This is a genomic window from Roseateles sp. GW835-FHT13E02 (assembly GCF_058794035.1).
In genome coordinates this window covers 223976-281317 of record NZ_JBXAGJ010000001.1, presented here as the reverse complement: position 1 = coordinate 281317, position 57342 = coordinate 223976, and the positions used below count along the sequence as shown (strand labels likewise).

Sequence of the window (57342 nt, the reverse complement as noted above, 5' to 3'; positions counted from 1 at the left end):
CCCAGGCTGGGCAGGCGCAGCGAGGCGATGAATTCATCGGGCCCGCCCGGCGGCAGCAGGCCTTCCAGGGCCTGGCGGCAGCGCTCGCGGTCCAGGGGGTGGCTGATGGCCAGCCAGTCGCTGGGCCAGGCTGCAGCATCTTGCGCGGCGGCGGCGCCGGTGTAGCGCAGCCAGGTCGGACAGGCCTGGTGGCTGACATCCAGGCCGCGTGAGCCTTTCGTGCTGCGCTCCAGCCGCCATTCGGCCAGGCCCATGCCGGTGGCGGCCAGCAGGCCTTGCCAGTGGTGGCGTTCGCTGCGCGTCTCCCAGTTCTGAGCCTGCAGCAGGGCCGGCAGAAGACTCATGGCCAGGCCCAGGCTTGCCATCACGGCGCACAACTCAAACAGGTTCAAGCCTTGTAGTGGCCCCCAGCCTTGCGCCCAGCTCAGGCTCAAGCTGCCCAGGAGCCAAGGCAGCAACGCTGCGGTCAGCCAGCCGCGTCGATGCACAAGGGTCAGCAGGCTGAAGAGCAGCAGGATCGCCAACATCAGGCTCAGGCTGCCAGCGTCCAGGCCTTCATGCCGCCACAGCAGGCCGGTTTGGAGCAGCGCGCAGGCCGCAGCCAAGGCCGCGCTCAGCGCGCTTCGCTTCCAGTTGCGGGTGGGAATCAAGGGCCTGGCGTTTTGCGGCCACAGCCGCGAACCTGGCTCGGCGGACTTGTTCGGCGAAGCCAAGGCATGCAAGCCTTGAAAAAGCAGAGGTGCCAGACTCAACACACCCAAACTCTGGCTCAGCCAACTCATCAGCAGTGCGGACCAGGCGCCATGTTCGGGGATTCCGCCGGTGAATTGCAGCAGCAGACAGCTCAGCAGAGCACTCAGGCCACCGCCGCCCAGCGCCGCCAACAGCAGCCATTGCGCGACATCACGGCGTCGCTGTAGCCGGCTTTGAAAGCCCCCGGCATGCAGACCTTGTACGGCGATCCAGGTGCCGGCAAGCTGGGTGACCGCCAGGCCGGCAGCGAGAGCCGGCGGGGTTTGCATCAAGCAGGACGTGGCGAACTGCGACAGCCATAACGCGGGCAAGAGGCGCGGCCCCCACAGGCAAAGGGCAACCAGTGACACCGCGGCGGGTGCCCAGATCAGACCATTCATTCCGGCCGGCAACCAGCTCAGGCCCAGCTGAGAGGGCTTGAGATCTGCGGCCAGCAGCAGCCAGGCCCAGAGCAGGCCGGCCATGAGGACGCCCACCTGTTGGGCCAGCAAGCGTACGCGTCGGGCCACTTGCGACTGATGCAGCGCTGGCGTGTGGGGAAGGGCAGCGATGTCGTCCAAATCAGTACGCGTGAAAACGGGCCAAGGTGAAGGCGGGCGGTCTATGTATCGAGGCGTCCCGCGGCCGGTTTCGAGGCGCAAGAGACGCTCCAATCACCCTGAAACTCCGTCCGCTTTGGATTGGATTTTCAGTGGCGCGGCGATGCTAGCAGTCATGGCAATGCTTGCCAGGGTTTTCTGCCCCTTCAAACGGGGTGGGCGGTGCGGCCAGGCATCAATTTCACCCGAGGTCAAGCCGAGTTTCTGTGTGGCGTGGCGCTGCCTGCGGCCCAAAAAAAAGCCGCCCGAAGCGGCGGCTTTTTGAGATGTGCGACGAGGCGCGTTTTAGAAACTGGCAGGCGGTGCTGCGGGCGAACTCGAGACTGAAATCTGGTGGCGTGTGCCAGCGCCGGGAGCGTTGGGTTTGCTTCGGAGTTTCAGCGCAAAACGCCGGCCGAGCTTCAAGCCTCGGCAAGGGCTCAAACCCTCAAACGTGGAAATCGTTCAGGCTGGCACCGCCGGCAATGGCAGCTTTCAACCACTTGGGTTGCAGGCCGCGGCCACTCCAGGTTTCACCGGTGGCTTGATTGCGGTATTTCACGGCCACTTTGGAGGCGGATTTCGCAACCTTGGGCGCACGGGTGCTCAAATCGGCGGCGGTCAAACCAAAATCAGCCATCAGGGAGCGCACCTTGGCGATGGCATCGGCGCGCTCGCGCTCCTTGGTTTCGGCGATTTGTTGGTCGAGTGCAGCCCGTTGGGCCAGGAGGTCTTTCAATGATGACATCGGTGCAAATCCTCGCAAGGTTTGGTGTCCAACCCAAATGGTCGGTTTGATTATAGGCATGACCGCCCAAAATCAAACAAGTCCGTTCAAACCCTGTTGTGATTTGATCCTCAGTATCCTTGGATACTCAAGTCAGATTCATCAAACCCCTGGCCCGAGGTGCTTCATTTGTAACCGACGCGGTCAAGAATCTGCTGCACCTGCGGTTGGTGGCTGCCCACCACGGCCACCGGGATGGTTTCGCTCTTGAAGCGCCCCAGGGCGTCGAGCGCCGGGTTGGCCGGGCGCACCGAGGGCACGGCCGGCCATTCGTTGTTGCCGTTGGCGAAATAGGCCTGCGCTTCGTTGCTGGCCAGATATTCGAGGAACTTGATCGCGTTGGCGCGGTTTTTGGCATGGCGGGCCACGGCGCCGCCGGCGATATTGATGTGGGTGCCCCAGCTTTGCTGATTCGGGAACACCACGCCGATCTTTTCCACGGCGCTGCGATCTTCCGGTTTGTCGGAACGCATCATGCGGGCCAGATAGTAGGTGTTGGTGATGGCCACACCACATTCCCCGCTGGCCACGGCCTTGATTTGGTCGGTATCACCGCCCTTGGGCTCGCGCGCCATATTGGCGACCATGCCTTTGAGCCATTGCTCGGTGGCCGCTGCGCCCAAATGTTCATACACCGAGCCAAACAGGGAGAGGTTGTAAGGGTGCGACCCCGAGCGGGTGCAAACCCGGCCCTTGTTTTTGGCGGCGCCCAGGTCTTCGTAATTGAGCACCTCATCTTTCTTGACGTTCAGCTTGTTGTAAACCACCACACGGGCGCGGGTCGACAGGCCAAACCAGGTGGTGCCCTGGGCAGTTTCCTTGGCGCGCAGTTGTTCGGGGATTCGTTGTTCCAGCACGGCCGATTTGATCGGCAGGAACAAACCTTCTTCTTCCGCCCTCCACAAACGCGCGGCATCGACCAGCAAAACCACATCGGCGGGGCTGGCCGCGCCTTCACTCTTCAAACGGGCCAGCAGACCGGCGTCATCGGTATCGACACGGTTGATGCGAATGCCGGTGGCCTTGGTGAAATTTGAATACAGGGCCTCGTCGGTTTGGTAATGACGGGCCGAATACAAATTCAGCTGTTCCTGGGCTGAAGCCGAGGTCCCTGCGCCGCACAAACCGGCCAGCAGGCTCAGGGCCAGCAGGGGGCGTTGCAGCGGCGAGAAAACGCGTTGACGCAGGGTGGGGGTGAGGTTTCGCATGAGAGACAACTCCGGTCCTTGAGAATGCGTGAAAGTGTACATTGAACAAGAATTATTCTTGTTTGAGATTGAAAACAAACCCGCGCGAAGCGGGTTGTGTTTGCAGGCGCGAGGGCAAATCGGCCAGTGCCGTGCTGTCAGGCCCCGTCGGCGGAGGTTCCGCGCAAAGCGGTGCCGCGCTTAGGCTGCGGGCGGGCCATCACTCGCTACCGCTTCGGCGCCAGCGCAGAAGAAGAACTGGTGGTGACCCCATCACCTGCGCTGCGCGCAGATGCATGCTCCCCGCAGTTCTTGCCCTCGCTTCGCTCAGGCTGTGGGCGGGACGTAACCCGCCACCGCTTCGGCGCCAGATCCGAAGAAGAACTGCTCCATCTGGCGGGCCAGGTATTGGCGGGCGCGCAGATCGGCCAGGTTCAGGCGGTTTTCATTGACCAGCATGGTCTGGTGCTTCATCCACAGCGCCCAGGCTTCCTTGCTGATGTTGTTGTAGATGCGCTTGCCCAGCTCGCCCGGGTAGGGCGCGAAATCCAGGCCTTCGCCTTCCTTGTTCAGATGGGTGCAGTGGATGGTGCGTGCCATGGGTGAATCCTTGTGGGGTCGTGAAAACGAAGCGAAACAAAAAGGTGTGTGGCTCGAGGGCTCAGGGTGGCGCACTCTAGCGTGCGAACAATGGCCGTGTCAGCGGCGAGTTTTTTCAGTGGGCTCAGCCCAGTTTTTTGACCAGGACCTGCGAGCGGCGGTCCCAGTTGTACTTGCGCTTGCGCTCTTCGGGCAGCCATTCCGGGTCCACCGGGTGGAAGCCGCGCTTGATGAACCAGTGCATGGTGCGGGTGGTCAGCACAAAGATGCTGCTCAGGCCCTGTGCCTTGGCACGTTGCTCGATGCGCTTGAGGATGCGGTCCCCGTCGCCCTGGCCCTGCACATCGGGCGAGACGGTCAAGGCCGCCATCTCGGCCGTGCGTGCTTCCACGTACGGGTAGAGCGCGGCGCAGCCGAAGATCACGCCGTCGTGCTCGATCACGGTGTAGAGCTCGATGTCGCGCTCGATCTCGGTCCGGTCGCGCTTGACCAGGGTGCCGTCGCGCTCGAAGGGTTCGATCAGGGCGATGATGCCGCCGATGTCGTCGGAGTCGGCCTCGCGCAGGCTTTCCAGCTTTTCATCGACCACCATGGTGCCGATGCCGTCGTGGGTGTAGACCTCTTGCAAGAGGGCGCCGTCCACTGCGAAGGGCACGATGTGCGAACGCTCGACGCCCGACTGGCAGGCCTTGACGCAGTGCTGCAGGTAGAAATCGACATCGATGGGCGGCGTGGCGCCGGCGGCCGGCTTGTTCGAGCGCGCCAGCATGCGCACCGCGTCGGCCAGGGCCAGTTCGGTGTCGACCGGGCTGTCCGGGTCGCTGGGATCTTCGCGCACCCCGGCCACTTCGCAGACGAAGAGCAGCTTGTCGGCCTGCAGGGCGATGGCGGCACTCGTGGCCACATCTTCCATCGACAAATTGAAAGCTTCCCCCGTGGGCGAGAAGCCAAACGGGGACAGCAGCACCACCGCACCGCTGTCGATGGCGCGCTGGATGGCCGCCGCATCGACGCGGCGCACCAGGCCGCTGTGCTGGAAATCGGTGCCGTCGACGATGCCCACCGGGCGGGCCGTCAGGAAATTGCCGGAGACCACCCGCACCGTGGCATTGGCCATGGGCGTGTTGGGCAGGCCTTGAGAGAAGGCCGCTTCGATCTCGAAACGCAGCTGGCCGGCGGCCTCCTGGGCGCAGTCCAGGGCCACGGCGTCGGTGACGCGCATGCCGTGGCTGTAAATGGCTTTCTGGCCCTTGGCGGCCAGTTGCTCGTTCACTTGCGGGCGGAAACCGTGCACCAGCACGATCTTGATGCCCATGGCGTGCAGGATGGACAGGTCCTGCACAAAGGCATTGAGCTTGCCGGCCGCCACCAGCTCACCCGGCATGCCCACCACAAAGGTCTCGCCTCGGTAAGCGTGGATGTAGGGCGCCACGGCGCGAAACCAGGGGACGAAGGTGTGGGGGAAGACAAGGCTCATGGCCCGGGATTGTGCCGCAGCTGCGGGTCTTCCCGAGGTAAGGCGCGCTGCGAATCCGGCGCGTGAACGGTGCCAGGCTTCAGCTTTGGCCTGAGCGCTTGGCCAGCCACCCGGGCGGGAACGCGCGCAGCACGGATAATCCGCGCCTCGTGAACGCCAAGCCCCCCCATCCCCCTCGTCCACCGGGCACTGCCCGCCCTGACACTCCGCGCCCGGCTCAGCCCGCGGCCCGCCCGGCCGCCGGCGCGCCCGAGCCGGCCGAAGCGGCGCGTCCGCCACGCCCGCCGCGCCCACCGCGGCCCCCGCGGTCCGAGAGCGAGCGGCCCCTGCCGCCGGCCAACCCGCTGCCGCCCATCACCTTCCCCGAATCGCTGCCGGTGTCCAGCCGGCGCGATGACATCGCCCAGGCCCTGGCCGAGCACCAGGTCATCATCGTCTGCGGCGAGACCGGCTCGGGCAAGACCACCCAGCTGCCCAAGATCGCCCTGGCTCTGGGCCGCGGCCGCGCGAACACCGGCAAGCTGATCGGCCACACCCAGCCGCGGCGGATTGCCGCCAGCAGCGTGGCCAAGCGCATTGCCGACGAGCTGAAAACGCCCCTGGGCGAGATCGTGGGCTACAAGGTCCGCTTCCAGGACCGCCTGCAGCCGGGCGCCAGCGTCAAGCTGATGACGGACGGCATCCTGCTGGCCGAAACGCAGACCGACCCGCTGCTCAAGGCCTACGACACCCTCATCATCGACGAGGCCCACGAGCGCTCGCTGAACATCGATTTCTTGCTCGGCTATCTACGCGAGGTGCTGCCGCGCCGGCCGGATCTGAAGGTCATCGTCACCTCGGCCACCATCGACGCCGACCGCTTCGCCAAGCATTTCGAGTCCGCCAAGGGGCCTGCTCCCGTCTTGATGGTCTCGGGCCGGACCTTCCCGGTCGAGCAGCGTTACCGGCCGTTTGAAGAGTCGCGCGAGTACGACCTCAACAACGCGATCTGCGATGCGGTGGACGAGCTCTGGCGCGAGGGTGGCGGCGATGTGCTGGTCTTTCTGCCCGGCGAGCGCGAGATCCGCGAAGCGGCCGAGGCCCTGCGCAAGCACCACCCGCCTGGCGTCGAGGTGCTGCCACTGTTCGCGCGCCTGTCGCAGGCCGAGCAGGACCGCGTGTTCGAGCCTCACGGCCAGCGCCGCATCGTGCTGGCCACCAATGTGGCCGAAACCTCGCTGACGGTGCCCGGCATCCGCTACGTCATCGACCCCGGCACCGCGCGGGTCAAGCGCTACAGCTACCGCAACAAGGTCGAACAGCTGCAGATCGAGCCGGTCAGCCAGAGCTCGGCCAACCAGCGCGCCGGCCGCTGCGGCCGGGTGAGCAACGGCATCTGCATCCGTCTCTACGACGAGAAGGACTTCAACGAGCGACCGCGCTTCACCGACCCGGAAATCCTGCGCAGCTCGCTGGCCGGCGTGATCCTGCGCATGAAGTCCCTGGGCCTGGGCCAGGTTGACGAGTTCCCCTTCATCGAGCCGCCGCCGCGCAAGGCCATCGCCGATGGCTACCAGCTGCTGCAGGAACTGGGCGCGGTGGACGATCTCAACGAGCTCACGCCCCTGGGCAAGGAGCTGTCGCGCCTGCCGCTGGACCCACGCGTGGGCCGCATGATTCTGGAAGCGCGCAAGCGCGAGTCGCTCAACGAGGTGCTGATCATCGCCAGCGCCCTGTCCGGCCAGGATGTGCGCGACCGGCCCATGGAGCAGCAGCAAGCGGCCGACGAGAAGCACAAGAAGTTCGACGACGAGAAGAGCGAGTTCCTCGGCTACCTCAAGCTCTGGAAATGGATCGAGGAAGCGAAAGGCGGTCACGGCGAGCACAAGCTCAGCAACCGCCGCTACGAAGCCCTCTTGCGCGAGAACTTCATCAGCCCGCGCCGCGTGCGCGAGTGGAAGGACATCCACTCCCAGCTCCTCACCGTCGTGGCCGAGCAGGGCTGGCGCCTGAATGGCAGCCCCGCCACCTACGAGCAGCTGCATGTGTCCATGCTCTCGGGCCTGCTGGGCAATCTCGGCCTCAAGAGCGATGAGGACGAGTGGTACCTTGGCGCGCGCGGCATCAAGTTCTGGCGCCACCCCGGCGCCCACCTGAGCAAGAAGCCGGGCCGCTGGATCGTGGCCGCCGAACTGGTGGAAACCACGCGTCTGTTCGGCCGCGGCATTGCGGCGATTGAGCCGCAATGGCTGCCCGGCATCGCCGGTCACCTGATCAAGACCCAGCTGCTGGAGCCGCATTGGGAGAAGAAGGCGGCCGAGGTGATCGCGCTCGAGCGCGCCACGCTTTACGGCATCGTCATCTACGCCAATCGGCGCGTGAACTTCGGCAATGTCGATGCCAAGGCGGCGCGCGAGATCTTCATCCGCGAGGCCTTGGTCAATGGCGAATGGGAATCCCGCCTGCCTTTCCTGGCCCACAACGAGCGCCAGATCAAAAAGGTCGAGGAGCTCGAGCACAAGTCGCGCCGCCAGGATGTGCTGGTCGACGACGAGCTGATCTACGCCTACTACGACAGCCAGCTGCCGGCCGAGGTCTGCTCGGGCGCCACGCTGGAGCGCTGGTATCGCCAGGCCAGCAAGGCCGAGCCCAAGTTGCTGCATCTGAGCCGCGAGGAGCTGATGCGCCACGAGGCCGCCGGTGTCACCACCGAGGCCTTCCCCAAGACCCTGCGCCTGGGCGGCGTTGATTGCACGGTCAGCTATCTGCACGAGCCCGGCGATGCGCGCGACGGTGTCACCGTCAACGTGCCCATCTTCGCGCTCAACCAGGTCAGCGAGGAGCGCTGCGAGTGGCTGGTGCCCGGCATGCTGGCGCCCAAGATCACCGCCTTGCTCAAAAGCCTGCATCAGCGCCCGCGCTCGCGCCTGGTGCCGCTGCCGGACTTTGTGGCCGAGTTCATCGCCAGCCATCCTTTTGCCCAAGGCGCCCTGGTCGAGGTGCTGCTCAAGGCCGTGCGCGAGCGCACGCAGCTGGCCATCCAGCGCAATGACTTCAAGCTCGAGCAGCTGCAGCCGCATCTGTTCATGAACTTCCGCGTGGTGGACGAGCATGGCCGCCAGCTCGGCCAGGGCCGCAATCTGGCGGCGCTGAAGTCGGAGTTGGGCGGCCAGGCGCGCTCGGCCTTCCAGGCCCTGGCTGCGCTCAAGCTGCCTTCATCGGCGCCTGTGACCGAGCCGCTGCCGCCCGTGGCGAAAGGTGGCATTCGCGCCGAGGTGGTGCCAGCCAAGAAGCCGGTGCAAGAAACCGCCAAGACCTACACGGCTTGGACCTTCGGCGAGCTGCCCGAGCTGATGGAAGTCAGCCGCGGTTCGCAGACCTTGATCGGTTTCCCGGCCTTGATCGACCGCAGCAGCCATGTCGAGATCGAGGTGTTTGACGAGCCCGATGTGGCCGCTGCCAAGCACCGCCAGGGCCTGCGCCGCCTGGTGGCGCTGCAGCTCAAGGAGCCACTCAAGTTCCTGGAGAGGAACATCCCCGATCTGCAAAAAATGTCGGTGCTGTTCATGAACCTGGGCACGGCCGAGGAACTGCGCGACCAGATCATCGGCGTGGCCCTGGACCGCGCCTTCCTGGCCGAACCCCTGCCCAAGGATGAGTTCAGCTTCAAAGCCCGCATCGAAGAAGGCCGCAGCCGCCTCAACCTGATCGCCCAGGAAGTGGCGCGCCAGACCGGCGTGGTGCTGCAGGAGCTCCATGCCGCGCAGAAGAAGCTCAAAGACAGCCGCGCCGCCAAGGACGTGGCCGAGGACATCACCGCCCAGCTGCAACGCCTGGCACCCAAGAACTTTGTGCTCACCACCCCCTGGGCCCAGCTGCAGCATCTGCCGCGCTACCTCAAGGCCGTGACGGCCCGACTGGACAAGCTGCGCGCCGATGCCGCCCGCGATGCCAAGCTGATGGCCGAGCTCAAGCCTCTGGAGCAGCGCTATCTGCGCCGCGTCATCGAGCTCAAGGGCACGGCCGACGCCCGCCTGGCCGATTTCCGCTGGCAGCTGGAGGAGCTGCGCGTCAGCCTCTTTGCCCAGGAGTTGCGCACGCCGCAGCCGGTTAGCGTCAAGCGGCTGGACAAAGTCTGGGCACAGCTACAAGGCTGAGGCCAGACTTTGCGGCGAGACTGACATCTGCCCGCAGGGCATGTCAGGTCGGAGCCACAAGGTCTGGGCCCAGCTGCAGGCCTGAGGACTCGGGAGCAGGTGAGGAGGGCAGGGGGGGGCAGTAGGGGGGGGCTGAGCGGAAATAAACCGCCTTTCCCGCTCAGCTTGTGGCCTGCAGTTGTTGCAGTTTGTGTCCAATAGGGCGATAACGATCTCGGTCCTGTTGGGTCCCGCTTTGTCCGTGTCAGACGCCTCCGCCTCTTCATCCACCCCCGCCGACAAGACGGTCGCTGCGGCGCCCATGCGCCGCTTCGGCCGCTTTGAGCTGCGCGCCCTGCTTAACAAGAGCGCGCGCAGCATGCTGTGGGTGGTTTATGACGCGCGTCTGGGCCAGGAGCTGTACCTGTGCATGCCGCGCGTGGCGCCCAACAGCGCCGCGGCCATGGAGCACTGGCAGAAGATGGCCCAGGCCGCCTCGCGCGTGCAGCATCCGAATCTGGCCCATGTGATCGAGATCGGCCAGGTCGAGCAATGGCCGTTTGTGGCCTACGACCGTGCCCTCGGCGAAACCCTGGATGAACGCCTGGCCCGCCAGAGCGCCCCGCTGCCGGTCGAAGCGGCCGAGTGGGTGTGCCAGTACCTGGAGGGCCTGGCCTTCGCCCACGAGGCCGGCCATGCCCACCGCGATGTGCAGTGCTCCACCCTCATCATCGGCGCCAACAACCAGGTTCGTGTGCTGGGCCTGGAGGTGGCGCAAGAGGTGTTTCCGGCCACCGTGGACTTCAACACCGTCACCCGCCGCGCGGTGCGCGAGTCGGCGGCGGAGGATGTGCTCTGCGTCGGCCTCTTGCTGCACCGCATCCTCAGCGGCCGGCCGGTGCTGGAGCAAAACGATCTGCAATCCGTGGTGCAGCAGATGCAGCCCCTGGGCCGCGAGCTGGTGCGCCTGGGCTGGGAGACGCCGCACCCCATTCCCGACCCGCTGCGCGCCATCTGCAACCGCGCCAGCGACCGCCAGGCCCGCCAGCGCTACCACATCGCCCGCAGCCTGCTGCGCGCGCTTGATGGCTGGCGCACCACCGCCGCCAGCGATCAGGGCGGCCCGATCGCCCTGCTGATGGACAAGCTGCAGCGCATCGGCCACCTGCCCAGCACCAGCCCCAATCTCAGCCGCATCGGCGCTGGCCTGGAGCGCCAGCACAGCAGCACCTTGTCGGCCCTGGTGCTGCAGGACATGGCCCTGAGCCTGGAGCTGCTGCGCCGCGTCAACCTCTCGCTCAAGCAGAACGGCGCGCCGGTGGACGGCACCGTGCTCAATATGCAGCGCGCCATCGCTATGCTGGGCCTGGACGGCGTGCAGCAGGCCGCCCGCGCGCTCAAGCCCTGGCCCGGGCCGCTCAGCGAGCTGCAGGCCACCATGCTGCGCAGCCTGATGAAACGGGTGCACCGCGCCGGGCAGATCGCCCAGGTGCTGCGCCCGGCCGGCTACGACGGCGAGGTGGTCTACCTGATCACGGTGATGCAGAACCTCGGCCGCCTGCTGCTGCAGTACCACTTCCCGGACGATGCTCAGCAGATCCGCCAGCTGATGCAGCCGCCCGAGCCCACCGAAGACCAGCCCCATCCTCAGGGCATGACCGAGCAAGCCGCCGCCTACGCGGTGCTGGGCTGCGATCTGGAGGCGCTGGGCGCGGCCGTGGCCAAGCACTGGAGCCTGGGCGAGGAGCTGGTCCACATGATCCGCCGCCAGCCGCCCGAGGCGGCCGTGCGCCACCCCAGCAACGACGCCGATCTGCTGCGCCTGACCTGCAGCCTGGCCAATGAGCTGGTCGACGCCCTGACCCAGGTCGAGGCGCGCCGCCAGCCTGCCGTCGAGGCGGCCACGCGCCGCTACGCCCGCGCCTTGGGCCTGGGCCTGCAGGACATCAAAGAGGCGCTCAACCCCGAGACGCCGCCGCCCCCCACCTTCGACGCCCAGCAGCCGCCGGCCCTGGTCGATGCGCCCCGCGCCTCGGCGCTGCGCAAGCGCCTGACCGGCGGCGCCACCGGCTAGCGGCCATGCGCGCCGGCCTGTGTCCGTCCTTCGCTTTCACGCCGGTGCTCCGGTGCTGAGACCTCCCCGAGCTTCGCGCCCCCACCATGCTGCCCACGCTGCCCGCCGACGAACCGAGTGATCTGATCCAGGAGTCTGCGGAGGAGGCGGCGACGTCCGAATTCGGCGGCTACACCATGCCGGCGCCGCTGGCCGATCTGCATGTGCCGCAGCTGGGGCGCTTTCACTTGCTCAAGCGCCTGGGCGAGGGCGCGCAGGCGACCGTCTGGCTGGCCCATGACCCGCGCCTGGACCGCGAGGTGGCGCTCAAGGTGCTGCGCCCGCCCAGCGATGGCCGCAGCGTGGACGAGTGGCTGCACGAGGCGCGCGCCGTCAGCCGCCTCCACCACCCCAATATCGTGCCGGTCTTCGAGGCCGACATCCAGGATGGCCAGGCCTATCTGGTCTTCGAGTACGTGGCCGGCGGCTCGCTGGCCGACCGCATGCGCCGTCAGGTGGACAGCGGCGGCGCCCTGCCGGCCCGGGTGGCGGTGGAGCTGAGCCTGGGCCTGCTCGATGGCTTGCAGGCCGCCCACCAGGCCGGCGTGGTGCACCGCGACCTCAAGCCCAGCAACATCCTGATCGATGCCAAGGGCCGGCCGCGGGTGATGGACTTCGGCATCGCCGGGCGGCTGAGCGTGCCCTCGGCGAACAGCGGGTCGGGGCCGATCGGCCCGCGCATCGTCGGCACCCCGGCTTACCTCTCGCCCGAGGCGGCGCGCGGCGAGCTGCCGACACCGTCCATGGATGTCTTCGCCGCGGCCGTGCTGCTGGCCGAAATGCTCAGTGGCCAGCGCCTCAACCATGACCCCGATCCCTGGAAATCGGTGCGCCGGGTCAAGGACGAAGAGCTGCAGCTGCCGCCCGGCCTCGGGCCCGAGGTGGACGACGCCTTGCGCGCCATCGTTCAGCGCGGCCTGGCCCGCGACCCGGCCCAGCGCTGGCCCAGTGCCCTGGCCATGCACGATGCCTTGGCCCGCTGGCTGCGCCCCGAGGCCGCGCCGGAAGGGGCCGCAGCCCAGGGCGAGGGCGCGGCGCTGGAGTTTCTGTTGCGCCGCATGCGCATCAAGAGCGACTTCCCGGCCATGAGCCAGGCCATCAGCCGCATCCAGCGCCTGACCCAGTCCGAGCATGAGAGCCTGTCCAGCCTGTCCAACGAGATCCTCAAGGATGTGGCGCTGACGCAAAAGTTGCTGCGCCTGGTCAACACCGTGCAGTTCCGCCACACCGGCGGCGGGGTTCAGGCTGGTGGCATCAGCACGGTGTCGCGCGCCGTGGCCCTGATCGGCTTTGGTGGCATCCGCAACCTGGCCCTGTCCCTGATCCTGCTCGAGCGCATGGAAAACAAGGCCCATGCCCAGGCCTTGCGCGAGGAGTTTCTGCGCTCGCTGATGGCGGCCTCGCTGGCACGCGAGCTCTGCCTCAATGGCCCCAGCAGCCAGGAGAGCGAAGAGGCTTTTCTGGCCGCCCTGTTCTACCACCTGGGCCGCTCGCTGACCGAGTTCTACTTCCCCGAAGAGGCGCGCCAGATCCGCCGCATGCGCCGCCCCGAGCAGGGCCCGGCCGGCGAAGAGATCTCGCCGGGCCTGAGCGAGGCCAGCGCCTCCATCCAGGTGCTGGGCATGAGCTACGAACAGCTGGGCCTTGGCGTGGCTCGGCAATGGGGCCTGCCCGAGGGCCTGCAGGAGAGCATGCGCCGGCCCAGCGGCGAGCCGCCCCAGCGCTGGATCGACAAGCCCTCCGAGCGCCAGCGCTGGCTGGCCCATGCCGCCAATGCCGTGGCCGATGTCATCCTGCACACCGAGCCGGACCAGGCCCATGCCAAGGTGCATGCCATGGCCCAGCGTCATGCCCGTGCCCTGGGCCTGAGCGCCAGTGATTTCGACCAGGCCGCCGACCGGGCCCGCGCACGCCTGAGCCAGATGGCCGAGGCCATGGGCATCGCCCTGCCCAAGAGCTCGCCGGCACGCCGCCTGCTTGCGCCGCTGCAGCCCGCGCCGGACGACTCGCTGAGCCCGCACCAGCTGCAGGCCACGGTGCTGGAAGAGCCCACGCTCAGCCTCACCGGTCAGGCGCTGACGCGCGAGCAGGCGGTGGAGACCCTGGCCTCGGGCATCCAGGACATCACCAATGCCATGGTCGAGAGCTTCAAGCTCAACGAAGTGCTGCGCATGATTCTGGAAACCATCTTCCGTGCCATCGGTTTCCGGCGTGTGGTGTTCTGCCTGCGTGACCCCAAGAGCGAGCAGCTGACCGGCCGCTTTGGCCTGGGCGAGGGCGTGGAGGCGGTGGTGCCGGCCTTCCGTGTGCCGCTGCGCCTGCCCAGCCACGGGGCGCCGGACTTGTTCACCGCGGTATGCCACAAGGGCGCCGACACCTTGATCGCCGATGCCTCGGCCCCCAATATCGCCGAGCGCCTGCCGCCCTGGTACCAGGGTGCGGTGCGGGCCCCCAGCTTTTTGTTGCTGCCCATGATGCTCAAGGGTCAGCCCTTCGCCATGATTTATGCCGACAAGGCCCGGCCCGGCGCCATCGATCTGGGCGAGAAAGAACTGGCCTTGCTGCGCACCCTGCGCAATCAGGCGGTGATGGCGTTCAAACAGGTGGCATGAGCGGCCCATCGGGCCCCGGCGGCCTGGGGTTTTCCCGGCTCGGCTAGACTGCGGGCCCCGTCGCAGCAGCCCGAGCCATCGCCATGTCCAGCCCTATCTCTGAAGCCACCGTCTTGCAAGCCCTGCAGGCCGTGATCGATCCCAACACGGGCAGCGATCTGGTGTCGGGCAAGCAGATCAAGAATCTGCGTCTGAATGGTGCTGATGTGGCTTTTGATGTGGAGCTGGGCTACCCGGCCGCCAGCCAGCGTGCCGCCCTGAGCGCCGCCCTGGAAACCGCCGTGCGCACGCTGCCCGGTGTCGGCCAGGTGAACATCGCCATCGCCAGCAAGATCGTGGCCCATGCGGTGCAGCGCGGTGTGCAGCTGCTGCCGGGCGTGAAGAACATCATCGCCGTGGCCTCGGGCAAGGGCGGGGTGGGCAAGAGCACCACCGCGGCCAATCTGGCGCTGGCGCTGGCCGCCGAAGGCGCACGCGTGGGCGTGCTCGATGCCGACATCTACGGCCCCAGCCAGCCGCTGATGCTGGGCGCCTCGGGCCGGCCGGACAGCCTGGACGGCAAGCTGATGGAGCCCAAGCTGGCCCATGGCCTGCAGCTGATGTCGATCGGCTTCCTGGTCGAGGACGACCAGGCCATGATCTGGCGCGGCCCCATGGCCACGCAAGCCCTGGAGCAGCTGCTGCGCCAGACCCGCTGGCAGGACCTTGATTACCTGGTGGTGGACATGCCGCCCGGCACCGGCGACATCCAGCTGACCCTCAGCCAGCGCGTGCCGGTGACCGGCGCCATCATCGTCACCACGCCCCAGGACATCGCCCTGATCGATGCCAAGAAGGGCCTGAAGATGTTCGAGAAGGTGGGCGTGCCCATCCTTGGCCTGGTCGAGAACATGGCGGTGCACATCTGCACGAACTGTGGCCATGCCGAGCACATCTTCGGCGCCGACGGTGGCAAGAAGATGGCCGCGCAGTACGGCCTGGACTACCTCGGCGGCCTGCCCCTGGCCCTGTCCATCCGCGAGCAGGCCGATGCCGGCCGGCCTTCAGTGGTGGCCGAGCCCGAGGGCGAGATCGCCGCGCTGTACAAGGCCCTGGCCCGCCAGGTGGCGATCAAGATCGCGTCCCAGGCCAAGGACTACTCGGCCAAGTTCCCGACCATCTCGATCTCCAGCGGCACCTGAGTTTGCAAGGTTCGGCAGGCCCTCTAGCCAGGCTATAGGCCAGGCAGGGACTCAGAGTGGGCGTGGCCCAAGAACTCAGGCCACCGGGTGGGCCAGATCGCGGAGATGGGTGGGGCCGACGCGGCGCTCGATCTCGGCCAGCATGGCCCGGCCCCAGCCCAGGGCAAACAGTGCTTCGGCCACGACAAACATCGGGCCCACCAGGAGGCCAACCAGGTCGTCGACAAAGGCGGGCTTCTTGCCCTCGTAGTAATGGCCCAGGAACTGGATGATCCAGCCCAGCACAAAGCTGCCCAGGCCCCAGCTCAGCCATTGCGCCGTCGAGCCTGCCGCCAGCGGCTCGGCCAGGGCCATCAGCAGTCCGTTGACCGCGCTGACGGCCAGGCCCAGCACCAGATTGCCGCGGGTCAGGTACCAGGCCGTGCTCAGGCCCCAGACAGCCCAGGCGCCGTTGAAAGACAGGCCCAAGGCCTCGAACTGCAGGCGTGCCAGCAGCACGCCGGCCGCGAACACGATCAGCGGGATGCCGACGAAATGGGTGGCGATGTTGCGGCGGTCGCGGTGGTAGCTGGCGTACTGGGCCATCAGCTCGATGGCAGGTCGGAAGGGGCTGGCGGCCATGGTGGCTCCTCGTGAAAGCGCGTGAAATCGCGTGAAATCGTGTTTGTGCCGATGCTATCGCACTCGCCCTTGGGGGCGCTGGGGGCCGCTGTCAGAATGCCCCGAAGTTTTCGGGGCTCTCCCCGGGCCAGAGAAAGAAGTCGCATGTCTGAGTCTCGTCACCGCGCGCCTGCCCGGCTTTGGGCTGTTGGTTTGCTGAGCCTCGTGCTGCTGGGCTGTGCGAGTGCGCCATCGCCCCAGGCTGTGTCGAGTCCGGATACGGTGCTGGCGCCGTTTGCCGAGGCCGAGCGCGATCTGCGAGCCCAGGTGGGCGGGCGCCTGTACCGCCTTGATGCCGAGGCCAGCCAGCTGCGCATCCATGTGTTTCGCGCCGGGCGCGCGGCGGCCTTGGGCCACAACCATGTCTTGAACGCACCGCGCCTGCGGGGCCTGCTCTGGTGGCCGCTGAATGAGCAGGCGCTGCCGCAGCCACGCGGCGGCAGCGAGGCCCGCTTCGAGCTGCAGCTGCGCCTGGACGAGCTGCTGCTGGATCCACCCGAGCTGCGTGCGGCGCTCGGCCCTGGCTGGGCTTCGGTGCTGAGCCCCGAAGCCGTGGCCGCCACCCGGCGGAATATGCTGGGTGAGCAGGGCTTGCAGGCCGAGCGTTTCCCCGAGCTGCGCATCCAGGGCCTGAGCCTGATCGGTGAGCCGCCCAAGCTGATCGGCCGCTGGCGCCTGAGCCTGCACGGCGTGACCCGCACGGTCGAGGTGCCCTTGCACGTCGAGCTGTCGGCCGATCAGGTTCGGGTGACCGGTGCCTGGGTGCTGCGCCAGAGTGACTTCGGCCTCCAGCCCTTTTCGGTCGCCGGCGGTTTGCTGGCGGTGCAGGATGAGCTGCTGGTGGAGTTTGATCTGCGCGGGCGCTGAAGCCTCGGCCTCAGCGCATGTTTCAGCGCATGTTTCAGCGCAAACTTCAGCGCAAACGCCGGCTCATCAAATCCTTGTCGACCAGGCGGCCGTCGGGCATCTTGATGGCGCCCATCAGGCGGCCGTAGCGGATGAAGCCGCAGCTCTCGTAGAGGCGCACGGCCGCATGGTTGCTGGCCGTGACGCTGAGTGTCACCAGCTCCAGCACCGGCTCGCCTTCCAGCAGCATCAGCGCGCGTTGCAGCAGCTGGCGGCCGATGCCGCGGCCATGGACCTCGTCGCGCACCATCATGCCCACGATGTGGGCGACGTGGCGCACCTTGACGCGAGCCTCATGCTCGCAGCTGATGGCGCCCACCAGCTGTCCGTCCAGCCAGGCCGTCAGGGTGAAGAGGTTGGCGCCACCGTCGCCGCCGCTGAGACGGCCGCGGTAGCTCTCGGCATCGCGCAGCAGCTCGGTGCGGGCGTCCGAGGTGAAAGCTTCGGGGTGGCCGGCCAGCATGCCGTCGCGCAGGGTTTTGTAGTCCTGCAGATCGGCCTCGCGCATCAGGCGGATCTGGCAGTCGATGCGCGGGGCAATGCTGGGTGCAGAAGGTTCAGCCATGGTTGGGGTTCTCTGGGCTCTCGGGATTCAGGCCGTGCAGCTCACTCAGGCTGTTGAGGTTGATGAAGGCTGCAGCATCGCCGGGCTGATCGAAGTGCAGGGCGCAGTGGGCCTGCATCTGCTGCCAGCGTTCCAGCTTGCGGCCTCCCTCGGCGAGAAACTGCGCCGCGCTGTCGGCCAGGTGAGGGCGTAGCAGGCAGAACACCGGTTGGGCCTGGCCCTCGCAGACGGCGTAGGCGAGATCGGTCTGGGCCTCGGCGCAGGCCCGGGCCAGGCGCGCGGCCAGATCGCGCGGCAGGCGCGGGCTGTCACAGGGCACGCAGAGCAGCCATTCGCTCTCGCAGGCACGCAGGCCGGCAAGAATGCCGGCCAGGGGGCCGAGGTAGTCATCGCTGCTGTCAGCAATGACGGGCCAGCCGAACTGGGCATGCCGCTCCAGCTCCTGGTTGGCATTGATCAGCAGCGGGCCGACTTGCGGCTGCACCCGCTCCAGCACATGGGCCAGCAGCGGCCGGCCGTGCAGCACTTGCAAGCCCTTGGCCACGCCACCCATGCGGCTGCCACGGCCGCCGGCCAGCACCAGGCCGGTGATCTGCTCGCGGGCGGGGGCCGACATCGGTGCGCCGCCTTCAGCCGCCGATGTAGTGCATCTCGACCCGGCGCTCGCCTGTGTCCGCGTTGCCCTGGCCATCCGTGCCCACACCGGCACCGCGCAGCTGCGAGTAGCGGTCGCTGCGCTGCGACCACAGGCCGGCCAGGCTGGCTGCGATCTGCGCATCGCTAGCAGGGCTGCGCAGCAGGGCGCGCAGATCGGTGCCGCGGTGGGCGAACAAGCAGGTGTAGAGCTTGCCTTCGGTCGAGAGGCGGGCGCGGTTGCAGTCGCCGCAGAATGCCTGGCTGACGCTGGAGATCAGGCCGATCTCGCTGCTCAGGCCGCCCTGGCTGATGCGCCAGCGCTCGGCGGTTTCGCCGGCCACGCTGCGGCTCAGCGGCTCCACGGTGAAGGCTTCACGCAGGCGCTGCAGCAGCTGGGCCGAGGGCAGCACCTCGTCCATGCGCCAGCCATTGCTGCTGCCCACATCCATGTACTCGATGAAACGCAGGCGCACACCGCTGCCCAGGAAGTGGCGCGCCATGGGCAGGATCTCGGCGTCGTTGACGCCTTTCTTGACCACCATATTGACCTTGATCGGGCCCAGGCCCGCGGCTTGTGCGGCGGCAATGCCGTCCAGCACCTCGGCCACCGGGAAGCCGACATCGTTCATGCGCTGGAACACGGCGTCGTCCAACCCGTCCAGGCTGACCGTGACGCGGCCCAGGCCCGCGTCCTTGAGGCGCTGGGCCATGCGGGTCAGCAGGGAGCCGTTGGTCGTCAGCGTCAGGTCCAAGGGCTGGCCCGCGGGCGTGCGCAGCTCGGCCAGCATGGCGATCAGGCGTTCGAGGTTCTTGCGCAGCAGAGGCTCACCGCCGGTCAGGCGGATCTTCTCGACCCCCAGGGCCACGAACTGGCGCGCCAGGCGGGTGATTTCCTCGAAGCTGAGCAGGTCGGCATGGGGCAGGAACTCGTAGTGCTTGTCGAACACCTGCTTGGGCATGCAGTAGCTGCAGCGGAAATTGCAACGGTCGGTGACCGAAATGCGCAGATCGCGCAGCGGCCGGCCGAGCTGGTCGCGCGGCGGCAGCGCGGGCTCGGCGGAGTCCATTGGCAGCGGCAAGGCGCTCAGCTGGCGCTGGTCGGCGATCGGGATCACGGGCTTCTTGAGCGGGGGCATGCGTCCGATTGTGCCTCCAGCGACAAAACCTCTTGCGCCGTGGCCCGGCCCGGGGCGGCGCTCGCACGGCCGTGACTATCACCACAAGAGGGGGCTTGCCCTGGGCGCCTGCAGCAGTTGGAATGCGCAACATGACCGGCGTGCTCCATCCTGACCTCCCTCGCTTCATCGCCTTCGGTGCGGCCTACACCGAGCTGCAACGCAGCGGCCCCGACCTCTGGCGCAGCGTCAACCGCGGCGCGCCCTGGCAGGTGGCGGTGGCGCTCTCGACCCTGGGCGAACTCAGCGCCTTTGCCGGCGCCATCAGCCAGGATGCCTTCGGCCAGGAAATCTGGATCGACAGCAGCGATGCCAATCTCGACCTGCGCTTCATCCAGCAACTGCCCAAGCCGCCACTGATGGCCTTGAGCCGGCCCGACGAGGCGCCGCAGTTCTTTGTCGGCCAGGACAGCGCCGACCTGCACTTCCGCCCCGAGGGCCTGCCCAGCGGCTGGCTCAAGCGATTGCGCTGGGCCCATTTCGGCGGGCTGAGCCTGGTGCGTCAGCCTCTCGGCTTGCGCCTGCTGGCGCTGGCCGAGGGCCTCAAGGCCGAAGGCAAAACGCTCAGCTATGCGCCCGAGTTCAGCTTGCAGATGGATTCGCGCTACGACGAGACCCTCGAGCGCATGTGCCGCCTGGCCGATGTGATCCAGATTTCGGAGGCCGAGCTGCGCGGTCTGTTCCGCGCCCAGGACTATCGCGTCGGTCTGGCCCAGATCAGCGCCTGGAACCCGGACGCCATGCTCTTGCTCCAGCACGGCGTGGCCGGCCATGCCACGCTGTTCCGCGGCCGCGAGGAGTGGCATGCGCAGATAGCCGATTACGACGTGGTCGACCCTGTGGGCGCGCGCGAGTCGGGCCTGGCCGGGCTGATCTTCAGCTGCCTTCGCCAACGCGAAGCGCCGGTGCAACAGCATCTGCGCTGGGCCGTGGCGGCAGAAGCCGCGGCCTGCAGCGCAGCCGGTTTCTGCCCGCCTTCGGAAGCCCTGGTCGCAACCCTGGCGGCCCGGGCCTTGCTCAAAACGGGGGGGTGAGCGGGGGGGGGCTGGTCACGGCAGCGCCATGAGTCACCCGGTTTGACTCAATCCGGAATGCGGTAGTCGGCCGGCCCCATCAGGTCAATGCCGCAGGCCAGGTTCTCGGCCCAGGCGATGAACTGTTGCACGGCCGGGCCGCTCATCGGGCTGCCGTGCTGGGGCACGATCATGGCGATGTCCAGCTCGCGCACCATGGCTGCCCAGAGGCGCATGACCTTGTTGCTGACCATGTAGCGGCGGTGGAAGCCTTCCATGTAGCGGATGTGGCCGGCCAGTTCGGTCACCGGTTTGGCGGGGTCGAGCTGGGCGCCCAGCGAGGCACCGAGGTCGCCGGAGAACAGGATGCGGCTGACCGGGTCGTAGAACTGGAAATTGCCCTCGGCGTGCAGGAAATGCGCGGGCAGGGCCCAGAGCTCGAAGCTGTCGGCGCTGCCTTGGCCCAAGCGCAGGCGTTGGCCGGCATCGGGCAGGCCGATGATGCGGCCGGCCGTCTTGCCGGGCTTGCAGAAATGCGGCGCGAAGCGTTCCCAGATGCGCGAGATGTAGACCGGCGCGCTGCTGGCCGTCATCCAGCGGTCCAGCGAGGCGATGATGTCGGGGTCGGCATGCGAAGCCAGGATGGCGGCCAGCTTGTGCGGCGCCATGTACTGGGTCAGGCCCAGGTAGAGCTCGTTGTAGGCGATATTGCCGCCCGGGTCGAGGATGGCGCCGGTGTTGCCGTGTACCAGCAGGAACTGATTGGACTGCACGGCCTCGCCTTCCTCCACGCTGAGCTTGGAGAACATCAGGCAGCGGTGCGAATCCTGGTGGAACAGTTCGATGGGCATGGCGCGCGTGCGGACGAAGCCGTCAGTGGAATGCGCTGACTCTAGCCAGCCCGGGGCGGCCCGCCCTTGAGCCAGATCAAGCCAGATCAAGCCAGATCGAGTCAGGCGTTGCCGGGCGGGTTTGGCGCCAGGCTTTCACGCAGGCTCAGCAGATCCGCCTCGGGCAGGGCGCGGCTGTAGAGCCAACCCTGGGCATCGCTGACCCCGAGTTTGAGCAGCACCTCGCGCTGTGCCTGGGTCTCGACGCCCTCGGCCGTGAGCTCCAGTCCCAAGGTGCTGGCCAGGGCCACAATGGCCCGCACAATGGCCAGATCGTGGCCCTCGCGCTCCAGGTCGCGAACAAAGCTCTTGTCGATCTTGAGTCGGTCGAGCGGGAAATGCTTGAGCAGGGACAGCGAGGAGAAGCCGGTGCCGAAGTCATCGATGGCGAGCTTGACGCCCAAGCGGCGCAGCTCGCCCAGAATCATGCGGCCGCTGTCCACCGATTGCAGGGTCGATTCGGTGATCTCCAGCTCCAGGCAGGCCGGCGGCAGGCCGTGGCGTTTCAGGGCCTCGGCCACCAGCTCGGCAAAGCCCGGCCGTTGCAGCTGGCGCGCCGAAATGTTGACGGCCAGACGCTCCAGCGGCCGGCCGCTGGCCAGCCAGCGCACGCCCAAGCGGCAGGCCTGGTCCAGGGCCCAGCGGCCGTAGTCTTCGATCAGGCCGATGTCCTCGGCCACCGGGATGAAGCGATCGGGGCTGATGGCGCCCAGCTCCGGGTGCTGCCAGCGCATCAGGGCCTCGGCACCGATGACGCGGTGCCGCGCCATGTCGATGATGGGCTGCCAGTGCAGCATCAGCTCCTGGCCCAGGCGCGCGCGGCGCAGGCCTTGTTCAATCTGCAGCCGGGCCACAGCCTTGTCGGAGAGCTGGGCGCTGAACACTTCATAACGGTTGCGGCCCGCGGACTTGGCCTCGTACATGGCAGCGTCCGCGGCTTGAATCAGCGCGTCGGCCGAACAGCCATGCTCCGGGAACTGGGCAATGCCCACGCTGGCCGAGACGGACACCGGGTCGCGCCCCGCGAGCTCCACCGGCAGGCGGATCTGGGCCAGCAGTTTCTCGGCCAGTGCGGTGGCGTCGTCGATGCAGTGAATGTCGCTGAGCAGGATGATGAATTCGTCACCCCCGAGGCGCACCGAGACATCCGAGCGGCGCAAGCAGAGCTCCAGCCGGCGTGCGATCTGGATCAGCAGCTCGTCGCCGACACCGTGACCCAGGGTGTCGTTGATGGTTTTGAAGCCGTCCAGATCCATGAAGAGCAGGGCGAAGCGGGCAGGTTCGCGGTCGTGCTGACCCTCGCTGCCGATGAAGTGGCGCAGACATACTTCGAGGTGATGGCGGTTGCCCAGGCCCGTCAAGGCATCGTGATAGGCCAGATGCTGGATCTGCGTCTCGGCCCGGCGCAAGGCCGAGATGTCGGTGAAGGTCAGCACCTGGTGGCTGAGCCGGCCCTGGGCATCGAGCACCGGGGCCAGGTGTTGCCAGGCCGGGAACAGGCGGCCATCGCGGTGCCGGCACATGGTTTCGCCATGCCAGACGGCGTTGCGTGCGGCGTTGCCTTCGTCGTCGGCGCTGCTGTAGCTGGCGCCCGCATGGAAGGGGGCTTGATCGTTCTGCCGCTGAGCGGGCAGAAAGCTGCGCACGTCCTGGCCCAGCACCTGCTCCAGGGTCCAGCCGGTCATCTGTGTGAACGAAGGGTTGATCGCGCGCACGCGGTGCTGGGTGTCGAGAATGACGATGGCGTCGGCTGCCGATTCGAACACCACGGCGGCGCGGCGCAGCTGGGCCTCGGTCTCGAGCTGCAGGCTGATGTCACGGAACACGCCGATGATCTTGCCGTCGCCGGGCACGCCTTCGCTGAAGTGGCAGGCGCGGATCTCCAACCAGGTGGGCGGCTCCTGGGCGGGCTTCCAGCGCGTCACGCAATGGGCCGAGCCGCCGGGCTGCAGCAGGGCGGCCAGCTGCTCACGGGCCGGCAGCTCGATGCAGGCCATGAAGGCTTGGCGCGACAGGGCAAAGCCGCGTGCCGTGGAGGCCTGCAGGGGTTCGACATGGCCGTTCAGTTCGATCAGGTCCGATTCCGGGTGGAACTCCATCACCCCGAGCTGGGCTGCGTCCAGGGCCAGGCGGTAGCGCTGCTCAGCCCGCTCGGCCAGGCGCTCGACCTCGCGCCGCGCCAGGGCCATGCGGATGGTGGCATTGAGCTCGCGCAGCTCGAAGGGCTTGAGCAAATAGCCATAGGGCGCGGTCAGGCCGGCGCGCTCGAGCGTGGCCGGCTCCGCGTAAGCCGTCAGGTAGACCACGGGGATGTGCAGCTGGCTGATCAAGGCCTGGGCGGCGCGCGTGCCATCGCCGCCCTTGCCGAGATTGATGTCCATCAGCACCAGGTCGGGGCGATCGCTGTGGGCCAACTCCAGGGCGCGCTGCTCGGAGGCCGCCACGCCGTTGACGATGTAACCCAGGGACTCCAGGTCCTGCTTGAGATCCAGCGCGACGATGCGCTCGTCCTCGACGATCTGGATGCGGGCCAGACGAGGCGTGGGCGTCGGAGGGCCGGGCGGCGGCGGGTTCAGGAGTGCGTTCATTCCGGGCTGACCTGGGTGGGCGATGGGGGCGCGCTGGGCGGCACGGGCAAGGCGCGGTCGGGCTGGCTGGCGAAGCTGACGCGGATGCGGGTGCCGGGCCCGTCGAGCAGGCTGAGCTGTCCGTCGAGCTGCTCGGCCAGCAGGGGAATTAGCTGGAAGCCCAGCGTGCGGCTGTCTTTCCAATCGGGGCGCTGGGCCAGGCCGATGCCGTCGTCGCAGACATCGACATGCAGCAGGCCCTCGGCTTCGTGTTCGGCGCGGATCTCGATGCAGCCGGCGCGCCCCTCGGGAAAGGCATGCTTGAACGCGTTCGTCACCAGCTCGTTGACGATCAAGCCGCAAGGAATGGCCTCTTGCAGATGGATGGACAGGCCGCCCTCGGGCGCCTGCACCCGCACCTGGATGTTCTGTTGAGGATCGCTGTAGCTTTCGCGCAGCAAGGCCGCGAGGCGCTTGAGGTAGGGGCCCAGCTCCAGCTCGGTGAAGTCATTGCGCTCGTAGAGCAGCTGGTGGGTCAGGGCCATGGCGCGGATGCGGTTCTTGCTCTCGCGCAGCACCAGCTTGACCGATTCGTCGACATGGCGCGATTGCAGGCGCAGCAGGCTGGAGATGATCTGCAGATTGTTCTTGACCCGGTGGTGCACCTCGCTGAGCAGGGCGGTTTTCTCTTGCAGCGCGCGTTCGATCTGGGCTTGCGCGGCCAGGCGCTCGTCGATGTCGGTCACCGTGGCCAGCACCTCGGGCGGATCGCTGTCGGCAATCGGGTTGAGGCCCACCTCGACATTGAAATGGCTGCCATCGCGCCGCAGCGCCTGCAGCGAACGGCGTTTGGCCATGGGCCGGGTCTGCAGGTGGCCGAAGAAGTGGCTGATCAGGGCCGGGTGGCCGCTGCGCGAGGGCAGGGGCACGAGGGCGTTGATGTCGCTGTCCTGCAGGCCGCCGCTGGGGCAGGCGAACAGCCGGTCCATGGCTGTGTTGGCCAGCAAGATGCGGCCGCTGGCATTGACCAGGGCCATGCCATCGGGCGCCGCGTTGAAGGCGCTGCGAAAGCGCGCTTCGCTGGCACGCAGCGCGCGCTCGCTGTGCACGCGGTCCGAGATGTCGATGCCGCAGGCAATCAGGTGGCTGATGCGCTCCTGCCCGTCGCGCAGCGGGGCCAGCATGAAATCGATGGTCATGCGTGTGTCCCCGCGCATGCGCACGACGATGTCGCGCCGGATCACCTGGCCACGACCGGCGTCGGCGATGGCCGATCGCAGCCAGGCTTGCAGCTCGGTGTCGTGACCCCACCAGTAGGTCTGGTCGAAGGCGCGGCCCAAGACTTCGTCTTTCTCGATGCCGCCCGCCTCCAGCGGCGCGCGGTTGGCCTCCAGCAGCAGGCCGTCCAGGCTGAGCAGGCCGACAAACGCGAACAGCCCGTCCAGCACCCGGCGCAGCTGAGCCTCGCTTTCGCGCAGGGCTTCTTCGGCGCGGCGCTGGCTGCTCAGGTTGACCGCTTGCACCAGGATGCCTGTCACTGTGTTCTGAGTGTCGCGCAGCGGCAGGTAGCTGGCTTCCCAGTCCGAGAGTTCGCCCGGATGGCTGGGCACGCGCACCTGGATGCGGAACTTTTCCAGCGCCTGGCCCTGGTGCAGCACCGCGTGCAGCAAGGGTTGGAGATGGGGGTAGGCCTCGGGCAGGACTTCGGCCACGCTGCGGCCCAGCAAGTGCTCGGCCGGTACGCCGTTGAAATCCGCCAGGGCACGGTTCACCCTTTGGTAGCGCAGCTCGCGGTCGAGTACGGCCAGGCCCACCGGCATATCGCTGGCAAACAAGCTGTCCAGCACGGCGCTGTCAGTGGGCCCGCTCACGCTGAAGACCCCGAGCGGCCGGCCAGGGCGCCGGCCGGATGCGGCGAAAACGAGGCCCGCCGGCGCCAAGCTGGCGGCGGGTTCGAACGCGAAACGATCTGCATGCCTGCTCCTCCCTGGGAACCAACGACAGCCACAAGCGCCAGTTTCGACCCCGTCTATCTTGACGTTTGTCAATTTCTAGTCTAACCGCAGGCCGGGCGGGGCGGCAGCTTCTTTACGTCCTGTTCCAAGCGCTCGGCACTGCCCACGGAGCTGGGGCGGCCCCGTTGATGCCCGGTCTCGCGGCGCTCAGGACCTCGGCGTTTCGCGCCGCGGGCGCATCCCTCAGGCCGGGTCGGGCGCGGGCCCCGCGGTGGCTTGCTTGGGCCGGTGCGAACCCACTTGCAGGCGTGGCCGTTGGCTTTCCGCCTCGGGCAGCGGCTGAACCTCCCGCAGGCTGGCCTGGCAGCGCAGGGTCAGGTCTTGATAGGTCTCGGTGCCGGTGCGCTTCCAGCGGATTTCGTCTTCGCTGAGTTCGCGCAGGACCTTGGCCGGCAGGCCGGCGATCAGCGAGCGCTCGGGCAGCTTGAGCCCGGCGCGCACAAAGGCGCAGGCGGCCACGATGCTGCAGGCGCCGACCTCGGCCGCGTCCATGACCACGGCATTCATGCCGACCAGGGCGTCGTGGCGGACGATGCAGCCATGCAGAACGGCGCCGTGGCCGATGTGGCCGTTGCGCTCGACCACGGTCAGCGAGTCCGGGAAGCCGTGCACCACGCAGCTGTCCTGGACATTGGCGCCCTCGTGGATCTCGATGCGGCCGAAATCGCCGCGCAAGCTGGCCAGAGGGCCGATATAGCAGCCCGGGCCGATGTGGACATCGCCGATCAGCACGGCCGTGGGGTGGACATGGGCGCTGGGGTGGACGACCGGGATGACGCCGTCGATGGAATAGCAGGGCATGGCGGGCAGGGCGGTGAGGGTGGTGAACAGGGCAGCCAGAGTGTCGCCCCTTGGGCTTTGCTGAGGGCGCTCGGGCACTTGTTCACTGCATTCCAAGGGTTTACGCTGATCGGCGCCATCTTGCGCCAAGTCAAGGCGGACCTTACGATCTACCGACCGGTCGGTCAATAGTGTTTTGCTGCACCTATCGACCGAGTCGCAAGCCTGTTTGTTGCTCCATCGCCCCGAGGCCCGCATGCAAGAACCGCAACTTCTGAGCCAGCAGGACGGTGCCGTCCGCACCCTGACCCTGAACCGCCCGGCGGCGCTCAATGCCTTCACTTCGAGCTTGCTGGCCGAGTTGCGCGAGGCCCTGGATGCGGCCGCGGGCGATGCCAGCGTGCGCTGCGTGGTGATCACCGGCGCCGGCCGCGCCTTCTGTGCTGGACAGGATCTGAGCGACCCCATGGTCAACCCCGATCTCAAGCCCGGCGAATCGCCCAAGGACATCGGTGCCTTGCTCGACGGCTTCTACATCCCCCTGGCCCAGCGCGTGCGCAGCATGCCGGTGCCCGTGATCGCCGCCGTCAATGGCGTGGCGGCTGGCGCTGGCGCCAATCTGGCCCTGGGTTGCGACCTGGTGCTGGCGGGTCAATCGGCCAGCTTCATCCAGGCCTTTGCCAAGATCGGCCTGGTGCCCGATTGCGGCGGCAGCTGGTTGCTGCCGCGCCTGGTGGGGCGCGCCAAGGCTTTGCAACTGGCCCTCTTGGGCGAGAAGCTGCCGGCCGCCGAGGCCCAAGCTATCGGCCTGATCTACAAGGCCGTGCCCGATGAAGAACTGGCTGCCAGCGCCCAGGCCCTGGCGCAAAAGATCAGCCAGATGCCGGTGCGCGCCATGGCCCAGACCCGCATGGCGTTTGATGAAGCCGGCCTGCTGGACTTTGACGACGCTCTGCGCCTGGAGGCGGTGACGCAAAGCCAGCTGGGCTTCTCGGCCGACTATCTGGAGGGCGCCGCGGCCTTTTTGCAAAAGCGCGCGCCCAAGTTCAGCGACCGCTGAAGAACCCCAGCGTCAGCATCAAGACGGAGCCGCCCATGAGCATGGATGCACAAGAGATTGCTGAAGCCGTGAAACGCAGCATGTGGGCCCAGGACCGCGCCAGCCAGAGCTTGGGCATGGAGGTGCTGGCCATTGCGCCCGGCGGCGCCACCCTGGCCATGACCGTGCGCGAGGACATGCTCAATGGTTTTGAGATCTGCCACGGCGGCTTGATCACCACCCTGGCCGACTCGACCTTTGCCTTCGCCTGCAACTCCTACAACGAGCTGACCGTGGCCTCCGGCTTCAGCATCGACATCGTGGCACCGGCCCGCCTCGGCGACCGCCTGACCGCGGTGGCGCGCGAGGTTTCGCTGGCCGGCCGCACCGGCGTCTACGACATCACGGTCAAGAACCAGGCCGATCAGTTGGTGGCCGTGTTCCGCGGCAAGAGCTATCGCATCAAGGGCAAGCCGGTGGTGCTCTCGCCCCTGGCCCCGGATATGGAACCCTCGGAAGGTGAGGCATGAACGTGACGACGAACAGCACGCCATCGCGTCCCGGCCTGGACGCGATCGAGAGTGCCAGCCAGGACGAGCTGCAAGCCCTGCAGCTGACGCGCCTGCGCTGGAGCCTGCAGCATGCCTACGACCAGGTGCCGCATTACAAGGCCGCCTTCGATGCGGCCGGTGTGCACCCGTCCGATCTGAAGAGCCTGGCTGACCTGGCCAAGTTCCCCTTCACCACCAAGAAAGACCTGCGCGACAACTACCCCTTCGGCATGTTTGCCGTGCCGCGCCAGCAGGTGGCGCGGGTCCACGCCTCTTCGGGTACCACGGGCAAGCCGACGGTCGTGGGCTACACCCAGCAGGACATCGACACCTGGGCCGGTCTGGTGGCCCGCTCCATCTACGCCGCTGGCGGCCGCGCGGGCGATCTGGTCCATGTGGCTTATGGTTATGGTCTCTTCACCGGCGGCCTGGGCGCGCATTACGGCGCCGAAAAGCTGGGCTGCACGGTCATCCCCATGTCTGGTGGTCAGACCGAAAAGCAGGTGCAGCTGATCCAGGATTTCCGGCCCGACATCATCATGGTCACGCCCAGCTATATGCAGGTGATCATCGAGGAGTTTGCGCGCCAGGGCCTGGATGCACGCGAGATGTCGCTGCGCATCGGCATCTTCGGGGCCGAGCCCTGGACCGAGGCCATGCGCCGCGAGATCGAGGGCAAGGCTGGCATCGACGCGGTGGACATCTACGGCCTGTCCGAGGTCATGGGCCCGGGCGTGGCCAGCGAGTGCATCGAGAGCAAGGATGGCCCCGTGATCTGGGAAGACCATTTCTACCCCGAGATCATCGACCCCGAGACCGGCGCCGTGCTGCCCGATGGTTCGGAGGGCGAGCTGGTCTTCACCTCGCTGAGCAAGCAGGCCTTGCCCATCATCCGTTACCGCACCCGCGATCTGACCCGGCTGCTGCCGCCCACCTCGCGCAGCATGCGGCGCATGGGCAAGATCGTCGGCCGCAGCGACGACATGCTGATCATCCGCGGCGTCAATATGTTCCCGACCCAGATCGAGGAGCTGGTGCTGCAGGAGCCGCAGCTTTCGGGCCAGTACCAGATCGTGGTCTCGCGCGAGGGCGCACTCGACGAGGTGGAGGTGCGCTGCGAGCTGCAGCCGGCCGCCGCAGCCGCCGATGGCAGCCAGGTCGCCCAGGTGGCCAAGTCCTTGCAGCACCGCATCAAGACCCTGGTGGGTGTGTCCACCAAGGTCCATGTCGGTGCGCCCGATTCGATTGAACGCACCCTGGTGGGCAAGGCTCGCCGGGTGATTGACAAGCGCCCGCGTTGATTCAGCCCCGCGGCGGCCTCTTTCAGGAGCAAAGCAGATGTACACCCAAGCCATGAGCGTCGGCCCACAGGATGTGGCCACCAAGGCCAAGAGCGCCGAGGACGCGGCCCGAGAAGCCGCATTCGAGGCCCGCATCGATGCAGGCGATTTCATCGAAGCCAAGGACTGGATGCCCGAGCATTACCGCAAGACCTTGGTGCGCCAGATCAGCCAGCATGCGCATTCCGAGATCGTCGGCATGCTGCCCGAGGGCAACTGGATCAGCCGCGCGCCCACGCTCAAGCGCAAGGCCATCCTGCTGGCCAAGGTGCAGGACGAAGGCGGCCATGGCCTCTACCTCTACTCGGCCGCCGAGACCCTGGGCACCAGCCGCGATCAGATGCTGGACGCGCTGCACAGTGGCAAGGCCAAGTACAGCTCCATCTTCAACTACCCCACGCTGACCTGGGCCGATGTCGGTGTGATCGGCTGGCTGGTCGATGGCGCGGCCATCATGAACCAGGTGCCGCTGTGCCGCTGCTCGTATGCGCCCTATGCCCGGGCCATGATTCGCGTCTGCCGCGAGGAGAGCTTCCACCAACGTCAGGGTTATGAATCCCTGCTGGTGATGATGCAGGACGGCACGGCCGAGCAAAAAGCCATGGTGCAGGACGCGGTGAACCGCTGGTGGTGGCCCTCGCTGATGATGTTCGGCCCGGCTGACAAGGATTCGCCCAACTCTGAGCAATCGATGCGCTGGGGCATCAAACGCATCAGCAACGACCAGCTGCGCCAGAAGTTCGTTGACGCCACCGTGCCCCAGGCCCAGATCCTGGGCATCACGCTGCCGGACCCTGATCTCAAATGGAATGAAGAGCGCGGCGAGCATGACTTTGGCGCCATCGACTGGGCCGAGTTCTGGCGCGTGGTTGGCGGTGACGGCCCCTGCAACCGCGAACGCCTGGCCACCCGCGTCAAGGCCTGGGACGACGGCGCCTGGGTGCGCGAAGCCGCCCTGGCCCACGCCCGCAAACACATGAACAAGAAGGAGCAAGCCGCATGAGTTCGATCAACAAGGAATGGCCGCTGTGGGAAGTGTTCGTGCGCAGCAAGGCCGGCCTGGACCACAAGCATTGCGGAAGCCTGCACGCGCCCGACGCCAAGATGGCGGTGCAGATGGCCCGCGAGGTCTACACCCGGCGCCAGGAAGGCTGCAGCATCTGGGTGGTGCTCTCCAACCAGATCGTCGCCTCCGACCCGGGCGAGAAGGGCATGTATTTCGATCCGGCCGAAGACAAGGTGTACCGCCACCCGACCTTCTATCAGTTGCCCGATGCCATCAACCACATGTAAAGAAGCCGCTGGTATGACGCAAGCATCGATTCAAGTGGGCGCCAGCCCGCAAGTGCAGTACCTGCTGCGCATCGCCGACAGCTGTCTGATCCTGGGTCAGCGCCTGGGCGAGTGGTGCGGCCACGGCCCCATCCTCGAGGAAGACCTGGCCCTGGCCAATATGGCCTTGGACCTGATCGGCCAGGCGCGCGCCTTGCTGACGCATGCCGCGCAACTGGACGGACAGGGCCATGACGAAGACCAGCTCGCTTTTCTGCGCGAGGAGCGCCAGTACCTGAACCCGGTGCTGATGGAGCTGCCGCGCGGCGATTTCGCCTTCACCCAGGTGCGCAACTTCGCCGTCGCCACATGGTTGCAGCTGCTCTGGGGCCGCCTGGCCTCCAGCAGCGATGCCGAAGTGGCGGCGATTGCCGCCAAGGCCGTCAAGGAATCGCGTTACCACCAGCAGCATGCTGCCGACTGGGTGGTGCGCCTCGGTGATGGCACGGAAGAATCCGCCGCCCGCATGCGCGAAGCCCTGGCACAGCTCTGGCCCTTGTTCAATGAGCTCTTCGACGCCGATGCGGTCGATGCCGCGGCGGTGGCCCAGGGCTTGGGGCCGGCCTGGTCGGAGCTGCGTGCCGACTGGCAGGCGCAGATGGACGAGGTGCTGGCCGACGCCACCCTGGCCCATCCCAAGCCCAGCGCCTACGTGTCCGCCGGCCGCCGTGGCGTGCACAGTGAGCACATGGGCCATCTGCTGGCCGAGATGCAGTACCTGCAGCGCGCCTACCCCGGGGGCAAGTGGTAATGAGTCTGCCCTCCAGCAGCGCCTGCGGTCGGCTGGAAGCCGCCTGGGAGGTGCTGCGCCAGATTCCCGACCCCGAGGTGCCGGTGATCTCGCTCTGCGAGCTCGGCATCGTGCGCGATCTGCGCCTGCGCGAGGACGGGGTCGAGGGCCTGGAGGTGGTGCTGACGCCCACCTACAGCGGCTGCCCGGCGACCGAGCTGATTCAGGACGATGTGCGCATGGCCTTGTCTGCTTTTGGCTCGGTGCAGGTGACCCTGCAGCGCGCGCCGGCCTGGACCACCGACTGGATCACGGCCGAGGGCCGCGAGAAGCTGCGCGCCTACGGTATTGCACCGCCCGGGCCGGTGGCGGCGGGTGCCGAGCAGCCGATCCGCCTGGTGCACCGCGCCTCGCTGAGCCAGCTGGCCTGCCCGCGCTGCGGCAGCTTGCAGACCGAAAAGCTGTCTGCTTTTGGCTCGACAGCCTGCAAGGCCCTGTACCGATGCTTGAGCTGCCGCGAGCCGTTTGAGCATTTCAAACCCATCTGAATACAAAAGACGGATCCCTGCGATGAGTCTGCATTTCCATCCCCTCAAAGTTCGTGCGGTGACCCCGGACACTGACGACGCCGTGATCCTCAGCTTCGATGTGCCTGCCAGCCTGCAAGCCGATTTCCAGTTTGTGCCTGGGCAATACCTGACCCTCCGCCATGAGGTGAAGGGCCAGGACCTGCGCCGTTCCTATTCCATCTGCGCCGGCGCCGATGATGGCGAGCTGCGCGTGGGTGTGCGCCGGGTGGAGGGCGGTGCCTTCTCGAGCTGGGTGCATGGCGAGCTCAAGGCCGGCGCGGTGATCGAAAGTTATCCGCCCCAGGGGCGCTTCGGTGCCCAGGCTCTGGCCGGGCGCGGCGAGCATCATGTCGGTATCGCGGCTGGCTCGGGCATCACGCCCATCCTGTCCATCATGAAGACGGTGCTGGCGCGCGACCCCGAGGCCCGCTTCACCCTGATCTACGGCAACCGGGCCCAGGCCTCCACCATGTTCAAGGAGGAGATCGAGGATCTGAAGAACCGCTATATGACGCGGCTGTCTCTGCACCCGGTGTTTTCGCGCGAGCAGGTCGATGCGCCGCTGCAAGCGGGGCGCATCGATGCGGGCAAGCTGGCGGTGTTCCTGGCCACGGTCTTGCCACCGTCCAGCATCGACCAAGCCTACATCTGCGGGCCTTTCGAGATGAACGAGGCGGCCGAGGCCACCTTGCGCGCCTCCGGCGTGGACGAGTCGCGCATCCATGTCGAGCGCTTCGGCACGCCCGAGATGCAGGCCGGCCAGCCGGCGCCACACCAAAGCTTGGCCGGCGATGCCGACAACGCCCGCGTGACGGTGATTCGCGACGGCCTCAGCCGCGAGATTGAGTTTTCCAAGAGCGATGCCAGCCTGCTGGACGCCGCCGCGCGTGCAGGCATGGATGTGCCCTTTTCCTGCAAGAGCGGTGTCTGCTCGACCTGCCGCTGCAAGCTGCTGGAGGGTGAGGTGCGCATGGACAAGAACTTCGCGCTCGATAAGCATGAGATCGCTGCCGGTTTCATCTTGAGCTGCCAGGCCCATGCATTGACGCCCCGCGTGGTGATTTCTTTTGATGAACGCTGAACCGATGTCGCGCTCCCGTTCACCGATGGACGCAAGCTGATGGCCCGCGGACGCGCTCCGGGTTTCGAGAACCAGCGCGAGCAGATCCTTCGCGAGGCCGCGCGATTGTTCGCGCATCAAGGCTACCCGGGCACTTCGATGAATGCCGTGGCCGAAGCCTGCGCCGTGAGCAAGCCCACGCTGTACCACTATGTGCGCGACAAGCACGAACTGCTGGTGCAGATCTGCGAGAGCCATGTCCAGGATCTGGAGTCATTGGTGCAAGAGGTGCTGGCGCAAGACCTGGCCCCCGAGGCGCGCCTGCGTGCCCTGATCGCCCGCTTTGTGCAGGCCTATGGCCAGGCGCAGAACGAGCACCGGGTGCTGACCGAAGATGTGAAGTTCCTGGACGAAGCCGATCGCCTGCGCCTGACCGCGATCGAGCGTCGTGTGGTCGCGGCCTTTGCCGACAGTGTGGCGGCCGTGCGGCCCGAGCTGCAGGGAGCCAGGCTGCACAAACCGCTGACCATGCTGCTCTTTGGCATGATCAACTGGACCTTCACCTGGCTCAAGCCCGATGGCGAGCTGACCTATGACGCGGTGGCCCCCATGGTGGCCGATCTGTTCTTTGGCGGACTGGGCGCGGTGCAAGCCGAGCCTGGGGCGCAGGCCTTGCAAGCTTGATGAAGGCTTGGCGGCGGACCATGGCTGGCTTGCCTCGGCACGCCTTTTTTCACGGACAACACACAGGAGACAGAACGAGCATGAATGCCACTTCGCTGAAGCACCCATCGTCGTCACACCGCAAGACCTGGCTGAGCCTGGCCGCTGGACTCTTGCTGTGCGCCCAAGCCCTGGCCGACATCAATGTCGGCGTCACCGTCTCGGCCACCGGGCCGGCAGCTTCCCTGGGCATCCCGGAGAAGAACACCTTGAGCCTGATGCCGACCAGCATCGCCGGCCAGAAGGTCAATTACATCGTGCTCGACGATGCCTCTGACACCACCTCGGCCGTGGCCAACACGCGCAAGCTGATCACCGAGCACAAGGTCGATGTGGTGATCGGCTCGACCACCAGCCCCAATTCCCTGGCCATGATCGATGCCGTGGTTGAGGGCGCCACGCCCATGATTTCCATGGCGGCCTCCAACCGCATCGTCGACCCGGTGGACGCCAAGAAGCGCTGGGTCTTCAAGACCCCGCAGAACGACATCATGATGGCCCTGGCCATCGCCCAGCACATGGCTTCGGCGGGTGTGAAGACCGTGGGCTTCATCGGCTTTGCCGATGCCTACGGCGAGGGCTGGTTCCAGGAGTTCAGCAAGATCGCCGAGCTCAAGGGCCTGAAGCTGGTTGCGTCTGAGCGCTACAACCGCACGGACACCTCGGTCACGGGCCAGGTTCTCAAGCTGGTGGCGGCCAAGCCCGATGCGGTGCTGATTGCGGGCTCGGGCACGCCGGCCGTGCTGCCGCAGAAGTCACTGCGTGAGCGCGGCTATGCCGGCAAGTACTACCAAACCCACGGTGTGGCCAACAACGACTTCCTGCGCGTCGGCGGCAAGGATGTGGAAGGCACCTTCCTACCCAGCGGTGGCGTGCTGGTGGCCAGCCAGCTGCCGGCCGATCATCCGGTCAAGAAGAGCGCACTCGACTACGTCGCCAAGTACGAAGCGGCCTTTGGCAAGGGCACGGTCTCGACCTTCGGCGGCCATGCCTGGGATGCCGGCCTGCTGCTGCAGGCAGCCCTGCCGGTGGCGCTGAAGAAGGCACAGCCCGGCACGCCGGCCTTCCGCGCCGCGCTGCGCGATGCGTTGGAGGGCGTGAAAGAACTGCCCGGCGCCCACGGCGTGTTCAATATGTCGCCGACCGATCACCTGGGCCTGGATCAGCGTGCCCGCGTGATGGTGAAGATCGAAAAGGGCGCCTGGCTCTACCAGCCCTGACACCAGCCCTGACGCCGGGTTCACACGGAACCCTTAGCAAGCAGGGGCCCGATCGGGCCCCTTTTGAAATCCATCCTAAGAAGCACAAACGCCATGAGCGCCACCCCTCCCATTCTTCAAAGCCTGATTGCCAACCGCTGGATCGGCAGCCAGGCGGCCCGAGCCTTGCACAGCGCCGTCAACGGCCGGCCGGTGGCGCTGACCCATGCGGATGAGATCGACTTTGCCGAGAGCCTGAGCTATGCCCGGGGTCAGGCCCTGCCTGCCTTGCTGGCCCTGGATTTCCAGCAACGCGCCGCCCGGCTCAAGGCCTTGGCGACCTATCTGCTGGAGCGCAAGGAGGGGCTGTACGCCATTTCTGCCCACACCGGCGGCACGCGCAGCGACAACTGGATCGATATCGAAGGCGGCATCGGCACCTTGTTCGCCTACGCCAGCATCGGCCGGCGTGAGCTGCCCTCCAGCAATGTGATGCACGAGGGCCCGGCCATTCCGCTGAGCAAGGAGGGGCAGTTCATCGGCTCCCACATCCTGGTGCCCAAACGAGGCGTGGCGGTGCACATCAATGCCTTCAACTTCCCCATGTGGGGCATGCTGGAGAAGTTCGCGCCCAGCTTCCTGGCGGGCATGCCTTGCATCGTCAAGCCGGCCACCGCCACCTCCTTCGTGGCCGAGGCCTGTGTGCGCCTGATCCATGAAAGCGGCCTGCTGCCGGCCGGAAGCTTGCAGCTGATCGTGGGCGGCTCGGGCGACTTGCTGGACCGCCTGGAGGAGACCGATGTGGTCACCTTCACCGGCTCGGCCGACACCGCCGCCATGCTGCGGGTGAACAAGAATTTGGTTGCTCGCTCCATCCCCTTCAACGGCGAAGCGGACAGTCTGAACTGCGCCATCCTGGCGCACGATGTGGAGGTGGGCGACCCCGAGTTCGAGCTCTTCGTGAAAGAGGTGGCGCGCGAGATGACGGCCAAGACCGGCCAGAAGTGCACCGCCATCCGCCGCGCCATCGTGCCCGCCCGCCACATCGATGCGGTGGCCGAGGCCTTGCGTGCGCGCCTGGCCAAGATCAAGGTCGGTGACCCGGCCGTCGACGGCGTGCGCATGGGCGCCCTGGCCTCCAAAGCCCAGCAGGCCGATGTGGCCGAGCGCGTGGCCTTGCTGAGCGCCGGCAATGAAATCGTCTTCGGCGCCAAGGACGGCTTTGCGCCGCTGGGCGATGGTGTGGGCGAGGGCGCTTTCTTTGCGCCGACCTTGCTGCTCTGCCGCGATGCCTTCGCCAACGAGCAAGTTCACAACCTGGAAGCCTTCGGCCCGGTGTCCACCTTGATGCCATACCAGGAGCTGGACGAGGCACTGAGCCTGGCCGCCAAGGGCCGCGGCAGCCTGGTCGGCTCGGTGGTCACCAAGACGCCGGCGATTGCCGCGCAAGCGGTCTATCACGCCGCGGCCTTCCACGGCCGTCTGCTGGTGCTGGACCGAGACGCCGCCAAGGAGTCCACGGGCCACGGCTCGCCCCTGCCGCAGCTCAAGCATGGCGGCCCCGGCCGCGCTGGGGGTGGCGAAGAGCTGGGTGGCATCCGCTCGGTCAAGCACTACCTGCAGCGCTGCGCGGTGCAGGGCAGCCCGACCATGCTGAGCGCCATCACCGGCGAGTACCAGCGCGGCGGCCGGGTGCAGGAGGATGCCGTCCATCCCTTCCGCAAGTATTTCGAAGAGATCCAGGTCGGCGATTCCCTGCTGACCCACCGCCGCACCGTCAGCGAGGCCGACATCGTCAATTTCGGCGGCGTCTCGGGTGACTACTTCTACATGCACTTCGACGAAGTGGCGGCCAAGGACACGCAGTTCGGTCAGCGCATCGCCCACGGCTACTTTGTGTTGTCGGCCGCGGCCGGCCTCTTTGTGTCGCCGGCGCCCGGCCCGGTGCTGGCCAATTACGGCCTGGACACGCTGCGCTTTGTGAACCCGGTGGCGATCGGTGACACCATCCAGGCGCGCCTCACTTGCAAACGCCGCATCGACCGCGGCAATCGCCCCGACCAGCCGCCGCAGGGCGTCGTGGCCTGGGATGTGCAGGTGATGAACCAGCGTGGCGAGCTGGTGGCCAGTTATGACATCCTGACCCTGGTGGCCAAGAAGCCGGTTTGAGCATCCTCTGCTGACAGGCCCGGGCCGGCGCCGTGATACCGTGCCGGCCATGAACACGCATTTGCAAGCCGCACAGAACGCGGTGCTGAACGAGGAAGACACCTGGGTGCAGAGCGATCTGCTCTGGCGCGATGAGCGCTGGACGGCCGAGGTCATCAAGAACGAAGACGACGAGGGCTGGGCCGTGGCCATGACCCTGGCGGGCGAGGCCGAACCCGCCTTGGTCGGCCCCTGGACCATGGGTCGCGACAAGAAGAACCCCAAGCCTTTGTCGGCGCCGGCCTTTCACACCTTGGTGAAAACCGCCTCCGAGGTGCTGCGTCGGCATGAGCAGCAGCTCCACGCCCGCCTGCACAAGAGCTTGAAGATCGACACCGAGCAGGGCCGCATCCAAGTCTTGCTGGACATCGTTCCCGATGAAGACAACCCTTATGCCACGCTGACTGCGCGCAACGACGATGGGGAGACGATCGCGCAGATCAAGGTCGACGCCGGTTTCAAGCTGAGCGAAGCCTCGGCCCAGGCCTGGGCAGCGAAAGAGTTCTTGCGGCCTTGAGTTCGGCCTGAAGACCGTCCAACGTCCGGCGGCTTACTTGGCCGGCGCGTTGTTGTTGGCTGCCGCCGCGTTCAGATCGGCGCGGCGTGCCCCGGTGAAGCGCTTGGCCCAGTAGGCCTCGCGCATGTCCTCCACCCGCACGGCGCCGCCGACGCGGGGCGAGTGGATGAACTTGCCCTCGCCGACGTAGATGCCCACATGCGAGAAGGTGCGGCGCATGGTGTTGAAGAACACCAGATCGCCGGGCTTGAGTTCGGTCTTGTTGATGGGCAGCAGGCTGGCCAGACGGGCCTGTTCGTCGGCGCGGTGCGGCAGCACCATGCCCACGCTGAGCTCGAAGATGTGGCGGGTGAAGCCGCTGCAGTCAAAGCCGCTTTCGACCGACTTGCCGCCGCGCGTGTAGCGCACACCCAGGAAGTTCATGGCCGAGAGCACCAGGCCGGAGGCGGTGTCGCGCACCTGGTTCAGCAGGCTGTTGGATTCGGCTTGCGCCAGCAGGCCGCGTTCTTGCAGAAATCGGCTGACGGGGTCGCTGGAGGTGGCTGCGGTGGCGCCAACCGGGCTGTTGGCGCCCAGGCTGGCCGAGGCCGCCGCGGCTGCGGGAAGGACGGCGGCCGGGTTGTTGGCCGCGGTATTTGCTGTGTTGGCGGCGTGGCTGTTGCCCGACGCGTTGTTGCTGCCCGTGCCACCGTTGTTGGCGCTGCTGTGGCCGCCGCCCACGCCGGGCAGCAGGCTCAGGCCGTAGGCACCGGTCACCATGCCGGGCGGCGGTGCGCTTTGCGCCCAAGCGGCCGTGGCGCCCATCAAACCCAGGCTCGCCATCAAACCCAGCGCGCGGACAGCACGTCCGAGCGAAGTGGCAGTAGGTGAGTGGGTCTGGCGGCTGGCGTCGAGCATGGTGTTCGGCGCGCAGCTTATGGGGGGGCTGTTGCGGGTGTCAAGCAAAGTGGCAGGCGACCGAGGGAAATCCCGGCGCAATCAGAAGGCAGCGGAAGCAATCATCAACCCCAGTCGCTGCTCGATCTAGGGCTAACCCTTAATTTGAACACAGATGATGTCTGGCTTTGAGGTGACAGGTCTTGCGTTCCGGCAAGGTTTCACGGTTTGCGCTGGCGCAGCCCATGCCGCGGGGCACTTGTCGGCTGTGCGGCTTGCGCGCGGTGCACGGCTTGCAAAGGTCTGGCCTGTCGCAAACCCCGCTGTGGCCGGGGTTCGCGGAGGCGCACAATCCCGGCCCACAAGGCCGCTGCGAGCAAAGCGTTTACGCCTGCAGCCCTCGGGCGGCCAGAGGCCTCTGGTTCGCCCCATGATCTCATTTCATTTCTTCCCGATTGCCACCATGAAGCACAAGCATCTGTTCCTCGGCGCTGCCGCTCTTTTGCTGGGCGCACAGGCGCTGGCCCAGAGCGGCGCCGCCGCCGCCGTTCTGCCCGGCCCGGCGTTTCCGCAATTCAAATCGGCCGCGCAGGTCAAGTCGGCTTGCGATGCCGGATTGGCCGGTGCCAAAAAGCGCTTGGCTGCGCTGGAACGTCGCAAGCTGGATACCGGCTGGCTGGCGGCCTATGACGATTACTACACCTACCAGGAGGACGTGCAGTACCCGATCGAGTTCGTGCTCAATGTCCACCCCGACAAAGCGGTGCGTGAGGCCGCCCAGGCCTGCGCCATGGCCTGGTCCGAGTACAACACGGGGGTGGGCCAGAACGAAAAGCTCTACCGCGCCCTGAAGAGCGTGCCCACGCCCACCGCTCTGGAGCGCGAGCTGCAGCGTGTGGCCCTGGGCAGCTTCGAGGATGCGGGCGTGGCGCTGCCGCCGGCCAAGCGCAAGCAAGCCAAGACCTTGCTGGTGCGCCTGGCCGAGCTGGACCAGAAGTTCGGTCAGAACCTGCGCGATGCCGGCGTCAAGGTCAGCTTCAGCGAGGCGGAGCTCAAGGGCGTGCCCGAGGGTGTTTGGGCCAAGGCGCCGCGCGATGCGCAGGGCCGCATCGTGCTGGGTGTGGACTACCCCAGCTCCGGCCCGGTGATCCAGATGGCCGAAGACCCTGCCGCGCGTGAGCGCATGTGGCGGGCCAAGAACAGCGAAGGCGGGGACGCCAACCTCAAGATCCTCGACGAGATCACGCAGGCGCGCCAGGATTTCGCCAAGCTCTTTGGCTACAGCAACTTCGTGGACTTCAATCTGCGCCGCCGCATGGCCAAGGACTCGGCCAGTGCCTGGAAGTTCCTCAACGAGGTGAAGAGCCAGGTGAGCGAGCGCGAAGTCGCCGATATGGCCCAGTTGCGCGCCGCCAAGGCCCAGCACCTGGGTACCCCGCTGGAGGCCACCCAGGTCTTCGCCTGGGACAGCGCTTTTTATGCCGAACGCCTGCGGCAGGCGCAGTTCTCGGTCGACCAGGAAGCCTTCCGCGAGTACTTCCCGGCCCAGGAAAGCCTGAAGTTCGCCATGCGCGTGATCGAGCGGCTGATGGGCGTGAAGTACACCCGCGTGCCGGCCGAGCTGTGGCATCCGGAGGCTCAGGCCTATGCCGTCAGCGACGCTGCCAGCGGCAAGCCCCTGGCCACGCTTTACGTGGATCTGTTCCCGCGCGAGGCCAAGTACAACCATGCGGCCGTCTGGCCGCTGCGCTCCAGCGCCACCCGTATCGGCCGCACGCCCACGGCCGCCCTTGTGGTCAACTTCGACCGCAAGGGCCTGACCCTGGGTGAGATGGAGACGCTGCTGCACGAGCTGGGTCATGCCGTGCACAACAACCTGTCCAACACCCACTACGCCTCGCAAGGCGGTACCAATGTGATGCTGGACTTTGTGGAAGCCCCTTCGCAGATGCTGGAAGACTGGGTTTACGACAAAAAGGTGCTCAAGCTCATGGCCGAGGTCTGCCCCAGCTGCAAGCCGGTGCCGGATGCCCTGGTGGACAAGGCGGTGGCGGCCAAGGAGTTCGGCAAGGGCTCTCAGTACGGCCGCCAGCATCTGTTCGCCAGTTATGACCTGGCCTTGCATGGCCCGGTGCACCAGGAGCCGCTGGCCCTGTGGGCCAAGATGCAGGGCGCCACGCCTCAGGGTTATGTCGAGGGCAGCAAGTTCCCGGCCGGCTTTGCCCATGTGGCGGGCGGTTACGGCGCCGGCTATTACGGCTACCTCTGGAGCTTGGTCGTGGCCATGGATCTGCGCACGGCCTTTGCCGCTGACAAGCTCAACCCGGAGACGGGCATGCGCTACCGCAATCTGGTGCTGGGTCAGGGTGGCCAGAAGCCGGCGCCTGAGCTGGTGCGCGATTTCTTGCAGCGTGACAGCAATGCCAAGGCCTTCTTCGATTACCTGAAACGCTGATCCTTGCCGATCTTGACCGTCGCCGCTGCCGCTCCTGGCGTTGGCTTCTGTTTCGAGCCCGCAACTCCTGCACGGAGTTACGGGCTTTTTCATTTGCTTGCAGCTCAGGGTAATTGTTACGCCGAACGGTCTGGCCGGCACGCACAATGCCGGCGATCCATGTCAGTGGGACCCGCGTCATTTGGCGAGCTCTGGTCAGAGGCCATCCCCGGCCATTCCCGGCCAAGTCGCAACCGAGCTCGCAGCAGAAGCTCTGCTGCATGCCCCACAGTTCCGTCACCAGTCCACGGGAGTTCTTGCCTTGAAGTACCCCAAGCTTCGCGCCATCCTTTTGACCTCCTTGCTGTGCGCGCCCGCCTTGGCCGCTCAGGCCTTGAGCTTTGCGGTCAATGAAGGGGTCAGCTATCGCGTGCCCCTGAGTGAGATCCGCACGCGTTACGAAGGCATTGCCGCTGACCTCAGCAAGCTGCTGCGCCAACCGGTCACCATCGAGCCCATCGGCGACTACCCGACCTTGCGCCAGGGCCTGGCTGACAAGCGCTGGGAGCTGGCCCTGGTGCACCCGGCGCATATCTCCATTGCCGCCATCCGCGATCAGGGCTACAGCCTGCTGGCCGTGACCAAGGGCTTCACCGGCTACAAGGCCAGTTTTCTGGTGCGCGCGGACAGCACGCTCAAATCGCTGGCCGAACTCAAGGGGCAGCGCCTAGGTGCGCCTGATGAAGATTCCATCACCTCCATGATGGTGCGCGCCACCTTGCGCGACAACGGCGTGGTGCCCAAGCAGATGGAGATCACCTACACCCGTTACCAGGACGCCGTGCCCTTCTTCGTGGAGAACCGCCTGACCCATGCGGGCGCCACCGCCTCCAACGCCCTGGTCAAGGACTGGCAGGACAAGGGCGGCAAGGTGTTGGCGGCGTCCAAGGCGGTGCCCATCAAGCACATCATCGCCAGCCCGCAGCTCAGCGCGGAACAGGTCGAGAAGGTTCGCGCCTACTTTCTTGCCCTGGACAGCAGCGAGGACGGGCGCAAGAAGCTGGAGCCCACCAAGTGGAAGGGCTTCGAGGCCTACGACCAGGCGGCTCTGCTGAAACTTGGTGTTTGGCTGGATGTGAAATGACATCTTTCGCTGCGACACTGCGCCCCGAACCGGCCTGCTCCTGAATCTGAACGAGATGCAACGATGAGCCAAGACTCCCTGTTTGAGATGTTGTCGCAGCAATCGCAGCCCGACACTCCGGCCCTGCGAGCCCCGGGGCGGCCGGCCTTGAGTCATGGCGCATTGCGCCAGCTGGCGGCGGATACGGTGTCCCGTCTCAATCACTTGGGCATCGGCCGCAATGACCGGGTTGCGCTGGTTCTGAACAACGGCCCCGAAATGGCCGCTTGTTTTCTGGCCTGCGCCTGCGGCGTGGCCAGTGCGCCGCTGAACCCGGCCTACCGCGCCGAGGAGTTCGAGTTCTACTTGGGCGATCTGCAGGCCAAGGCCCTGATCGTGGAGCGCGGCAGCGCCTCACCCGCCGTGGCGGTGGCGCTGGAATTGGGCGTTCGCATCCTGGAGCTGGTGGTTGAGGACGGCGCGCCGGCCGGCAGCTTCACGCTTCACGAGACCGAGGGCGGCGCCCGCACCGAGGGCCCGGCAGCGCAGGCTGGCTATGCCCAGCCCGACGATGTCTCCATGGTTCTGCACACCTCGGGCACGACCTCGCGGCCCAAGATCGTGCCGCTGTCCCAGCGCAATCTCTGTGCCTCGGCCCGCAACATCCGCCAGAGCCTGCAGTTCCAGCCCAGTGACTGCGGCCTGAATATCATGCCGCTGTTCCACATCCACGGCCTGATCGCCGGGGTGCTGGCGCCGCTGTCGGCGGGGTCCCAGGTGTTCTGCACGCCGGGTTTCAATGCGCTGAAGTTCTTCGGCTGGATGGACGAGGCCGCACCGAGCTGGTACACGGCAGTGCCCACCATGCATCAGGCCATTCTGAGCCGCGCGAGCAAGAACCAGGAGGTGATTGCCCGTCACCCGCTGCGCTTCATGCGCTCGTCTTCGTCGTCCATGCCGCCGCAGGTGATTGCCGAGCTGGAGCAGGTGTTTGGCGCACCGCTGATTGAGGCCTACGGCATGACCGAGGCCACCCATCAGATGTGCAGCAACCCGCTGCCGCCGGCCGTGCGCAAGCCCGGAACGGTGGGCCTGGCAGCAGGACCCGAGGTAGCCATCATGGGCGCCGGAGGCGCGCTGCTGGCGGCTGGCGAGACCGGCGAGATCGTCATCCGCGGTGCCAATGTGACGGCGGGTTATGAGAGCAACCCGAGCGCCAATGCCGAGGCTTTCAGCCAGGGCTGGTTCCGCACCGGCGACCAGGGCGTGATGGACTCCGAGGGCTATGTGTCCATCACCGGCCGGCTCAAGGAAATCATCAACCGCGGTGGCGAGAAGATCAGCCCACGCGAAGTGGACGAGGTGCTGATGGACCACGCGGCCGTGGCGCAGGTGGTGTGCTTCGGCATGCCGCATGCCAAGCTGGGCGAAGAGGTCGCGGCTGTGGTGGTGCTGCGCGAGGGGCAGGCCGCCAGCGAGCGCGAGCTGCAGGACTTTGTGGCCCAGCGCCTGGCGGACTTCAAGGTGCCGCGCAAGATCTTGTTCATGGACGAGATCCCCAAGGGGGCGACGGGCAAGCTGCAGCGCATCGGCCTGGCACAGAAGTTGGGCCTGGGCTGAGTTTTTTCCGTTTCATCGATTGACTGCCAACAGTGCAATAAAGGGAGAGCGTTTCATGGGAGTGCGTGCGATCCACAAGAAGAACAACAAGACCTGGTGGGCTGCGGCCCTGCTGGGCCTGGCGGCCGTGCAGGCCCAGGCCGCCGGCTGGGTGCCGACCAAGCCGATCGAGTTCATCGTGCCTGCGGGCACCGGCGGCGGTGCCGATCAGATGGCTCGTTTCGTCCAGGGCATGGTGTCCAAGCACCAGCTCAGCCCGCAGCCGATGGTGGTGGTGAACAAGGCGGGTGGTGCCGGCGCCGAAGGCTTTCTCGATGTCAAGGGCGACAAGGGCAATCCGCACAAATTGGTCATTACCTTGTCCAACCTCTTCACCACGCCCATGGCCACCGGTGTGCCTTTCAACTGGCGAGACCTGACGCCGGTCAGCATGCTGGCATTGGATCAATTTGTGCTCTGGGTCAACGAAGAGGCGCCTTTCAAGACGGCCAAGGACTACTTCAATGCGCTGAAGGGTCAGAACCCCAACAGCTTCAAAATGGGCGGCACGGGCTCCAAGCAGGAGGACCAGATCATCACCGTGATGCTGGAGAAGGCCACCGGTAAGAAGATGATCTACATCCCCTACAAGGGCGGCGGTGATGTGGCGGTGCAGCTGGTGGGCAAGCATGTGGACTCCACCGTCAACAACCCGATCGAGGCCGAGTCGCACTGGCGCGCCGGCAAGCTGCGGCCGCTGTGTGTGTTCGATGAGCAGCGCATGCCTTACCCGGCCAAGGTCACTGCAAGCCAGGCCTGGGCCGATTTGCCCACCTGTGCATCGCAAGGCATCCCGGTCAGCTATCTGATGCTGCGCGGCATCTTCATGCCGCCGGGTGTCAGTGCCGAGCAGACGGCGTTCTACCAAGAGCTGTTCAACAAATTGCGCGCCTTGCCCGAGTGGAAGGACTTCATGGCCAAGGGTGCGTTCCGGCAAACCGCGCTGCAGGGCGCCGAGTTCATCGATTGGTTGGGCAAGAACGAGCAGCAACACCGTGTGCTGATGAAGGAAGCGGGCTTCATGGCGCAGTAAGCCAGGGGCTCATCTCGGCTGGGAGGCGGGGTGATGAGCGAAGAACAAAACATGAAGACTGAATCGGCGGCGCGTAGAGACAACCTGTCCGCAAGCGCTGGGCCGGGTGCTTGGCAGCTGCGCTGGGTGGAACTGGGCGTGGCCCTGTTCCTGCTCGTCGTGGCTGGCCTGGTGATCAAGGACAGCCTGCGCCTGGGCATTGGCTGGGCCGATGACGGGCCGCGCTCCGGCTATTTCCCGTTTCGCATCGGCCTGGCGCTGGCGGCCTGTTCGGCCTGGCTCTTGCTCCAGCAACTGCTGCGTTGGCCGCGCTTGCGCAGCCGCGTGTTTGCGGAAGGTGCGCAGTTGCGCGATGTGGCGGCGGTGCTGCTGCCAACCGCCGTGTTTGTCGCCGCCATCCCCTGGCTGGGCATCTATCTGGCAGCCTGCTTGCTGGTGGCTTGGTTCATGTGGCGCAACGGCGGCTATCGCTGGCCCTGGCTCGTGGGGTTGCCGCTGGCGGTGAGCGTCAGCTTGTTCCTTTTGTTTGAACGCGCCTTCACACAGCCTTTGCCCAAGGGCCCGATCGAACACTGGCTGGGCTTCTGAGATGGATGATTTTTCCAATCTGCTGCACGGCTTTTCGGTCGCCGCCACCGTGCCCAATCTGGGCTATATGTTGGTGGGCATCCTGCTGGGGGTCTTGATCGGCGTGCTGCCGGGCTTGGGTGGCGCCAATGGCGTGGCCATCCTGCTGCCGCTGACCTTCACCATGGACCCCACCACCGGCATCATCATGCTGTCCTGCATCTACTGGGGCGCTTTGTTCGGCGGGGCCATCACGTCCATCCTCTTCAACATCCCCGGTGAACCCTGGTCGGTGGCCACCACCTTTGATGGTTACCCCATGGCCCAACGTGGCCAGGCGGCGCAGGCGCTGACGGCGGCCTTCACCTCGTCCTTTGTGGGCGCCGTGTTCGCCACGCTTCTGATCACCTTTCTTGCGCCGCTGCTGGCCCGTTTTGCCCTGCGTTTCGGCCCGGCCGAGTTGTTTGCGGTGCAGCTGTTGACCTTCTGCAGCTTTGTCGGCATGAGCCAGGAAGCGCCGGTCAAGACCCTGATCGCCATGCTGCTGGGTTTTGCCCTTGCAGCCGTGGGCATGGACGACATGACCGGTCAGCTGCGTATGACCTATGGCTTCACCGATCTGCTCAAGGGCTTTGATTTCCTGATCGCGGTGATCGGCCTCTTTGGCATCGGCGAGATCCTGCTGACCATGGAAGAGGGCCTGGCCTTCAAGGGCCAGAGCGCCCGCATCAGCCCGCGCGTGGTCTGGCAGACCTGGGTGCAGCTGTTGCGCCACTGGAAGACCTTTCTGCGCTCCATGGCCATTGGTTGCTGGATGGGCATCACGCCCGGCGGCGCTACACCCGCTTCATTCATGAGTTATGGCGTGGCGCGGCGCATGGCCAAGAACCCCGAGGACTTTGGCAAGGGCGAGTTGGCCGGTGTGGTGGCGCCCGAGACGGCCGCCCATGCCGCCGGCACCTCGGCCCTGCTGCCCATGTTGACGCTTGGCATTCCGGGCTCGCCCACGGCCGCCGTGCTGCTCGGTGGTCTGGTGATCTGGGGCCTGCAGCCCGGGCCCATGCTGTTCACTGAGCACAAGGATTTCGTCTGGGGCTTGATTGCCAGCATGTACCTGGCCAACATCGTCGGCCTGATCGTGGTGTTGACGACGGTGCCATTCTGGGCCGCCATCCTGCGGGTGCCTTTTGCGATCATTGCGCCCATCATCATCGTCACCTGCGCGGTGGGTGCCTACACGGTGCACAGCTCCATGTTCGATGTCTACCTGATGTTGGGCTTTGGCGTACTGGGCTATCTCTTCAAGAAGATCAAGATTCCCATGGCGCCTCTGGTGCTGGCCTTGGTGCTGGGCGACAAGGCTGAGGCCAACTTCCGCCAGTCCATGCTGCTCTCGCAGGGCGAGCTCAGCATTTTTTGGTCCAATGGCTTGGTCGGTGGCATCACGGGCCTTGCCTTGCTGTTGCTGCTCTGGCCGCTGCTGGATGTGGCCAAGCGCTGGGCCCGCGGTCCGGCGGCAGATGCACAACAAGAGGTGAAGGCCGTATGAGCGGAATGAGGACGGGCGCATGAAGTTCGCCATCGTGGGTGCAGGCGCCATCGGCGGCCTGCTCGGGGTGCGTCTGGCCGCGGCCGGTGAGCAGGTTTGCTTCATCGCCCGCAACAAGAACCTGGCCGCCATCCAGGCCCAGGGCTTCACCTTGATTGAGGAGGACGGTCGCGAGCTGACGCAGCCGGCCGGCGCGAACCTGCGCGCGGTCCAGCGCATGGTCGAAGCGGGCGTGCAGGATGTCGTGCTGCTGACCGTGAAAGCACATCAGCTGGTCGATCTGCTGCCCGAGCTGCCGGCCCTGATCGGCCCGCAGACCCTGATCGTCAGCATGATCAACGGCCTGCCCTGGTGGTATTTCCAGGGCCTGGCCGGCCCGCATGAGGGCCGCGTGCTGGAGTCGGTGGATCCGGGCGGTGCCATCGCCGCCACGCTGCCCTCGGCCCAGGTGATTGGCAGCATCGTCTACCCTGCGGCGCAGTTGGAAGCGCCCGGGCGCGTGCGCCTGATCGAGGGCAATCGCTTCAGCCTGGGCGAGCTCGATGGCCAGCGCAGTGAACGCATCGAGGCCTTGTCGCAAGCCCTGATGCGCGCCGGCTTCAAGGCACCAGTGGCCAAGGACATCCGCTCCGAGCTCTGGGTCAAGCTCTGGGGTAATCTCAGCTTTAACCCGATCTCGGCCCTGAGCCATGCCACGCTGGAAGACATCTGCCGCTTCCCGCTCAGCCGCGAACTGGCCGCGCGCATGATGGGCGAGGCCCAGCAGGTGGGCGAAAAGCTGGGAGTGCAGTTCAAGATCTCGCTGGATAAGCGCATCGCCGGCGCCGAGGCAGTAGGCGCGCACAAGACTTCGATGCTGCAAGATGTCGAAGCCGGCCGCGCGCTGGAGCTGGAAGCCTTGCTTGGCGCCGTGGTCGAGCTGGCCCGCATCACGGAAACCGTGACGCCCAATCTCGACGCCATCTATGCCGTCACGCGCCTGCTGGCCATGAGCCTGAGCCGGCAGGGTGGCCGCTTGCAGATCAGCCCGGTCTGACGCCACTCGCGGAGGCGGGCTTCAGCGCCGCCAGTCGGCTTCGATGAAGCGCAGCACCGCATCCTCGTGGTGCGGGCCGATCACCTGGTGGGCTTCCTGCTTGACCGCCTCGATGGCATTGGCCACGGCAATGCCGCGGTGGGCGGCGCGCAGCATCTTGATGTCATTGACATGGTCGCCAAAGACCACCACCTCTCGTTCCTGCAGGCCGTAGCGCTGGGCCAGCAGCTGGATGCCCTGGTCCTTGGTGGCGCGTCGGTCGTGTACGGTCAGCCAGGGCCAGCCGGGTTTGTACAGGTCTTCGGCCAGATGGGTTTCCACCGCATCGCCACAGAGCGCGTCGATGTCGGCCTGCAGCGCCGCCAGCGGCGCCTCGCGCTCCACCACCACAAAGGTCACGGCCGGGTCGCGCAGCTCGTCTTGCAGACGCGGGCTGTGGCGCAGGCGCGGGTCGGCATTGCGCTGGCGCTCGGTGACAAAGGCCTGCTGCGCCTCGTTGTGCACCGATTGGTAAAACAGCTGGTCGCCCAGCGGGCCGTGGGTGGAAACGAAGGGCATCAGGCCATGCTGGCGGATCAGGGCGAACACGGCCTGAGCCAGGGCTGGCTCCATGGCGTTGACCACCTCATGCTCGGCGCTGGCCATATCGCTGAGGTAGGCGCCGTTGCTGCCAATCACGGGCAGGCGCAGGGGCAGATCGCCGAGGATGTGGCGGATCGAGGTGACATGGCGGGCGCTGGCCACGGTGAAGAGCAGGCCTTGGTCCAGCAGGCGGGTCAGGCCGGCGCGGGTGCTGTCAGCCAGGCGGCCTTGGGGGTCGAGCAAGGTACCGTCGAGGTCGGAGACGTAAAGCGTCATGTCGGGATCAGGCTGCAAAAAGAAAAAGGGCGGCTGAAGCCGCCCCGGAAAATTTGCGATCGGCGCCAGGTGCTCAGAGCACCTCGGAGGCAAAGTCTGCCAGACGCGAGCGTTCGCCGCGCGCCAGCGTGACATGGCCGCTGTGGGCCCAGCCCTTGAAGCGGTCCACGGCATAGGTCAGGCCCGAGCTGCCTTCGGTCAGGTAGGGCGTGTCGATCTGCGCGAGGTTGCCCAGGCAGACGATCTTGGTGCCAGGGCCGGCGCGGGTGATCAAGGTCTTCATCTGCTTGGGCGTCAGGTTTTGCGCCTCGTCGATGATGACGAACTTGTTCAGGAACGTGCGGCCGCGCATGAAGTTCAAGCTCTTGATCTTGATCTTGCTGCGCACCAGGTCGTTGGTGGCCGCGCGGCCCCATTCGCCGGCGGCGCTGTCGCCGCGGGCCAGCACTTCGAGGTTGTCGTCCAGGGCGCCCATCCAGGGGCTCATCTTTTCCTCTTCGGTGCCGGGCAGGAAGCCGATGTCCTCGCCCACAGGCACGGTCACGCGCGTGACGATGATCTCGCTGTAGCGGCGCTCGTCCAGCACCTGCGAGAGGCCGGCGGCCAGGGTCATCAGCGTCTTGCCGGTGCCGGCTGTGCCGGTCAGGGTGACGAAGTCGCAGTCGGGGTCGAGCAGCAGGTTGAGGGCGAAGTTCTGCTCGCGGTTGCGGGCTGTCACGCCCCAGACCGAATGCTTCTGGTTGCCGTAGTCCTTGAGCGTGCGCAGCACGGCGGTCTTGCCGGTGATCTCCAGCACCTTGGCGTAGAGCGGCACGGCGCCGGGCGCTTCCAGGTAGACCAGCTCGTTGATCAGCAGCGAAGGCACGAGGGGGCCGCTGATGCGGTAGTAGGTCAGGCCGCCTTGCTGCCAGCTTTCCATGGTCTTGCCATGGCGCTCCCAGAAGTCGGCCGGCAGGGCTTGCACGCCGGTGTACAGCAGGTCGGAGTCTTCCAGCGTCTTGTCATTGCGGTAGTCCTCGGCCGGCAGGCCCAAGGCACGCGCCTTGATGCGCATATTGATGTCCTTGGACACCAGGACCACTTCGCGCTCGGGCTGCTGGATCTTCAGCGCCTGCACCACGGCCAGGATCTGGTTGTCGGCCTTGCCCTGGGGCAGGCCGGCTGGCAGGGGTGTGTCGATCAGCTGGGTCTGGAAGAACAGCTTGCCGCCGGCTTCGCGGTGGCCGGTGTGATCCAGTGGCAGGCCCTTGGCCATTTCCTCGATGCCGCTGCTCTTCAGGCCGCCGGCCAGGTTGTCCAGCTCGCGACTGACCTGGCGCACATTGCGCGCCACTTCGGTCATGCCCTTTTTGTGCCCGTCCAGCTCTTCGAGCGTGATCATGGGCAGGTAGATGTCGTGTTCCTCGAAGCGGAACAAGCTCATCGGGTCGTGCATCAGCACATTGGTGTCCAGCACAAAGAGCTTGGGCGCGGCGCTGCCGATTTTCTTGCTGGCCTTGGCCGGCTTGGTGGCGCTGCCGGCCTTGCCCGCGCTTTCGGGCGTGGGTTTGCTGGCCTTGGGCTTGTCGGCAGGGTAGATGGTGGGGGCCAGGGCGTCCACCGGCAAGGCCGGTGTGGCAGCTGGTTTTGCAGCGCTGCGGGTCTTGGCGGCAGGGCTGCGGCCACTCACTGTGGCAGTGGCGGGTGCGGGTGCAGCTGTGGGCGCGGCGCTCAGCTTGGGGGCAGCCAGGCTGCGGCTGCTGGTTTTGGCGATCGGGGTCTCGGCTTTGTTGCTGGGGCTCACCGCCAAGGTGTTTGCAAAGGCGGTGGGCTCGAGGCGGGCGGCGCGTTTGGTCGGGGGCTTGGGCAGTGGCATGGTGCTCAGTGTTCGGGTGAGGTAAGGCTCACCACGCAGTCGGGAAGAAAAGCCGTGACGGCAGGCCGGGAGGCTGATGACGAAGCAGGCGGCCGAAAAAAGCAAAAAGCCGCACAGGCTGCTGTGCGGCTTGATGGTGTTTGTTCTTGGGCTTCGCGGCTCTCGGGCATGAATCCATTATGCACAAAGCCGGTGACGTCGCCGCCCAAATGCGCAGGCATGAAAAAAGCCGACGCGGGCAAGGCCCGGATCGGCTTTTGCTAGTCGCAAGGCCCGCTGAATCAGGCCGCAGCCTTTTTCAGAGCGCTGACTTCCTTGAGGACTTCGTCCACATGGCCAGCCACCTTGATGCCACGCCATTCGGCGCGCAGCACGCCCGAAGCATCGATCAGGAAGGTCGAGCGCTCGATGCCCTTGACCTTCTTGCCGTACATGATCTTGTTCTTGACCACGCCGAACATGTGGCAGAGCTTTTCTTCGGTGTCCGCGATCAGCTCGAAAGGCAGTTCCAGCGTCTGCTTGAACTTGTCGTGCGAGGCCATGTTGTCGCGTGAAACACCCAGCACAACTGCGCCAGCTTTCACGAAGTCCTTGTGGCGGTCGCGAAATTGCATCGCTTCCGTAGTACAACCGGGAGTGTTGTCCTTCGGGTAGAAGTACAGCACCACGGCTTGACCCAGGAAGGTTTGTGGTGTGAACTTCACGCCTCCGGTGGCAAGGGCTTCAATTTCCGGGAGAGGTTTGTTGAGCGCTGGCGTCATGTGGCGTTCTATGTATGATGTGCCCGGCTGGGCATAGCCGTTGATTATACGGCCTTTGGCGAGCCCCCTCCGGGAGGCCCGCCTTCGTCATTTAGGGGGATTGCCCTCGGTCCAGCGCTTGTGATGTGTGCCAGATTGAGCCCGGGATGGGTTTCAAGCGCATGGATTGCGCAATGCCATCACCCTGGTAAAGCCGCTCGGCGCCGCCTCCAGCGCCCCTTAAAGCCTCTGTATTTCAGGCTTCGATCAGCAAGGCTGCCAGCACGGCGCGATGCTCGCTGCTGAGCACGTTGTAGGTGCGGCAGGCCGCCGCCAGGTCCATGGTTTCGATGCCGATGCGGGCCTCGATCAAGCTGCGGTACAGCTTGGGGTTGGCGAAGCGGATGCGACTGCCGCTGCCAAAGATCACCAGTTCGGGCTTCAGGCCCAGGATCTGTTCAAAGTGCGCTTCTGTCAGATCCTCAAAGCGCGTCAGCGCCCAGGACTGCACCTCGCCGCGCCAAGGCACCAGCACGCTGCTGCGGTGTTCGTCGGCATTGACCCGGACGCTTTGCCCGTCGTGGCGCGAAATGATGTTGCCGCCTTGCGGCTCGTCGAGTTGGAATTTCATCGTGGCGGGGAGGGCGGGGAGGGCGGGGTGGGGGTGACGGCCATGCCGGGGCCTGCGAAGGCTCACTTGCTTGTACTCTCAGGCGGCGGGTGCCTGAGCAGCCGCAGCCCTGTGATTAAATTGTATGGTTTTGCACTGCAGCATGAGGGCCGCCGGGCCTTCTAGCCCCGCAGTATCCAAGTGTTCCCTGCCCCACTTGCCCCCACAGATCGCCCGAGGAGTCCCCGTCTTGAAGCCCATCGCCAAGTCCAGCAAGCTCGCCAGCGTCAGCTATGACATCCGTGGCCCTGTGCTGGACAAGGCGCGCCAGATGGAGGACGAGGGTCAGAAGATCATCAAGCTGAACATCGGCAATGTGGCCGCCTTTGGCCTGATGCCGCCGGACGAGATCGTGCAGGACATGATCCGCAACCTGCCTGATGCCGCCGGCTACACCGACAGCAAGGGCCTGTTCGCCCCGCGCAAGGCCGTGGTGCACTACACGCAGGAAAAAGGCGTGAAGGGCGTGACGGTGGACGATGTCTACCTGGGCAATGGCGCGTCGGAGCTGATCCAGATGGCGATGAACGCCCTGGTCAACGATGGTGACGAGGTGCTGATCCCCGCACCTGACTTCCCGCTCTACACCGCGGTGGTGGGCCTGTCCGGCGGCAAGCCGGTCCACTACCTCTGCGACGAGGGCGCGGGCTGGCTGCCCGACCTGGACGACATCGAGTCCAAGATCACGCCGCGCACCCGCGCCATCATGGTCTGCAACCCCAACAACCCGACCGGGGCGCTGTACCCGGACGACCTCTTGCTGGGCATCATCGAGATCGCCCGCCGCCATCAGCTCTTGATCTTCGCGGACGAGATCTACGACAAGACCTTGTACGACGGCAATACCCATACCAGCATGGCCAGCCTGGCCGACGATGTGCTGTTCGTGACCTTCAACGGCCTGTCCAAGAACTATCGCTCCTGCGGCTACCGCGCCGGCTGGATGGTGGTCAGCGGCGAAAAGCGCCATGCCCGCGACTACATCGAGGGCCTGAACATGCTGGCCTCCCTGCGCCTGTGCTCCAACACGCCAGGCCAGCTGGCCATCCAGACCGCCCTGGGCGGTTACCAGAGCATCAAGGACCTGGTCGCCCCGACCGGCCGCCTGTGCCGCCAGCGTGATCTGGCCTACGAGCTGCTGAGCCAGATCCCGGGCGTCAGCGTGGTCAAGCCCAAGGCAGCGCTGTACATGTTCCCGCGCCTGGACCCCAAGGTCTACCCGATCACTGACGACCAGCAGTTTGCCTACGAGCTGCTGGCCGAGGAGAAGGTGCTGATCGTCCAGGGTACGGGTTTCAACTGGGTGGCGCCCGATCACTTCCGCCTGGTCTTCCTGCCCAATTCCGACGACCTGAAGGAAGCGATCGGCCGCATCGAGCGCTTCCTGGCCCATTACCGCAAGCGCCACGGCACCTGAGCCGCCCTCCCGGGTTTGTTTTCTTCGAAACGTGAACAGCAAAGTGACAGACAGCATGAAAGCGATCAAAGTCGGCCTCCTCGGCATTGGCACCGTGGGCAGTGGCACCTTCCATGTGCTGCGTCGCAACCAGGCGGAGATCAAGGGCCGTGCCGGCCGCGGCATCGAGGTCACCATGGTGTGCCGCCGTGACCTGGCCCAGGCGCGCCAGATCGTGGGCGATGCCGATGTGGTGGTCACCGCCGACCCCTTCGAGATCATCCGCAACCCTGAGATCGACATCGTGGTCGAGACCATCGGCGGCTGCGATCTGGCCCGCAGCCTGGTGCTGGAAGCCATCGCCCAGGGCAAGCATGTGATCACCGCCAACAAGGCGCTGCTGGCCGTGCATGGCACAGAGATCTTTGCCGCTGCGCGCGCCAAGGGTGTGATGGTCGCGTTTGAAGCGGCTGTGGCCGGCGGCATCCCCATCATCAAGGCCTTGCGCGAAGGCCTGACCGCCAACCGCATCGAATGGATCGCCGGCATCATCAACGGCACCACCAATTTCATCCTGTCCGAGATGCGCAGCAAGGGCCTGGACTTCGCCACCGTGCTGAAAGAAGCCCAGCGCCTGGGCTATGCCGAGGCCGACCCGACCTTTGACGTCGAAGGCGTGGATGCCGCCCACAAGCTGACGCTGATGAGCGCCATCGCCTTTGGCGTGCCGGTGCAGTTCGACAAAGCCCATGTGGAAGGCATCAGCCAGCTGCAGGCCGCCGACATCAAGTACGCCGAGCAGCTGGGCTACCGCATCAAGCTGCTGGGCTTGACCCGCCGCCGGGACAGCGGCATCGAGCTGCGCGTGCACCCGACCCTGGTGCCCATGAGCCGCCTGATTGCCAATGTTGAAGGCGCGATGAACGCCGTGGTGGTGCAGGGCGATGCCGTCGGCACCACGCTCTACTATGGCAAGGGGGCAGGCGCCGAGCCGACCGCTTCGGCCGTGATCGCCGATCTGGTGGATATCACTCGCTTGCACACCGCCGACCCCGACCACCGGGTGCCGCATCTGGCCTTCCAGCCCGACGCGATGAGCGACACCGCCATCCTGCCCATGGCCGAGGTGCTGACCAGCTATTACCTGCGTCTGCGCGTGGCCGACGAGGCCGGTGTGCTCTCGCGCATCACCACCATCCTGGCCGAGCACGACATCTCGATCGACGCCGTGCTGCAGCGCGAATCCAACGAGGGCGAGCGCCAGACCGACCTGATCATCCTGACCCACGAGACCCAGGAAGGCCGCATGAACCGGGCCCTGGCTCAGATGCAAGGTCTGAACACCGTGCTGGCGCCCATCGTGCGCCTGCGCAAGGAAGAATTGGCTTGACGAGCATGCGATACATCAGCACCCGCGGCGACCAGACTGAGCGCCGCTTCTGCGACATCCTGCTGGAGGGCCTGGCGCCCGATGGCGGCCTCTACTTGCCGACCCACTATCCGCAGGTGGACGATGCCACGCTGACGCGCTGGCGCGGCCTGGCCTATGCCGATTTGGCGTTCGAGATCCTGTCGCTCTACATCGATGACATCCCGGTCGAAGACCTGCGCGCCATCACCCGCCGCACCTACACCGAGGCCGTGTTCGGCACGCCCGAGATCACGCCGCTCAAGACCCTGGAGCCGGGTCTGGCCCTGCAAGCCCTGTCCAACGGCCCGACCCTGGCCTTCAAGGACATGGCCATGCAGCTGCTGGGCCAGTTGTTTGAGTACGAGTTGGGCCGGCGCGGCCAGACGCTCAACATTCTGGGCGCCACTTCGGGCGACACCGGCAGCGCGGCCGAGTACGCCATGCGCGGCAAGGCGGGTGTGAATGTCTTCATGCTCAGCCCCCATGGCCGCATGAGCCCCTTCCAGCAGGCGCAGATGTTCAGCCTGCAGGATGCCAACATCCACAACATCGCCATCGAGGGCGTGTTCGACGACTGCCAGGACATCGTCAAGGCGGTCAGCAATGACCTCGAATTCAAGCGCAAGTACCAGATCGGCACCGTCAACTCGATCAACTGGGCACGCCTGCTGGCCCAAGTGGTGTACTACTTCGCCGGCTACTTCCAGGCTACGACGAGCAACACCGAGCGGGTCAGCTTCACCGTGCCCTCGGGCAATTTCGGCAATGTCTGCGCCGGCCATGTGGCGCGCATGATGGGCCTGCCGATTGCGCAGCTGGTGGTGGCCACCAACGAGAACGATGTGCTGGACGAGTTCTTCCGCACCGGCGTCTACCGTGTGCGCGGCAGCGCCGAGACACACGAGACCTCAAGCCCGTCCATGGATATTTCCAAGGCCAGCAATTTCGAGCGTTTTGTGTTCGATCTGCTGGGTCGCGATGGAGCGCGCACCAAGGCCTTGTTCGGCGAGGCGATTGCTCGCGAAGGCCGCTTCCAGCTCAGCGAGCAGGAGCATGCGGACATTGCGCGTTACGGCTTTCAGTCCGGCCGCAGCAGCCATGCCGACCGCCTGGCCACCATCCGCAGCACCCATGCACGCTACGGCGTGGTGGTAGACACCCACACGGCCGATGGCCTCAAGGTGGCACAGGAGCGCCGCCAGCCCGGCGTGACCATGCTGGTGCTGGAGACGGCCTTGCCGGTCAAGTTCGCCGCCACCATCGAAGAGGCGCTGGGCACAGCGCCGCCGCGCCCTGTGGACCTGGAGCACATCGAGTCCCTGCCCAAACGGGTGGTGGTGATGCCGGTCGATGTGGCTGCCGTTCAGCGTTTCATCGAAGCCCATGTCTGAGCCTCTTGCTTCCAAGGCCAAGCCGGCCATGTTGCCGCTGGATGAAGCCCTGGCTCGTTTGCAGGCCGCCGTTCAGCCACTGGGTCTGAGCGAAATGCTGCCCACGGCCGAGGCCCTGGGCCGGGTGCTCAGTCAGGACGTGGTGTCCTTGCTTGATGTGCCGCCCGCCGACAACTCGGCCATGGACGGCTATGCTTTTTGCGCGGCCGATGTGCGCGAGCCGGGTACGGTTTTGCCGGTGGCGCAGCGTGTGCCCGCCGGCGTGGTTGGTGCCGCACACCTGCCGGGCACGGCTGCGCGCATCTTCACCGGTGCGCAAGTGCCGGTGGGTGCCGACACCGTGCTGATGCAGGAGCAGTGCGAGGCTGTGCCGGGCGAGGGCCTGGGCGCTGTGCGTTTCTTGAGCGTGCCCGAGTTGGGCAATGCCATCCGCCGCCGCGGCGAGGATGTGGAGCGTGGCGCCACCGTGCTCTCGGTGGGCAGCCGTCTGGATCCGGCGGGCTTGGGCCTGGCCGCATCGGTGGGTGCTGCAAGCTTGAGCGTGGCCCGGCGTCCGCGCGTCGCGCTGTTCTCCACCGGCGATGAGCTGGTCATGCCCGGCGAGCCGCTGCGCCCCGGCGCCATCTACAACTCCAACCGCTTCACCCTGCGTGGCCTGCTGCAAGGCCTGGGTTGTGAGGTGTTGGACCTGGGCATCGTGCCCGACCGTCTGGATGCCACCCGTGCCGCTTTGCGCGATGCTGCGGCGCAGGCCGACCTCATCATTACTTCGGGCGGCGTCTCGGTTGGTGAGGAGGACCATCTGCGGCCGGCCGTGCAAGCGGAAGGCCAGCTGGAGCTCTGGCAGATCGCCATCAAGCCCGGCA

General features: G+C 66.3%; 47 protein-coding genes (2 of these 47 only partly in view). 29 read left to right on the top strand and 18 right to left on the bottom strand.

What is annotated here, in order from left to right:
- From AC1Q6P_RS01200 to argA, 5 genes are all read right to left on the bottom strand, one after another.
- On the bottom strand, positions 1–1262 hold the 5' portion of the coding sequence (locus AC1Q6P_RS01200; protein ID WP_492664256.1) for a putative bifunctional diguanylate cyclase/phosphodiesterase. The gene continues 1912 nt to the left of window position 1, outside the view; the window shows 1262 of its 3174 coding nt (coding positions 1–1262); it begins with the start codon at positions 1260–1262; its stop codon lies beyond the left edge, outside the window.
- Positions 1263–1779: 517 nt separating this feature from the next.
- On the bottom strand, positions 1780–2079 hold the full coding sequence (locus AC1Q6P_RS01195; protein WP_102767381.1) for an H-NS histone family protein: 300 nt from the start codon (positions 2077–2079) through the stop codon (positions 1780–1782).
- A 164-nt stretch (positions 2080–2243) separates the two neighbouring features.
- Positions 2244–3326 carry an extracellular solute-binding protein gene (locus AC1Q6P_RS01190; RefSeq protein ID WP_171825839.1) on the bottom strand — a complete coding sequence of 361 codons (1083 nt, stop codon included), beginning with the start codon at positions 3324–3326 and terminating at the stop codon, positions 2244–2246.
- A 306-nt stretch (positions 3327–3632) separates the two neighbouring features.
- Positions 3633–3905, bottom strand: a complete 273-nt coding sequence (locus AC1Q6P_RS01185; protein WP_102767379.1) for an oxidative damage protection protein — start codon at positions 3903–3905, stop codon at positions 3633–3635.
- A gap of 124 nt (positions 3906–4029) precedes the next feature.
- Complete coding sequence (gene argA / locus AC1Q6P_RS01180) at positions 4030–5382, bottom strand: amino-acid N-acetyltransferase (RefSeq protein ID WP_171825841.1); 1353 nt, start codon at positions 5380–5382, stop codon at positions 4030–4032.
- A gap of 326 nt (positions 5383–5708) precedes the next feature.
- On the opposite strand from argA, the gene hrpA reads away from it, so the two are divergent.
- The 4 genes from hrpA to apbC all read left to right on the top strand — a co-directional run bounded on the left by hrpA (position 5709) and on the right by apbC (position 15403).
- Positions 5709–9518 carry an ATP-dependent RNA helicase HrpA gene (gene hrpA / locus AC1Q6P_RS01175; protein WP_492664293.1) on the top strand — a complete coding sequence of 1270 codons (3810 nt, stop codon included), beginning with the start codon at positions 5709–5711 and terminating at the stop codon, positions 9516–9518.
- 241 nt (positions 9519–9759) lie between these two features.
- Positions 9760–11571: a serine/threonine protein kinase gene (locus AC1Q6P_RS01170; RefSeq protein ID WP_492664257.1), complete on the top strand. Its 1812-nt coding sequence runs from the start codon at positions 9760–9762 to the stop codon at positions 11569–11571.
- Positions 11572–11657: 86 nt separating this feature from the next.
- The gene (locus AC1Q6P_RS01165; RefSeq protein WP_492664258.1) at positions 11658–14222 is read left to right on the top strand and encodes a protein kinase domain-containing protein; all 2565 of its coding nucleotides are present in this window, start codon (positions 11658–11660) and stop codon (positions 14220–14222) included.
- 83 nt (positions 14223–14305) lie between these two features.
- Entirely contained in the window at positions 14306–15403 is a 1098-nt protein-coding gene (gene apbC, locus AC1Q6P_RS01160; protein ID WP_492664259.1) for an iron-sulfur cluster carrier protein ApbC, read from the top strand.
- Positions 15404–15478: 75 nt separating this feature from the next.
- On the opposite strand, the gene AC1Q6P_RS01155 is transcribed toward apbC, so the two are convergent.
- Positions 15479–16024 (bottom strand): Mpo1 family 2-hydroxy fatty acid dioxygenase, encoded by a 546-nt coding sequence (locus tag AC1Q6P_RS01155; protein ID WP_102767374.1) that lies wholly within the window; start codon positions 16022–16024, stop codon positions 15479–15481.
- A gap of 144 nt (positions 16025–16168) precedes the next feature.
- Here AC1Q6P_RS01155 and AC1Q6P_RS01150 point away from each other — a divergent pair, with 144 nt between their 5' ends.
- A complete protein-coding gene (locus AC1Q6P_RS01150) occupies positions 16169–16930 on the top strand; it encodes a YceI family protein (protein WP_492664260.1) in 762 nt (253 codons plus the stop codon).
- A gap of 46 nt (positions 16931–16976) precedes the next feature.
- Here AC1Q6P_RS01150 and AC1Q6P_RS01145 read toward each other — a convergent pair whose 3' ends face one another.
- The 3 genes from AC1Q6P_RS01145 to moaA are packed head-to-tail and all read right to left on the bottom strand — an operon-like array spanning position 16977 to position 19306.
- A complete protein-coding gene (locus AC1Q6P_RS01145; protein ID WP_102767372.1) occupies positions 16977–17534 on the bottom strand; it encodes a GNAT family N-acetyltransferase in 558 nt (185 codons plus the stop codon).
- Entirely contained in the window at positions 17527–18150 is a 624-nt protein-coding gene (gene mobA, locus AC1Q6P_RS01140; RefSeq protein ID WP_492664261.1) for a molybdenum cofactor guanylyltransferase MobA, read from the bottom strand. Before mobA ends, AC1Q6P_RS01145 begins: the two co-directional genes overlap by 8 nt.
- Positions 18151–18163: 13 nt before the next feature.
- The gene (moaA, locus tag AC1Q6P_RS01135; RefSeq protein WP_492664262.1) at positions 18164–19306 is read right to left on the bottom strand and encodes a GTP 3',8-cyclase MoaA; all 1143 of its coding nucleotides are present in this window, start codon (positions 19304–19306) and stop codon (positions 18164–18166) included.
- A gap of 122 nt (positions 19307–19428) precedes the next feature.
- Here moaA and AC1Q6P_RS01130 point away from each other — a divergent pair, with 122 nt between their 5' ends.
- Positions 19429–20379, top strand: coding sequence for a PfkB family carbohydrate kinase (locus AC1Q6P_RS01130; RefSeq protein ID WP_102767369.1), 951 nt, complete (start codon positions 19429–19431; stop codon positions 20377–20379).
- A gap of 47 nt (positions 20380–20426) precedes the next feature.
- Here AC1Q6P_RS01130 and AC1Q6P_RS01125 read toward each other — a convergent pair whose 3' ends face one another.
- From AC1Q6P_RS01125 to AC1Q6P_RS01110, 4 genes are all read right to left on the bottom strand, one after another.
- Positions 20427–21209 carry an oxygen-binding di-iron domain-containing protein gene (locus AC1Q6P_RS01125; RefSeq protein ID WP_102769537.1) on the bottom strand — a complete coding sequence of 261 codons (783 nt, stop codon included), beginning with the start codon at positions 21207–21209 and terminating at the stop codon, positions 20427–20429.
- 101 nt (positions 21210–21310) lie between these two features.
- The gene (locus tag AC1Q6P_RS01120) at positions 21311–23836 is read right to left on the bottom strand and encodes a two-component system response regulator (protein WP_492664263.1); all 2526 of its coding nucleotides are present in this window, start codon (positions 23834–23836) and stop codon (positions 21311–21313) included.
- The gene (locus tag AC1Q6P_RS01115) at positions 23833–25686 is read right to left on the bottom strand and encodes a sensor histidine kinase (RefSeq protein WP_492664264.1); all 1854 of its coding nucleotides are present in this window, start codon (positions 25684–25686) and stop codon (positions 23833–23835) included. The genes AC1Q6P_RS01120 and AC1Q6P_RS01115 overlap by 4 nt, the downstream gene beginning before the upstream one ends.
- A 327-nt stretch (positions 25687–26013) precedes the next feature.
- Positions 26014–26631: a phenylacetic acid degradation protein PaaY gene (locus AC1Q6P_RS01110; RefSeq protein ID WP_492664265.1), complete on the bottom strand. Its 618-nt coding sequence runs from the start codon at positions 26629–26631 to the stop codon at positions 26014–26016.
- Between the two features lie 235 nt (positions 26632–26866).
- Between AC1Q6P_RS01110 and AC1Q6P_RS01105 the strand changes: the two genes are divergently transcribed.
- From AC1Q6P_RS01105 to AC1Q6P_RS01050, 12 genes are all read left to right on the top strand, one after another.
- A complete protein-coding gene (locus AC1Q6P_RS01105; protein ID WP_492664266.1) occupies positions 26867–27670 on the top strand; it encodes an enoyl-CoA hydratase-related protein in 804 nt (267 codons plus the stop codon).
- Between the two features lie 35 nt (positions 27671–27705).
- On the top strand, positions 27706–28179 hold the full coding sequence (paaI, locus tag AC1Q6P_RS01100; RefSeq protein ID WP_492664267.1) for a hydroxyphenylacetyl-CoA thioesterase PaaI: 474 nt from the start codon (positions 27706–27708) through the stop codon (positions 28177–28179).
- Positions 28176–29501 carry a phenylacetate--CoA ligase PaaK gene (gene paaK, locus AC1Q6P_RS01095; RefSeq protein WP_492664268.1) on the top strand — a complete coding sequence of 442 codons (1326 nt, stop codon included), beginning with the start codon at positions 28176–28178 and terminating at the stop codon, positions 29499–29501. Before paaI ends, paaK begins: the two co-directional genes overlap by 4 nt.
- Positions 29502–29538: 37 nt before the next feature.
- Positions 29539–30543, top strand: a complete 1005-nt coding sequence (paaA, locus tag AC1Q6P_RS01090; RefSeq protein ID WP_492664269.1) for a 1,2-phenylacetyl-CoA epoxidase subunit PaaA — start codon at positions 29539–29541, stop codon at positions 30541–30543.
- Entirely contained in the window at positions 30540–30833 is a 294-nt protein-coding gene (gene paaB, locus AC1Q6P_RS01085; protein ID WP_171825856.1) for a 1,2-phenylacetyl-CoA epoxidase subunit PaaB, read from the top strand. Before paaA ends, paaB begins: the two co-directional genes overlap by 4 nt.
- Before the next feature lie 13 nt (positions 30834–30846).
- The gene (gene paaC / locus AC1Q6P_RS01080; protein ID WP_492664270.1) at positions 30847–31623 is read left to right on the top strand and encodes a 1,2-phenylacetyl-CoA epoxidase subunit PaaC; all 777 of its coding nucleotides are present in this window, start codon (positions 30847–30849) and stop codon (positions 31621–31623) included.
- On the top strand, positions 31623–32150 hold the full coding sequence (gene paaD / locus AC1Q6P_RS01075; RefSeq protein WP_492664271.1) for a 1,2-phenylacetyl-CoA epoxidase subunit PaaD: 528 nt from the start codon (positions 31623–31625) through the stop codon (positions 32148–32150). Before paaC ends, paaD begins: the two co-directional genes overlap by 1 nt.
- 22 nt (positions 32151–32172) lie before the next feature.
- Positions 32173–33252 (top strand): 1,2-phenylacetyl-CoA epoxidase subunit PaaE, encoded by a 1080-nt coding sequence (gene paaE, locus AC1Q6P_RS01070; protein ID WP_492664272.1) that lies wholly within the window; start codon positions 32173–32175, stop codon positions 33250–33252.
- 39 nt (positions 33253–33291) lie between these two features.
- Complete coding sequence (locus tag AC1Q6P_RS01065; protein WP_492664273.1) at positions 33292–33915, top strand: TetR/AcrR family transcriptional regulator; 624 nt, start codon at positions 33292–33294, stop codon at positions 33913–33915.
- An 80-nt stretch (positions 33916–33995) separates the two neighbouring features.
- Entirely contained in the window at positions 33996–35174 is a 1179-nt protein-coding gene (locus tag AC1Q6P_RS01060) for an ABC transporter substrate-binding protein (RefSeq protein ID WP_271009904.1), read from the top strand.
- A 93-nt stretch (positions 35175–35267) separates the two neighbouring features.
- Entirely contained in the window at positions 35268–37322 is a 2055-nt protein-coding gene (gene paaZ / locus AC1Q6P_RS01055; protein ID WP_492664274.1) for a phenylacetic acid degradation bifunctional protein PaaZ, read from the top strand.
- 49 nt (positions 37323–37371) lie between these two features.
- A complete protein-coding gene (locus tag AC1Q6P_RS01050; RefSeq protein ID WP_102769534.1) occupies positions 37372–37878 on the top strand; it encodes a hypothetical protein in 507 nt (168 codons plus the stop codon).
- 33 nt (positions 37879–37911) lie between these two features.
- Here AC1Q6P_RS01050 and AC1Q6P_RS01045 read toward each other — a convergent pair whose 3' ends face one another.
- Positions 37912–38775, bottom strand: a complete 864-nt coding sequence (locus tag AC1Q6P_RS01045) for a C40 family peptidase (RefSeq protein WP_492664275.1) — start codon at positions 38773–38775, stop codon at positions 37912–37914.
- A gap of 442 nt (positions 38776–39217) precedes the next feature.
- Between AC1Q6P_RS01045 and AC1Q6P_RS01040 the strand changes: the two genes are divergently transcribed.
- From AC1Q6P_RS01040 to AC1Q6P_RS01010, 7 genes are all read left to right on the top strand, one after another.
- Positions 39218–41209, top strand: coding sequence for a M3 family metallopeptidase (locus AC1Q6P_RS01040; RefSeq protein ID WP_492703021.1), 1992 nt, complete (start codon positions 39218–39220; stop codon positions 41207–41209).
- Between the two features lie 301 nt (positions 41210–41510).
- Entirely contained in the window at positions 41511–42332 is an 822-nt protein-coding gene (locus AC1Q6P_RS01035) for a phosphate/phosphite/phosphonate ABC transporter substrate-binding protein (protein ID WP_223696512.1), read from the top strand.
- A 63-nt stretch (positions 42333–42395) separates the two neighbouring features.
- Positions 42396–43931: an acyl--CoA ligase gene (locus AC1Q6P_RS01030; protein WP_492664277.1), complete on the top strand. Its 1536-nt coding sequence runs from the start codon at positions 42396–42398 to the stop codon at positions 43929–43931.
- Between the two features lie 55 nt (positions 43932–43986).
- On the top strand, positions 43987–45003 hold the full coding sequence (locus AC1Q6P_RS01025) for a Bug family tripartite tricarboxylate transporter substrate binding protein (RefSeq protein ID WP_492664278.1): 1017 nt from the start codon (positions 43987–43989) through the stop codon (positions 45001–45003).
- Positions 45004–45036: 33 nt separating this feature from the next.
- Positions 45037–45591 carry a tripartite tricarboxylate transporter TctB family protein gene (locus AC1Q6P_RS01020; protein ID WP_492664279.1) on the top strand — a complete coding sequence of 185 codons (555 nt, stop codon included), beginning with the start codon at positions 45037–45039 and terminating at the stop codon, positions 45589–45591.
- A 1-nt stretch (position 45592) separates the two neighbouring features.
- A complete protein-coding gene (locus tag AC1Q6P_RS01015) occupies positions 45593–47119 on the top strand; it encodes a tripartite tricarboxylate transporter permease (protein WP_492664280.1) in 1527 nt (508 codons plus the stop codon).
- A gap of 19 nt (positions 47120–47138) precedes the next feature.
- Positions 47139–48155 (top strand): 2-dehydropantoate 2-reductase, encoded by a 1017-nt coding sequence (locus tag AC1Q6P_RS01010; RefSeq protein WP_492664281.1) that lies wholly within the window; start codon positions 47139–47141, stop codon positions 48153–48155.
- Between the two features lie 21 nt (positions 48156–48176).
- On the opposite strand, the gene AC1Q6P_RS01005 is transcribed toward AC1Q6P_RS01010, so the two are convergent.
- From AC1Q6P_RS01005 to AC1Q6P_RS00990, 4 genes are all read right to left on the bottom strand, one after another.
- Positions 48177–49013, bottom strand: coding sequence for an HAD family hydrolase (locus AC1Q6P_RS01005; protein ID WP_492664282.1), 837 nt, complete (start codon positions 49011–49013; stop codon positions 48177–48179).
- Between the two features lie 73 nt (positions 49014–49086).
- Entirely contained in the window at positions 49087–50868 is a 1782-nt protein-coding gene (locus AC1Q6P_RS01000; protein ID WP_492664283.1) for a PhoH family protein, read from the bottom strand.
- Positions 50869–51149: 281 nt separating this feature from the next.
- On the bottom strand, positions 51150–51629 hold the full coding sequence (locus tag AC1Q6P_RS00995; protein WP_102767348.1) for a peroxiredoxin: 480 nt from the start codon (positions 51627–51629) through the stop codon (positions 51150–51152).
- 235 nt (positions 51630–51864) lie between these two features.
- Entirely contained in the window at positions 51865–52239 is a 375-nt protein-coding gene (locus tag AC1Q6P_RS00990) for an Mth938-like domain-containing protein (protein WP_492664284.1), read from the bottom strand.
- 229 nt (positions 52240–52468) lie between these two features.
- Here AC1Q6P_RS00990 and AC1Q6P_RS00985 point away from each other — a divergent pair, with 229 nt between their 5' ends.
- The 4 genes in view from AC1Q6P_RS00985 to AC1Q6P_RS00970 are tightly spaced (at most 55 nt apart) and all read left to right on the top strand, a layout consistent with a single transcriptional unit that may run on beyond the window.
- A complete protein-coding gene (locus AC1Q6P_RS00985; RefSeq protein WP_492664285.1) occupies positions 52469–53695 on the top strand; it encodes a pyridoxal phosphate-dependent aminotransferase in 1227 nt (408 codons plus the stop codon).
- A 55-nt stretch (positions 53696–53750) separates the two neighbouring features.
- On the top strand, positions 53751–55064 hold the full coding sequence (locus AC1Q6P_RS00980; protein ID WP_492664286.1) for a homoserine dehydrogenase: 1314 nt from the start codon (positions 53751–53753) through the stop codon (positions 55062–55064).
- A gap of 5 nt (positions 55065–55069) precedes the next feature.
- The gene (gene thrC, locus AC1Q6P_RS00975; RefSeq protein WP_492664294.1) at positions 55070–56476 is read left to right on the top strand and encodes a threonine synthase; all 1407 of its coding nucleotides are present in this window, start codon (positions 55070–55072) and stop codon (positions 56474–56476) included.
- Positions 56469–57342, top strand: the 5' portion of a protein-coding gene (locus AC1Q6P_RS00970; RefSeq protein ID WP_492664287.1) for a molybdopterin molybdotransferase MoeA. It continues 386 nt past the right edge of the window; the window shows 874 of its 1260 coding nt (coding positions 1–874); its start codon is at positions 56469–56471; its stop codon lies beyond the right edge, outside the window. Before thrC ends, AC1Q6P_RS00970 begins: the two co-directional genes overlap by 8 nt.

Coding starts and splice junctions, on each gene's coding strand:
- AC1Q6P_RS01195 (WP_102767381.1), bottom strand. CDS start 2,079: ATGTCATCATTGAAAGACCTCCTGGCCCAACGGGCTGCACTCGACCAA.
- AC1Q6P_RS01190 (WP_171825839.1), bottom strand. CDS start 3,326: ATGCGAAACCTCACCCCCACCCTGCGTCAACGCGTTTTCTCGCCGCTG.
- AC1Q6P_RS01185 (WP_102767379.1), bottom strand. CDS start 3,905: ATGGCACGCACCATCCACTGCACCCATCTGAACAAGGAAGGCGAAGGC.
- argA (WP_171825841.1), bottom strand. CDS start 5,382: ATGAGCCTTGTCTTCCCCCACACCTTCGTCCCCTGGTTTCGCGCCGTG.
- AC1Q6P_RS01165 (WP_492664258.1), top strand. CDS start 11,658: ATGCTGCCCACGCTGCCCGCCGACGAACCGAGTGATCTGATCCAGGAG.
- apbC (WP_492664259.1), top strand. CDS start 14,306: ATGTCCAGCCCTATCTCTGAAGCCACCGTCTTGCAAGCCCTGCAGGCC.
- AC1Q6P_RS01155 (WP_102767374.1), bottom strand. CDS start 16,024: ATGGCCGCCAGCCCCTTCCGACCTGCCATCGAGCTGATGGCCCAGTAC.
- AC1Q6P_RS01150 (WP_492664260.1), top strand. CDS start 16,169: ATGTCTGAGTCTCGTCACCGCGCGCCTGCCCGGCTTTGGGCTGTTGGT.
- AC1Q6P_RS01145 (WP_102767372.1), bottom strand. CDS start 17,534: ATGGCTGAACCTTCTGCACCCAGCATTGCCCCGCGCATCGACTGCCAG.
- mobA (WP_492664261.1), bottom strand. CDS start 18,150: ATGTCGGCCCCCGCCCGCGAGCAGATCACCGGCCTGGTGCTGGCCGGC.
- moaA (WP_492664262.1), bottom strand. CDS start 19,306: ATGCCCCCGCTCAAGAAGCCCGTGATCCCGATCGCCGACCAGCGCCAG.
- AC1Q6P_RS01130 (WP_102767369.1), top strand. CDS start 19,429: ATGCGCAACATGACCGGCGTGCTCCATCCTGACCTCCCTCGCTTCATC.
- AC1Q6P_RS01125 (WP_102769537.1), bottom strand. CDS start 21,209: ATGCCCATCGAACTGTTCCACCAGGATTCGCACCGCTGCCTGATGTTC.
- AC1Q6P_RS01120 (WP_492664263.1), bottom strand. CDS start 23,836: ATGAACGCACTCCTGAACCCGCCGCCGCCCGGCCCTCCGACGCCCACG.
- AC1Q6P_RS01110 (WP_492664265.1), bottom strand. CDS start 26,631: ATGCCCTGCTATTCCATCGACGGCGTCATCCCGGTCGTCCACCCCAGC.
- AC1Q6P_RS01105 (WP_492664266.1), top strand. CDS start 26,867: ATGCAAGAACCGCAACTTCTGAGCCAGCAGGACGGTGCCGTCCGCACC.
- paaI (WP_492664267.1), top strand. CDS start 27,706: ATGAGCATGGATGCACAAGAGATTGCTGAAGCCGTGAAACGCAGCATG.
- paaK (WP_492664268.1), top strand. CDS start 28,176: ATGAACGTGACGACGAACAGCACGCCATCGCGTCCCGGCCTGGACGCG.
- paaA (WP_492664269.1), top strand. CDS start 29,539: ATGTACACCCAAGCCATGAGCGTCGGCCCACAGGATGTGGCCACCAAG.
- paaB (WP_171825856.1), top strand. CDS start 30,540: ATGAGTTCGATCAACAAGGAATGGCCGCTGTGGGAAGTGTTCGTGCGC.
- paaC (WP_492664270.1), top strand. CDS start 30,847: ATGACGCAAGCATCGATTCAAGTGGGCGCCAGCCCGCAAGTGCAGTAC.
- paaD (WP_492664271.1), top strand. CDS start 31,623: ATGAGTCTGCCCTCCAGCAGCGCCTGCGGTCGGCTGGAAGCCGCCTGG.
- paaE (WP_492664272.1), top strand. CDS start 32,173: ATGAGTCTGCATTTCCATCCCCTCAAAGTTCGTGCGGTGACCCCGGAC.
- AC1Q6P_RS01065 (WP_492664273.1), top strand. CDS start 33,292: ATGGCCCGCGGACGCGCTCCGGGTTTCGAGAACCAGCGCGAGCAGATC.
- AC1Q6P_RS01060 (WP_271009904.1), top strand. CDS start 33,996: ATGAATGCCACTTCGCTGAAGCACCCATCGTCGTCACACCGCAAGACC.
- paaZ (WP_492664274.1), top strand. CDS start 35,268: ATGAGCGCCACCCCTCCCATTCTTCAAAGCCTGATTGCCAACCGCTGG.
- AC1Q6P_RS01050 (WP_102769534.1), top strand. CDS start 37,372: ATGAACACGCATTTGCAAGCCGCACAGAACGCGGTGCTGAACGAGGAA.
- AC1Q6P_RS01045 (WP_492664275.1), bottom strand. CDS start 38,775: ATGCTCGACGCCAGCCGCCAGACCCACTCACCTACTGCCACTTCGCTC.
- AC1Q6P_RS01040 (WP_492703021.1), top strand. CDS start 39,218: ATGAAGCACAAGCATCTGTTCCTCGGCGCTGCCGCTCTTTTGCTGGGC.
- AC1Q6P_RS01030 (WP_492664277.1), top strand. CDS start 42,396: ATGAGCCAAGACTCCCTGTTTGAGATGTTGTCGCAGCAATCGCAGCCC.
- AC1Q6P_RS01025 (WP_492664278.1), top strand. CDS start 43,987: ATGGGAGTGCGTGCGATCCACAAGAAGAACAACAAGACCTGGTGGGCT.
- AC1Q6P_RS01020 (WP_492664279.1), top strand. CDS start 45,037: ATGAGCGAAGAACAAAACATGAAGACTGAATCGGCGGCGCGTAGAGAC.
- AC1Q6P_RS01015 (WP_492664280.1), top strand. CDS start 45,593: ATGGATGATTTTTCCAATCTGCTGCACGGCTTTTCGGTCGCCGCCACC.
- AC1Q6P_RS01010 (WP_492664281.1), top strand. CDS start 47,139: ATGAAGTTCGCCATCGTGGGTGCAGGCGCCATCGGCGGCCTGCTCGGG.
- AC1Q6P_RS01005 (WP_492664282.1), bottom strand. CDS start 49,013: ATGACGCTTTACGTCTCCGACCTCGACGGTACCTTGCTCGACCCCCAA.
- AC1Q6P_RS01000 (WP_492664283.1), bottom strand. CDS start 50,868: ATGCCACTGCCCAAGCCCCCGACCAAACGCGCCGCCCGCCTCGAGCCC.
- AC1Q6P_RS00995 (WP_102767348.1), bottom strand. CDS start 51,629: ATGACGCCAGCGCTCAACAAACCTCTCCCGGAAATTGAAGCCCTTGCC.
- AC1Q6P_RS00990 (WP_492664284.1), bottom strand. CDS start 52,239: ATGAAATTCCAACTCGACGAGCCGCAAGGCGGCAACATCATTTCGCGC.
- AC1Q6P_RS00980 (WP_492664286.1), top strand. CDS start 53,751: ATGAAAGCGATCAAAGTCGGCCTCCTCGGCATTGGCACCGTGGGCAGT.
- thrC (WP_492664294.1), top strand. CDS start 55,070: ATGCGATACATCAGCACCCGCGGCGACCAGACTGAGCGCCGCTTCTGC.